General features: G+C 36.1%; 53 protein-coding genes and 4 tRNA genes (2 of these 57 only partly in view). 46 read left to right on the top strand and 11 right to left on the bottom strand.

Annotated features, from left to right (window positions below; genetic code table 11):
- A protein-coding gene (gene mscL / locus AC3B5D_RS05245) for a large conductance mechanosensitive channel protein MscL (RefSeq protein WP_489841054.1) crosses the window boundary here: on the bottom strand, positions 1-348 show its 5' portion. Its footprint begins 45 nt before the window's first position; the window shows 348 of its 393 coding nt (coding positions 1-348); its start codon is at positions 346-348; its stop codon lies off the left edge, out of view.
- 188 nt (positions 349-536) lie between these two features.
- On the opposite strand from mscL, the gene AC3B5D_RS05240 reads away from it, so the two are divergent.
- The 5 genes from AC3B5D_RS05240 to AC3B5D_RS05220 all read left to right on the top strand — a co-directional run bounded on the left by AC3B5D_RS05240 (position 537) and on the right by AC3B5D_RS05220 (position 3,039).
- The gene (locus AC3B5D_RS05240; protein WP_489841055.1) at positions 537-1,376 is read left to right on the top strand and encodes a Cof-type HAD-IIB family hydrolase; all 840 of its coding nucleotides are present in this window, start codon (positions 537-539) and stop codon (positions 1,374-1,376) included.
- Between the two features lies 1 nt (position 1,377).
- Positions 1,378-1,584 carry a hypothetical protein gene (locus AC3B5D_RS05235; RefSeq protein ID WP_489841056.1) on the top strand — a complete coding sequence of 69 codons (207 nt, stop codon included), beginning with the start codon at positions 1,378-1,380 and terminating at the stop codon, positions 1,582-1,584.
- Positions 1,571-2,299, top strand: coding sequence for a CPBP family intramembrane glutamic endopeptidase (locus tag AC3B5D_RS05230; RefSeq protein ID WP_489841057.1), 729 nt, complete (start codon positions 1,571-1,573; stop codon positions 2,297-2,299). The genes AC3B5D_RS05235 and AC3B5D_RS05230 overlap by 14 nt, the downstream gene beginning before the upstream one ends.
- A gap of 92 nt (positions 2,300-2,391) precedes the next feature.
- Positions 2,392-2,898, top strand: coding sequence for an antibiotic biosynthesis monooxygenase family protein (locus AC3B5D_RS05225; RefSeq protein WP_489841058.1), 507 nt, complete (start codon positions 2,392-2,394; stop codon positions 2,896-2,898).
- 57 nt (positions 2,899-2,955) lie between these two features.
- Positions 2,956-3,039, top strand: a tRNA-Leu gene (locus tag AC3B5D_RS05220).
- Between the two features lie 155 nt (positions 3,040-3,194).
- Here the strand turns inward: AC3B5D_RS05220 and AC3B5D_RS05215 are convergent.
- Entirely contained in the window at positions 3,195-3,500 is a 306-nt protein-coding gene (locus AC3B5D_RS05215; RefSeq protein ID WP_489841059.1) for a tyrosine-type recombinase/integrase, read from the bottom strand.
- A gap of 526 nt (positions 3,501-4,026) precedes the next feature.
- Positions 4,027-4,404, bottom strand: coding sequence for a PH domain-containing protein (locus tag AC3B5D_RS05210; protein ID WP_489841060.1), 378 nt, complete (start codon positions 4,402-4,404; stop codon positions 4,027-4,029).
- A 949-nt stretch (positions 4,405-5,353) separates the two neighbouring features.
- On the opposite strand from AC3B5D_RS05210, the gene AC3B5D_RS05205 reads away from it, so the two are divergent.
- From AC3B5D_RS05205 to AC3B5D_RS05165, 9 genes are all read left to right on the top strand, one after another.
- Positions 5,354-5,818: a phosphate-starvation-inducible PsiE family protein gene (locus tag AC3B5D_RS05205; protein WP_489841061.1), complete on the top strand. Its 465-nt coding sequence runs from the start codon at positions 5,354-5,356 to the stop codon at positions 5,816-5,818.
- An 88-nt stretch (positions 5,819-5,906) separates the two neighbouring features.
- The gene (locus tag AC3B5D_RS05200; protein ID WP_489841062.1) at positions 5,907-6,683 is read left to right on the top strand and encodes a 5-bromo-4-chloroindolyl phosphate hydrolysis family protein; all 777 of its coding nucleotides are present in this window, start codon (positions 5,907-5,909) and stop codon (positions 6,681-6,683) included.
- Entirely contained in the window at positions 6,676-7,773 is a 1,098-nt protein-coding gene (locus AC3B5D_RS05195) for a toxic anion resistance protein (RefSeq protein WP_489841063.1), read from the top strand. Before AC3B5D_RS05200 ends, AC3B5D_RS05195 begins: the two co-directional genes overlap by 8 nt.
- A 172-nt stretch (positions 7,774-7,945) precedes the next feature.
- Positions 7,946-8,344, top strand: coding sequence for a transcriptional regulator Spx (spx, locus tag AC3B5D_RS05190; protein ID WP_489841064.1), 399 nt, complete (start codon positions 7,946-7,948; stop codon positions 8,342-8,344).
- A 274-nt stretch (positions 8,345-8,618) separates the two neighbouring features.
- Entirely contained in the window at positions 8,619-9,389 is a 771-nt protein-coding gene (locus tag AC3B5D_RS05185) for an adaptor protein MecA (protein WP_489841065.1), read from the top strand.
- A gap of 144 nt (positions 9,390-9,533) precedes the next feature.
- Complete coding sequence (locus tag AC3B5D_RS05180) at positions 9,534-10,556, top strand: competence protein CoiA (RefSeq protein ID WP_489841066.1); 1,023 nt, start codon at positions 9,534-9,536, stop codon at positions 10,554-10,556.
- A gap of 97 nt (positions 10,557-10,653) precedes the next feature.
- The gene (pepF, locus tag AC3B5D_RS05175) at positions 10,654-12,471 is read left to right on the top strand and encodes an oligoendopeptidase F (RefSeq protein ID WP_489841067.1); all 1,818 of its coding nucleotides are present in this window, start codon (positions 10,654-10,656) and stop codon (positions 12,469-12,471) included.
- Positions 12,472-12,588: 117 nt separating this feature from the next.
- A complete protein-coding gene (locus AC3B5D_RS05170; RefSeq protein ID WP_489841068.1) occupies positions 12,589-12,984 on the top strand; it encodes a DUF948 domain-containing protein in 396 nt (131 codons plus the stop codon).
- A 31-nt stretch (positions 12,985-13,015) separates the two neighbouring features.
- Positions 13,016-13,600, top strand: a complete 585-nt coding sequence (locus AC3B5D_RS05165) for an ATP synthase subunit B family protein (protein ID WP_489841069.1) — start codon at positions 13,016-13,018, stop codon at positions 13,598-13,600.
- Positions 13,601-13,673: 73 nt separating this feature from the next.
- On the opposite strand, the gene AC3B5D_RS05160 is transcribed toward AC3B5D_RS05165, so the two are convergent.
- Complete coding sequence (locus AC3B5D_RS05160) at positions 13,674-14,774, bottom strand: M24 family metallopeptidase (protein WP_489841070.1); 1,101 nt, start codon at positions 14,772-14,774, stop codon at positions 13,674-13,676.
- Between the two features lie 258 nt (positions 14,775-15,032).
- Here AC3B5D_RS05160 and ccpA point away from each other — a divergent pair, with 258 nt between their 5' ends.
- The 4 genes from ccpA to AC3B5D_RS05140 all read left to right on the top strand — a co-directional run bounded on the left by ccpA (position 15,033) and on the right by AC3B5D_RS05140 (position 19,773).
- Entirely contained in the window at positions 15,033-16,046 is a 1,014-nt protein-coding gene (ccpA, locus tag AC3B5D_RS05155) for a catabolite control protein A (RefSeq protein WP_489841071.1), read from the top strand.
- Positions 16,047-16,447: 401 nt separating this feature from the next.
- A complete protein-coding gene (locus AC3B5D_RS05150; protein ID WP_489841072.1) occupies positions 16,448-17,920 on the top strand; it encodes an APC family permease in 1,473 nt (490 codons plus the stop codon).
- A gap of 34 nt (positions 17,921-17,954) precedes the next feature.
- Positions 17,955-19,295 (top strand): aspartate aminotransferase family protein, encoded by a 1,341-nt coding sequence (locus tag AC3B5D_RS05145; protein ID WP_489841073.1) that lies wholly within the window; start codon positions 17,955-17,957, stop codon positions 19,293-19,295.
- A gap of 142 nt (positions 19,296-19,437) precedes the next feature.
- Positions 19,438-19,773, top strand: coding sequence for a DsrE family protein (locus tag AC3B5D_RS05140; protein WP_489841074.1), 336 nt, complete (start codon positions 19,438-19,440; stop codon positions 19,771-19,773).
- A gap of 908 nt (positions 19,774-20,681) precedes the next feature.
- Here the strand turns inward: AC3B5D_RS05140 and AC3B5D_RS05135 are convergent.
- The 5 genes from AC3B5D_RS05135 to AC3B5D_RS05115 form a co-directional block, all read right to left on the bottom strand.
- Entirely contained in the window at positions 20,682-22,058 is a 1,377-nt protein-coding gene (locus tag AC3B5D_RS05135; protein WP_489841075.1) for an MFS transporter, read from the bottom strand.
- 159 nt (positions 22,059-22,217) lie between these two features.
- Positions 22,218-22,637, bottom strand: coding sequence for a MarR family winged helix-turn-helix transcriptional regulator (locus tag AC3B5D_RS05130; protein ID WP_489841076.1), 420 nt, complete (start codon positions 22,635-22,637; stop codon positions 22,218-22,220).
- Between the two features lie 805 nt (positions 22,638-23,442).
- A tRNA-Ser gene (locus AC3B5D_RS05125) sits at positions 23,443-23,531 on the bottom strand.
- 81 nt (positions 23,532-23,612) lie between these two features.
- A tRNA-Glu gene (locus AC3B5D_RS05120) sits at positions 23,613-23,684 on the bottom strand.
- A 27-nt stretch (positions 23,685-23,711) separates the two neighbouring features.
- A tRNA-Glu gene (locus tag AC3B5D_RS05115) sits at positions 23,712-23,783 on the bottom strand.
- Between the two features lie 217 nt (positions 23,784-24,000).
- On the opposite strand from AC3B5D_RS05115, the gene coaBC reads away from it, so the two are divergent.
- From coaBC to AC3B5D_RS05000, 23 genes are all read left to right on the top strand, one after another.
- Positions 24,001-25,203, top strand: coding sequence for a bifunctional phosphopantothenoylcysteine decarboxylase/phosphopantothenate--cysteine ligase CoaBC (gene coaBC / locus AC3B5D_RS05110; protein ID WP_489841077.1), 1,203 nt, complete (start codon positions 24,001-24,003; stop codon positions 25,201-25,203).
- 8 nt (positions 25,204-25,211) lie between these two features.
- Complete coding sequence (locus AC3B5D_RS05105; RefSeq protein WP_489841078.1) at positions 25,212-26,378, top strand: hydroxymethylglutaryl-CoA synthase; 1,167 nt, start codon at positions 25,212-25,214, stop codon at positions 26,376-26,378.
- Positions 26,379-26,512: 134 nt separating this feature from the next.
- Complete coding sequence (locus tag AC3B5D_RS05100) at positions 26,513-26,953, top strand: nucleoside 2-deoxyribosyltransferase (RefSeq protein ID WP_489841079.1); 441 nt, start codon at positions 26,513-26,515, stop codon at positions 26,951-26,953.
- Between the two features lie 126 nt (positions 26,954-27,079).
- On the top strand, positions 27,080-27,964 hold the full coding sequence (locus AC3B5D_RS05095) for an N-acetylmuramoyl-L-alanine amidase family protein (RefSeq protein ID WP_489841080.1): 885 nt from the start codon (positions 27,080-27,082) through the stop codon (positions 27,962-27,964).
- A gap of 292 nt (positions 27,965-28,256) precedes the next feature.
- Positions 28,257-29,564 carry a histidine--tRNA ligase gene (gene hisS / locus AC3B5D_RS05090; protein ID WP_489841081.1) on the top strand — a complete coding sequence of 436 codons (1,308 nt, stop codon included), beginning with the start codon at positions 28,257-28,259 and terminating at the stop codon, positions 29,562-29,564.
- 6 nt (positions 29,565-29,570) lie between these two features.
- Positions 29,571-31,376 carry an aspartate--tRNA ligase gene (aspS, locus tag AC3B5D_RS05085; protein WP_489841082.1) on the top strand — a complete coding sequence of 602 codons (1,806 nt, stop codon included), beginning with the start codon at positions 29,571-29,573 and terminating at the stop codon, positions 31,374-31,376.
- A gap of 178 nt (positions 31,377-31,554) precedes the next feature.
- Positions 31,555-32,436, top strand: coding sequence for a YitT family protein (locus AC3B5D_RS05080; protein WP_489841083.1), 882 nt, complete (start codon positions 31,555-31,557; stop codon positions 32,434-32,436).
- 121 nt (positions 32,437-32,557) lie between these two features.
- On the top strand, positions 32,558-32,743 hold the full coding sequence (rpsU, locus tag AC3B5D_RS05075; RefSeq protein WP_002828392.1) for a 30S ribosomal protein S21: 186 nt from the start codon (positions 32,558-32,560) through the stop codon (positions 32,741-32,743).
- A gap of 73 nt (positions 32,744-32,816) precedes the next feature.
- Complete coding sequence (locus tag AC3B5D_RS05070; RefSeq protein WP_489841084.1) at positions 32,817-33,257, top strand: GatB/YqeY domain-containing protein; 441 nt, start codon at positions 32,817-32,819, stop codon at positions 33,255-33,257.
- A 98-nt stretch (positions 33,258-33,355) separates the two neighbouring features.
- Complete coding sequence (locus tag AC3B5D_RS05065; protein WP_489841085.1) at positions 33,356-34,342, top strand: PhoH family protein; 987 nt, start codon at positions 33,356-33,358, stop codon at positions 34,340-34,342.
- Positions 34,343-34,344: 2 nt separating this feature from the next.
- Positions 34,345-34,827 carry an rRNA maturation RNase YbeY gene (gene ybeY / locus AC3B5D_RS05060; RefSeq protein ID WP_489841086.1) on the top strand — a complete coding sequence of 161 codons (483 nt, stop codon included), beginning with the start codon at positions 34,345-34,347 and terminating at the stop codon, positions 34,825-34,827.
- Entirely contained in the window at positions 34,811-35,236 is a 426-nt protein-coding gene (locus AC3B5D_RS05055; protein WP_489841087.1) for a diacylglycerol kinase family protein, read from the top strand. The genes ybeY and AC3B5D_RS05055 overlap by 17 nt, the downstream gene beginning before the upstream one ends.
- 26 nt (positions 35,237-35,262) lie before the next feature.
- Entirely contained in the window at positions 35,263-36,171 is a 909-nt protein-coding gene (era, locus tag AC3B5D_RS05050; RefSeq protein ID WP_489841088.1) for a GTPase Era, read from the top strand.
- A 220-nt stretch (positions 36,172-36,391) separates the two neighbouring features.
- Positions 36,392-37,177, top strand: a complete 786-nt coding sequence (gene recO, locus AC3B5D_RS05045) for a DNA repair protein RecO (RefSeq protein ID WP_489841089.1) — start codon at positions 36,392-36,394, stop codon at positions 37,175-37,177.
- A gap of 169 nt (positions 37,178-37,346) precedes the next feature.
- Positions 37,347-38,927: an amidase family protein gene (locus tag AC3B5D_RS05040; RefSeq protein WP_489841090.1), complete on the top strand. Its 1,581-nt coding sequence runs from the start codon at positions 37,347-37,349 to the stop codon at positions 38,925-38,927.
- A 364-nt stretch (positions 38,928-39,291) separates the two neighbouring features.
- Positions 39,292-40,218 carry a glycine--tRNA ligase subunit alpha gene (glyQ, locus tag AC3B5D_RS05035; RefSeq protein WP_489841091.1) on the top strand — a complete coding sequence of 309 codons (927 nt, stop codon included), beginning with the start codon at positions 39,292-39,294 and terminating at the stop codon, positions 40,216-40,218.
- A gap of 1 nt (position 40,219) precedes the next feature.
- Complete coding sequence (gene glyS / locus AC3B5D_RS05030; RefSeq protein WP_489841092.1) at positions 40,220-42,304, top strand: glycine--tRNA ligase subunit beta; 2,085 nt, start codon at positions 40,220-40,222, stop codon at positions 42,302-42,304.
- Between the two features lie 249 nt (positions 42,305-42,553).
- Positions 42,554-43,579, top strand: coding sequence for a lactonase family protein (locus AC3B5D_RS05025; RefSeq protein WP_489841093.1), 1,026 nt, complete (start codon positions 42,554-42,556; stop codon positions 43,577-43,579).
- Positions 43,580-43,702: 123 nt separating this feature from the next.
- On the top strand, positions 43,703-44,845 hold the full coding sequence (locus AC3B5D_RS05020) for an AI-2E family transporter (protein WP_489841094.1): 1,143 nt from the start codon (positions 43,703-43,705) through the stop codon (positions 44,843-44,845).
- 124 nt (positions 44,846-44,969) lie between these two features.
- Positions 44,970-45,485: a tRNA (cytidine(34)-2'-O)-methyltransferase gene (locus AC3B5D_RS05015; RefSeq protein ID WP_489841095.1), complete on the top strand. Its 516-nt coding sequence runs from the start codon at positions 44,970-44,972 to the stop codon at positions 45,483-45,485.
- 34 nt (positions 45,486-45,519) lie between these two features.
- Positions 45,520-48,270 (top strand): DNA translocase FtsK, encoded by a 2,751-nt coding sequence (locus tag AC3B5D_RS05010; protein WP_489841096.1) that lies wholly within the window; start codon positions 45,520-45,522, stop codon positions 48,268-48,270.
- Between the two features lie 214 nt (positions 48,271-48,484).
- Complete coding sequence (locus tag AC3B5D_RS05005) at positions 48,485-49,387, top strand: ABC transporter ATP-binding protein (protein ID WP_489841097.1); 903 nt, start codon at positions 48,485-48,487, stop codon at positions 49,385-49,387.
- Positions 49,380-50,630 carry an ABC transporter permease gene (locus tag AC3B5D_RS05000; protein WP_489841098.1) on the top strand — a complete coding sequence of 417 codons (1,251 nt, stop codon included), beginning with the start codon at positions 49,380-49,382 and terminating at the stop codon, positions 50,628-50,630. Before AC3B5D_RS05005 ends, AC3B5D_RS05000 begins: the two co-directional genes overlap by 8 nt.
- A gap of 233 nt (positions 50,631-50,863) precedes the next feature.
- On the opposite strand, the gene AC3B5D_RS04995 is transcribed toward AC3B5D_RS05000, so the two are convergent.
- Complete coding sequence (locus tag AC3B5D_RS04995; RefSeq protein ID WP_489841099.1) at positions 50,864-50,995, bottom strand: hypothetical protein; 132 nt, start codon at positions 50,993-50,995, stop codon at positions 50,864-50,866.
- A gap of 122 nt (positions 50,996-51,117) precedes the next feature.
- On the opposite strand from AC3B5D_RS04995, the gene uvrC reads away from it, so the two are divergent.
- The 4 genes from uvrC (at position 51,118) to AC3B5D_RS04975 (ending at position 55,836) form a co-directional block, all read left to right on the top strand.
- Positions 51,118-52,911 (top strand): excinuclease ABC subunit UvrC, encoded by a 1,794-nt coding sequence (uvrC, locus tag AC3B5D_RS04990; protein ID WP_489841100.1) that lies wholly within the window; start codon positions 51,118-51,120, stop codon positions 52,909-52,911.
- Between the two features lie 92 nt (positions 52,912-53,003).
- Positions 53,004-54,314 carry a GTPase ObgE gene (obgE, locus tag AC3B5D_RS04985; RefSeq protein WP_489841101.1) on the top strand — a complete coding sequence of 437 codons (1,311 nt, stop codon included), beginning with the start codon at positions 53,004-53,006 and terminating at the stop codon, positions 54,312-54,314.
- Positions 54,315-54,441: 127 nt separating this feature from the next.
- Positions 54,442-55,143, top strand: a complete 702-nt coding sequence (locus AC3B5D_RS04980) for a YigZ family protein (protein ID WP_489841102.1) — start codon at positions 54,442-54,444, stop codon at positions 55,141-55,143.
- Positions 55,144-55,221: 78 nt separating this feature from the next.
- A complete protein-coding gene (locus tag AC3B5D_RS04975) occupies positions 55,222-55,836 on the top strand; it encodes a DUF1361 domain-containing protein (protein WP_489841103.1) in 615 nt (204 codons plus the stop codon).
- Between the two features lie 66 nt (positions 55,837-55,902).
- Here the strand turns inward: AC3B5D_RS04975 and AC3B5D_RS04970 are convergent, their stop codons facing one another.
- Complete coding sequence (locus AC3B5D_RS04970; RefSeq protein ID WP_489841104.1) at positions 55,903-57,132, bottom strand: multidrug efflux MFS transporter; 1,230 nt, start codon at positions 57,130-57,132, stop codon at positions 55,903-55,905.
- Positions 57,133-57,549: 417 nt separating this feature from the next.
- Between AC3B5D_RS04970 and ruvA the strand changes: the two genes are divergently transcribed.
- On the top strand, positions 57,550-57,671 hold the start of the coding sequence (gene ruvA, locus AC3B5D_RS04965) for a Holliday junction branch migration protein RuvA (RefSeq protein ID WP_489841105.1). Its footprint extends 466 nt past the window's final position; 122 of the gene's 588 nt are visible here — the first part of the coding sequence; its start codon is at positions 57,550-57,552; its stop codon lies off the right edge, out of view.

The following is a 57,671-nucleotide window of genomic DNA, read 5'->3' as shown; positions in this document are numbered from 1 at the left end:
GACTAATTCTGTTTCAGGCGCAATGTCTTCCTCTTCTTCGCTCTTTTTAGTGAGCGATTGTGCTTTACGAATAGCTTTGATAATTAGGAATACGGCAAAACTTGTTAGAATGAAAGTGATCAATGTGCCAATAAATGATCCTATTTTAATGTTGGCTGAGCCCACATGCCAAACAATATTTGAAAATGAAATTGAACCAGTAATAATACCTATTAGCGGCATGATGAGATCGTTAACAACGGACTTAACAACAGTTTGGAAAGCAGCACCCATAATGAACGCAACTGCTAAATCCATCACGTTACCCCGCATAATGAAATCACGAAATTCATTTATAAAACTACGCATATACTATCTCCTTTATTATTATTGTAATAAATATGACATAGCAAGTTGATTAAGTCAAAATATAAGTGAGTGATAATAGGAATTTTTAAACAAAATTTGCTGTCTGGCAGATAATTATTAGTTACATCATTTTTTTGAACATATTTCTGTTAAAATATAGGAAATACATGCGAGAGAAAGAGAGAGTTATGAGTTATAAAATGCTAGTATCTGATTTAGATGAAACATTTCTAAATGATGACGGTACAATTCATCCAGAAAATATCCGTGCCATACAACAGGCAGTCGCAAAAGGGTTTAAATTTGTACCAAATACTGGTCGATCATTTGAATCAGTGCAACAAATGTTAAAAGCGTTAAATTTATTTGATAAGCAAGGTCAATATGTTATTTCATATAATGGTGCGGCCATTATTGAAAATAAGAATAATCAAGTTTTGATGACTCAAAATATGCCAACGTCTTTAGCCAAAAAAATATTTCGGGCAGGTTATTTAAATCATCAGGTCGACGTTCACATTTATACAGTAGATAAATTATTTATTTACGATATTAATGAATCAGATAAAACATATATGGCAACACGAGGTGTTCATTATGAAAAAATCATAGATGATGATTTATCATTTTTAGATGCTGAGCAGCCGATTATGAAAGTAATTTTTGAAAGTGCTAATAAAAAAATGCGTGAGCAAATTTATGATGCTGTTATCACTGCGGTTGGAGTAGATAGTGTTGAAGCAACTTATTCATCAGGTCGATATGTTGAATTTAATCTGAAAGGTGTTGATAAAGGCTCTGCAACACGATTACTTGGTCAAAAATTAGGTATTCAGCCATCTGAAATTATTGCGGCTGGTGATAATAATAATGATTTAAAAATGATTAATGCCGTTGGCCTAGGTGTTAGTGTTGCTAATGGCATTCCAATGATAAAGGATGCTGCAAAATTTATCACAACACGGACAAATAATGAAGGTGCTATTGCAGAAATATTAGATCGATTTGTATTGGAGGGTGAATCATAGTATGCGTTTTGCTATCCAAATTGGGGCGAGTGTTATTGTCGTTATCGTATTTGTTGGTTTTGTGTGGTTTGCTAAAGTGGCAAAATGGCCAATATGGGTCATTGGTTTGGGATTATTCATAATGTTTATTCTTGCAACGATATTGATGACAGTACTAGCATTAGCTTTGCAACCAAAAGATCGAGAGGACGAAGATGAAGAAGATTGAACAAATTGGGACGCTGATGGTAGGGGCAATTTGGTTGGTTGTTGGTGTTATACTTGATTTTTTGATTCAGTTAGGCAGTACGTATAGTAAGCAAGGTGTTGTCAATGGGTTACATCTTAGTAAAAATAGTCCGATTGGTATTGTTGTGATGTTAGTGGTTATTGTTATTTTAACAGTGATAACTGTATGTATATTAGGCTATGCTGTTAAAAAAAAATCACCTAAAACGGCATTACATCCATTTCGTGCTAATAAGGTCGCTTGGATTGGCTATGGCTATGCCATGATTATTGGCGCAGGAATGGTAACAGTTATTTTACAATTACTTATTACGCATCAGCAGATTACTGCAAATAATCAAGCCTCATTAGAAGAAATGGCACGTAAGGGTGGCGCTGCTTTAATTTTTGTTATTGTTTTAGCTGTATTTGTTGCCCCCTTAGTTGAGGAATTGATTTTTCGTGGCATTGTATTGAATTACTTTTTTAAAGATGGTCCATGGTGGTTAAATGTGATAATTTCCGGTGTCTTGTTCGGTTATTTCCATGTCTTTCAAGACTTCCAAATATTTGCTTTTATTCAGTATTCATTGATGGGAATTTCTTTAGCCATTGTATATAAGAAAACCAAACAGATTCAATATTCTATGGCAACACATATGTTAAATAATAGTATTGCTGCGATTGGTTTAATTAGTATCGCTTTAGGAGCATAAAAAATTTTTCCTTTTAGTATATTTTTTAGTTAATAAAGCTATAATAGACATATAGATGTTATGGCATACGACTGTAAACGGGGGATATTCGAATGACAGAGTACTTACATGAAACTTTTGGCTCACGAGCCGTATTGCAAAATGTTAGAAATCAAAATTTAGATCGTGAATTGTTATTAATGCGTGATGATTCTGACCAACAAAAATATGAATTGTTAGAAAAAACTTCCAGCAAGACATCTATCTTTGCTGTGCCAACAAGTTATGAAATTATTTCTAGCCATGGTGAGACAGATGAATTACGTGGTTGGATGAGTTTTACATTCATTACGTTGAATGACTTAGAAAGAGATAACTTTTTGCGACGTTACAATGCAAGCCGTTTAGACGTTGAAACACCTGGATTTATTAGTTCATATGTTTTACAAAGAACCAATAACAGTCATGAATTAGTTATCTTATCAACATGGCGGTTAAAGCAAAATTGGACCGATTGGCAAGTTTCTGACGATTTTCCAATGCATCGCTATGAAAACAGTCAGTACAATTTACACAGAAAGCAATTGAGTTTTGCAGCTTTCTCAAAACAAAATGTTTAAATTAGCTACCCAATCGCATTAATTTCTGATATAGTGAATTATGTTGTGAGTGGGTATGCCATCGTGGCGGAACTGGCAGACGCGCACCGTTCAGGTCGGTGTGAGATTAATCTCGTGCAGGTTCGATTCCTGTCGATGGCACTCTGGACAAATTTAATAATTTGTTATAAACCCTATTATATCGGCTTAAATCGTTGGTATGATAGGGTTTGTTGTTGTTTACAGAAAGTCTATTTTTTTAACCATAAAATACCACCATTTCGTAAATGATTTACTACGTATTTACTACGTCAAAGTTATAATTTTTCTAGTAAATCAACTGATTTATTTTCCTCTTCATTCTTCAAATTATCTAACATGTGTGTATAAACTCTCAACGTCATAGCAACTGATTTATGACCAAGTCTTGCAGAAACATATTGAACATCAACACCATGCGAAAGTAACCAACTTGCATGTGTGTGTCGTAGTCCATGAAAGGTAATCATTTTAGGTGATTTAATTGTTTGTAAAGCCACTTTTAAACGTTTATTTACGGCTGCATTAGTAATTGTCTCGGCATACCAAAAACGAAGTCTGTCGCTCTTTTTGGGCGTTTCCAAGCAATATATTGTTTAATGAGTGAAATAGGGATAGATATTTTTCTATTTGACGATTGTGTTTTAGTTTTTTTAACTATTCCTTCAACCTGTTCCCAAGCCTTGTTAATATGAATGTACGTACACTTCTAGTTTGCCAGTGGGGTGTGCGTGTTTTAAATAAAAAAAGAAGCCAAGTAGCAACAGCTTCTTGACTTCCAATTTAATAACCCGAATGTGATACCATCGCATCAAGCGAACGGTCTAACCATCCTTTCCTTAAACGTAAGGCTACTTATTTTCAAGTTGAAAGTCAATTAATTGATATAAAATAATGAAAAGCAATGCAATAAAGCCGATTATTCCAAATAAAAACATGATAACTACCTCTTTATTTAAGAATGTTACTTTCAAAGTAATTAAGAGCAGCAATAATTGTTACAAATATTAATTTGTAAAATACGCTTTAAACTCTTAGTGTGAATTATTATAAAACGTATGTACACTATCCTAATGGATAGTTTTAAATATATTATTAGTAATACACAAATTATAGGACTTTTTCGGCAAGCAAACGTTGAACATCTGTTAAAGCTTCGCCTTTTCTGAATTCTAACTTTTCAGAAGGCTCAGCTTGCCCAGAAATCCAAATCTTAATTTCGCCATCCAAATCAAGATGTCCAGCAGTTTCAATTGAAAACTTAGAAATTGAATGATAAATTACTGATTTGTATTCAACCTTAGTAGCAGTGATGCCTTGTTTATCAACAATGATAAGTCGCTTGTCAGTAAAAATAACCAAATCACGTACAAGTTTATATGAATGTTCGACCACTTCATCAGTAATAAGTAGTGGTTCAATTTCTGAACGGACACTTTCATTTGAAACCTTAGTGGCATTACCTAATAATCCGTTAAGTAGTTCCATTGCATTGCTCCTCAAGCTTTTAACGTGAATCCTGTCTGCACGTAATATATATGTAACTAAAATGAGGAAAAGCTGCTCTATATTCATTATCCTAAAAATATAAATCTGATTCTTTGGGGTTTGATATCGTAATGGCTTGGCCTGATGTATTTTCAATATTAACTTGATCCACAATTATTTTACATGATTTTGTAAAAGAAACTGAACTCATATTGTTTGAAATGAAGTTTTCAATGTTTATTTTAGTCCATCTATTTGGATGAACATTCTGATTAATGAAAGAAACTTTTAATTTTGGTTTTGAATTTAGATACTGATGATACTGGATTAATAACCCGGTCAAACAAATAATATCCCCAATTGTGGCAATGATGAAAGTAAATATAAGAAATAACAGCTCTATTAATCAGATTAGTAAACAAAAAATAATTATTCAATATTATTATATCTAAAAATAAAATAAGTCAGGAGGTTACTCATAACAGCAACAACAATTGAAGAACAAAGAAAACAGCTCAACAAAAAAGATAAGAAACGAATACTAGATGAACTTTATGATTGAGATAAGTTAACACAAAATACGTTTCTTCAAGGAAACATTTTTGTAAAACAGAGGAAGAATGAATTCAGACATCGATTGTAATCCTTACCATTATTGACCGCTCAGCAGACTCAATTGTAAGCATTATGTCGTGTAAGAGTCGGGTTTCATTACGAACCTCCTTTCAAATTTGTAGGGTATAATTGCAAAGTTCACAAATTATATCAAGAAAAAAGGAAAATCATGACAGACACCGAAAAGCTCTAAAAATCTTTTATTTTGCGTTTGTAGCACTTTTGTAGCATTTACGACGAATGTTCAAATAATTATAATGAATAAAATTAAAAAACTATCACTTAACATGAGGGTTTGGTACTATTAAATTAATAGATAAATGGAGGAAATTAGATGGGACAAAAGCATCTTGAAAAAGGTTACAATATTTTGTTAGGTGTTGGTATGCTTGCTTTGGGAATTATTATGTTTGGCTTTTTTATCAAAGATTTGTGGATTTTAATACAGATGGTTTGGCAGGCAGACCTTGCAAAAAATTTTTATCGAATTGCACGATTGATTTTAGAAACTTTTTTGTTTTTTGAATTTATTGTCTTAACGCAAGAGTATTTTTTGCAGAAACATATTTCTCTGCAAAATTTTATGTATATTGGTATTACGGCCATGTTACGAAATTTGTTAGTATATCACGATGACACGATGGGGATATTGATTCAATCTATTTCGATTGCCATCATGATACTGGTACTTATTGCTTATAGATGGTCGCGTCGTTATTTAGCAGATTTACAGCACAAAGAAGCGAGGGAAGAAGTTATCTTTGCTGAAAATCATCAATCTAAATCTGAAGATAACTAGATAGCAGTATTTATAATTTGATTCTTTTATCAAAATTGGTTGTTACTAAGTTGCACTGGTGTTATTGCAATATGTTGGAGGCATGTAAATGATTAACTTAGACAAAATGCCAAAAAAGATGCAACGTCAAGTTAAGTGGTTGGTCTTTTGGTTATTTTTTCTGATAGGGTTACTACTTAGTCATGATATAGCTGCTAGTTTGTGGCTTTTGCTAGGTAGCATTGCGGCAATATTTACGCCAACAAAGCAAGTTATACGATGGGTATTGCCGGTTACGTTGGTCTTATTTGTGATAAGTATGCCGTCACTGGGGCTATTAACACAGAGCATATTTGTTGGTTTGCTGGTTGTGTCACAACAGTTATTGTTCATACCACACACAAAATTGCAACAAATAACCTATCAACCGATATATAAAATTAATACAAGTAAGTTAACAAGACGGGATTTGCGATTCTTCAAGGCAACTTTTAAAAGATTAAAAAAATCAACTAAACATATTGAAAATCTATTACAGGAAACGGTTGGATTACGACGAATAGGTGTTGAAACAAAAGTCACAACATTTATCAATGGTATTTTACAAGAGTTAGCAGATCATCCGACCCAGTTAACAACTGTTGACGAATTTGCTTATCGCCACTTACCTGATTTAGAAGAACTATTGGTAAGTTATGTTAGCATTGCAAATCATTCCGTTATTAGTGATTATGATAAAAAACAATTAAAGGAGGCACGCCAGTTGATCCGCAATTTAATTGTAAAAATTCATGAAGATTATCAATTAATAATACGTGAAGATATGGACAATTTAAACATGCGGATGAATACAGCGAAACAGACATTGGGGGATGATCATGAGTGAAAAACTAGAATCAGCAGATAATTTACAACAAAAGCAGTCGCAACCACTAAATGATTTAACTGCTAAAGAAAGATCAGAGGCTTTAAGATTAGCACAACAATTAGATGTTAACCGAATGGATTCAATTGTGACGTATGGTGCAGATACCCAAAAAGAATTAACTGATTTTTCACAGAGCGTTTTAAATAAGGTACAAGCGCAGGATATTGGTCCAATTGGTGATACTTTAACAGAATTAATGACAAACTTGTCGCAGGCAAAACCAGCCGAATTAGCACCTGTTAAACAAGGCTTTTTTGCAAGAATTTTCAAAAATATGCAAAAATCAATTTATGAATTAACTGCGAAATATCAAAAAATTGGTGCCCAGATCGATACTGTTTCGGCTAAATTACAGGACTATCAAAATGAGTTGCTTTCTGATAATCAAATGTTAGACAATCTTTATGCAGAAAATATGGCTTTTTTTCAGCGGCTAAATGTGCACATTGCAGGTGCTGAGATGAAATTAACAGATATCGAAAAAAGAGAGCTACCAACTTTAGAGAGTCGAGCAGAGGATGCTAATGATGCGGTGTTAACACAACAGGTACAAGATCTCGTGCAATTTAAACAACGCCTAGAAAAGCGTGTTAATGATTTAAAGCTGACCCAACAAATGGCGCTTCAGCAAGCACCACAAATTCGATTAATTCAAACGACTAATCAAGTGTTAACAGAAAAAATACAGACGTCCATCCATACAGCCATTCCACTATGGAAGAATCAAGTAACAGTGGCATTAACTTTGTTAAAACAGAAAAAGGCTGTAACGGCTCAACGGGCAGTATCAGATACAACTAACCAACTATTGACATCAAATGCAGACATGCTTAAACAAAATACAATTGAAGCTGCGGCAGAAAATGAGCGAGGTATTGTGGATATTGAGACATTACAGCATACACAGGATCAATTAATCCAAACAATTGAAGAGACAATGACGATTCAAAAAGAGGGACGTGAAAAACGGGCTTCTGCTGAACAACAAATGAAAGTGATGGAAAATGAATTAAGGCAAAAACTATTAGCAATGGCTAGCGAGAGTTAGGATACATTGTTTCAATGACAAAAAGTGCGGTGTGATAACTCATTTTTTTGAAAATTATTACAAAAAAATGACATAAAAGGGTTACATGTTAGATGTGATACCGTTATAATGGACAATATAAGGAACAGTAGTATGAATAGTCGTATCATGTAGTGCCGAGAGGAGGCCCATTATGGTAACGTTATATACATCACCTAGTTGTACCTCATGCCGCAAAGCACGTGCATGGCTTGAAGAGAATCATATTTCTTATCAGGAACGAAATATTTTTAAAGAGCCATTGACACGAAACGAAATTAAGAATATTCTGCGGATGACTGAGGATGGTACTGAAGAGATTATTTCAACAAGGTCAAAATTATTCACAGAGTTAAATATTAAGTTGGATGACATGTCATTGAGTAATTTGATTAATTTGTTGCATAAGCAACCAGCTTTGCTAAAACGCCCTTTGATTATGGATGAAAAACGTATGCAGGTTGGTTATAATGAAGATGAAATTCGTCGTTTCTTACCTCATGAAATGCGTCAAGCAGAGTTGGCTCGTGTGACAGCTATGGTCAATTTGTAAACAAAATTTATCAGATTAAAATCATTAATAATGAAAAAGTAAGATGAAAGGTTTTTTAATTTGGCTGATTAAAAGAATTTAGACCTTTCATACATGATACGTGTTTCTCAAATTGATCACATGATGTGATGTTTGAGACGTAGCGAGCTGAGGCAGGTATTGTTGCCTCAGCTTATTTTTATATAATGTATTCGACTAATAAAACAAGAATTTGTTATAATAAAGTATTGAAACAAATTCTCATATTTTAGTTGAGAGGAAAGGGGTGCCCATTATGGAAATGGAACGAATAAATGATGATACGATTCGCGTTGTGGTGACAAATGATGATTTAGCAGAGCGAAGTATTTCAATTGTTGATTTGCTGGGCAACCAAGAAGAAATTGAAGAATTTTTCTATAGTATTTTAGAAGAAGTTGATGTTGCAGGTGATTTTGCAGATAATGAGGCTGTGACTTTCCAAGTATTGCCAAATCGTAACGGGTTAGAATTATTTATTTCTAAAAATATTGATGATAAAACGATGATGGAAGGCATGTTGAATTCAGTTCTTGGTAAGCGCGATACAAGTGAAGCAAATGATGAAGTGTCAGACGACTTATTGGATAAACTTCTTGCCAATGATAAAAAGAGTGAATCAAGTCAGCCTGAATCACCACGCTTAAAGCAACCGGAAGTCAAGGATGTTAGTACTTCTAAAAAAGTAAGTCAAGTTGTTGATAAGCTACTATCTGCTGGTAGTGTAGATAATCAAGAGCTTGTTTTACAATTTGATAATTTTGAAAATATTATTCAATTTTCACTGTTAATTCAAAAACAAGAATTTGCTTTTAATACGAAGTTAATTAAATATCACGGTCAATTTTATTATATTTTAGGAATTGATGGACATCTTTTGCAAGATGAATATAATATGAAAGACTTAGCAGCTATTGGGCGTGAGTTTGCAAATATTTCACAAATTTCTGCTGAAGTTTTAATTGAACATGGTCAAATTATTTTCGACGATGATGCATTAAATAAAATATTGATGTATTTTAAATAATTGTCGTCAGAACATCAATCCATTATCAGTAATAGAGGTCGTGAATCTAACCATTTTTAGTTTGGTAGATTCACGGCCTCTTCATATTTTAGTATTTTTTAACACAATAATGATGAAATGCGTCCTTATATTTGGAGGGTAACAATGTTTATTGCAAAGAAATATGGGACAAATGAATTAGTTAAAGCATCAGATGCTAACGTGTCAGAAAGGTATTACTGTCCAGGTTGTACTGAAATTGTCCAACTTAAAAGGGGAAAGACAAAATTAACACATTTTGCGCATGTGCACCTTAAAAATTGTCAAGTTAGTGCTGAAGGAGAAACGGTGACACATTTACAAGGGAAACTAGCACTATTTCAATACTTTCATGAGCGCTATGATGAAGTTAAATTAGAACCTTGGTTACAAGAGATTAAACAACGACCAGATCTTATGGTCAGAAAAGGTCACAAATGGACAGTGATTGAATTTCAATGTGCACCAATTACAATAAAACGGGTGCGTCAACGGACAAATGGATATCGTCAGTTACATTTACAAGTCGTTTGGGTACTTGGTCAAACCTATCAAGAAAAACGATTGCAAGCTAGTACAATGGCTAAGTTTGCCTTCATTTATCAAAATAAGTTACAGATTGCTTTTTGGAATCAAAAAGATAGCCTTTATCGAAAATCATGGTGGCAGCTCGATGGCAAAGGCTATTTATCACAAATTTCTGTTGGTGATAATCGAATGCAACAACTATTAAAAATACAACAACTTGTTTTGCAAGCAAGATCGTCAATTCGACCACTTCAAAATCAACTATATCAAATGAATCGTTGTGTCGTTGGTATACCTTGGATTTGTCATCCAGTGCAACCATTACCTGGTGGTCTTAAAATACCCCAATGGTATGTGTTGGTACAATTCATTATATTATTAGAAACAGGACCACAATCGCTAAATACTTTATTGGGCGTACTACATACCAAAGATTGGCAGCAGTTTGGTTGTTTAAGATTGTTAACGCTCCAACATTTATGGCTTCAACGAGTGATCAATGATTGGTCAGATGCTAAAATTATTTGGCAGTCTGGCGATTTTGTGACGTTAGTTCGTCCGGTAAAATGGTTTAAAAATTATCAAGATAAATTGCTGGCATTATCAAAAGATATCACCTAATCATATTAACTGACGAAATAAGATAATGAACAAGCGTTAAAGACATAAAAAACTATGGTAGAATGAACAATATATTAGACTGAAATGAGGGAAAATAATGGCAAAAGAATTACCTTTACGAGATGAGTTACCTGAATCGATGACATGGAATCTTAGCACAATTTATGCAACTGATAGTGATTGGCAAGATGCCTTTAACGAACTAGCAGAACGTCTAGAAAATGCGGATTTTTTTGCAAAAAATGCAACAAAATCAGGTACTGATTTGTATACTGCATTACAGTACGGATTAGGATTAATGCGTGATTTGGAAAAACTATATGTTTATGCATCAATGAAGTCTGATCAAGATACAGCGAATGGCTTTTATCAAGGGATGAGTAACAAAGCTGAAACTCTAGCAGCGAAGGTGTCAGCTGCCATTTCATTTTTTGATCCTGCTGTATTATCACTAACTGACACTGAGCTAGCAAGTTATTTTAAAGCTGAGCCAAGATTGTCTAACTATAAGCATTATTTTGAAGATATTTTGACACAAAAGGGACATGTTTTACCTGAATCGGAAGAAAAATTACTAGCAGCGGCTGGTGATATATTTGGTGCTTCAGAACGCGCTTTTGGCATGTTAGATAATGCTGATATACAATTTGGAGCAGTTGAAAATGATGAAGGTGAGTTAGAAACACTTTCAGATGGTGTTTATTCTAGATTATTAGAATCAGTTAATCCGACAGTTCGAGAAAATGCTTTCAAAACATTCTACGCTTCATATATGGCATTAGATAATACGTTTGCATCATTAATTGGTAGTCACGTTAAGGGTCATAATTATATGGCACAAGTACATCATTATGATTCGGCGCGACAAGCGGCATTGGCTGCTAATAATGTGCCAGAAGTGGTCTATGATACTTTAGTGGCAGAAGTGAATAAAGCGTTGCCTTTGTTACAACGTTATATGGCACTGCGTAAGCGATTATTAGGTCTAACCGAGTTACATTCTTATGATTTATATACACCCATTTTGGGCGAACCAGATTATGATATTGATTATCCAAGTGCACAAGCTGAGGCATTAAAAGCATTGGCGCCGTTAGGACAGGATTATTTGGATATTGTCCAAAAAGCATTTGATAATCGTTGGATTGATATTATTGAGAATAAAGGCAAACGTTCAGGTGCATATTCTGGTGGTTCCTATGATACTAATCCGTTTATATTATTAAATTGGGTGGATAACTTGAACAATTTAAGTACCTTAGTACATGAGATGGGTCATTCAGTTCATTCATATTTGACACGATCTAATCAACCTTATCAATATGGTGATTATCCAATTTTCTTAGCTGAAATTGCTTCAACAACGAATGAAAATTTGTTAACCGATTATTTATTACGTACGGTTAGTGATAAAAAACTAAAGGCTTATGTTTTAAATCAGTATTTAGATGGTGTTAAAGGTACGCTATTCCGCCAAACGCAATTTGCGGAATTTGAGCAATGGATGCATGAAACTGATGCTGCAGGAACCCCATTAACTGCGGATATATTAAATGAGGCTTATGGCCAGCTTAATCAACGTTATTATGGTGCAGCGTTAACACCAGATGAAGAAATTGCTCATGAGTGGGAACGTATTCCTCATTTCTATTATAATTTCTATGTGTTCCAATATAGTACTGGTTTTGCAGCAGCAACTGCATTAGCAGATAAAATTTTGCACGAAGGTGCACCAGCTGTGAACGCCTATAAGGATTATCTTAAGGCAGGTGCATCAGCCTTTCCAATTGACGTTATGAAAAAAGCAGGTGTTGACATGACAAAGCCAGATTATTTGCGAGAAACTTTTAAGGTCTTTGAAAGTCGATTGAATGAATTTGAACAACTAGTTAATGAACTAGCACTGGATAAATAGTCAGCTTAGATTACATATGATATATAGTCATATACAATTATCTTGAAAATCATTACAATTGCCAGCAAGCTTATAAAACGTTAAAATAAGACTTAGTAAGTGATTAGGAGGGAATATATGTCAGGTGGACAAATTGCTCTAATAATATTAGCAATTGCTGCATTATTATTAGTTCTATTTATTGGGTTGTTTTTAGTAAGATTAACGCAAACATTAGGTGTTGTTACAAAAGATGTTGATATTATCGCACGTGAGGCAAATGATATTCTTGCCAATGTTGACACGTTGTTAGATGATGTTAATGGTAAAATTGCAACAATTGATCCAGCATTCCAAGCAATTGCTGATTTGGGGACATCAGTATCAGAATTAAATGATGCAACGCATAACTTAACTGATAAAGTTAAAGGTTCGTCTAACTCTAAAAAAACAAAAGTCGCATCAGCACTATTTTCTGCAAATGCTGCTAGAAAAAATCGGCGGCACGCAAAAAAGACACAGCCAACGAAATAGTGATGAGATTGTGAAATAGGAGGATATTTTCATGTCAAAAACAAAGGGATTTTTTGCAGGTGTTGCATTTGGTAGTTTTGTTGCTGCAGCAGGATATGGTTATTACAAGATGCTTACTGTAGAACAACAAGCGGATTTAAAAGCAAAGTTTGATGAAACAGTCGCAGATGTTCGTGATAAAGTTGTCGACTATAGTTACGCTGCGACCGATGCTGTTGCTTCTGTCCGTGATAAGGCAGATGATTTTGTGTCTGACAAGACATATGCTTTTGATACAAAAGTTGCTGACTTTAAAGAATCAGCAGAAGAGAAATCAGCTGACTTACGAGCAAAGGCAGATGAATTATTAGCTTCAGCCCAAGCAAAGGCTGAAGATTTGCGTAACCAAGCACAAGATCTAACTGATCAGGCAAAAGCAAAAGCACAAGATCTAAAAGATCAAGTCAAGGGTGATGATGAAGGCACAACAGAGGACATTATTCTCTCAGCAACTGATGATGCAGTTGCAGCTGAAACATTTGAAGACCTAGAAACACCAGCTATTACACCAGAAGTTTTGGAACCGACAGAGGGCTTATCAGAGACTGATAAAAAAGGTCTCTCTGAAGAAGAGTAGTATGACAAATATAAAAAACGTTAGTGCCGACAAAATTAGTTTGTCAGCACTAACGTTTTTTAGTTACTATGACCTAGTCAATGATACGTAATTCTTTAGAAGAATGAGTATATGGATCAACACCAGATTCTGTCATAATGACTGAATCTTCGATACGAATACCTAAATCGCCAGGAATATAAATACCAGGTTCGATAGAGAACGACATACCAGGTTGTAAAATCAAGTCATTACCTTGCGCAATTTGAATTGATTCATGAACAGATGATCCCATACCATGGCCAAGACGATGAACGAAGTATTCACCATAACCGGCTTTGGTAATAATATCACGTGCAACACTATCTAATTCTCCTGCAGTCATGCCTGGTTTTGCAGCATCTTGAGCAGCTAATTCAGCTTCTAAGACAATATTGTAGATATCTCTTTGGTGGTCAGATACTGATTGGAAAGCAACCGTACGTGTGGCATCAGAAACATAACCTTCGTAAATCGTACCAAGATCAAATAAGGCTAAATCACCAGACTTTAGTGTGTTGGCACTTGTGTCACCGTGTGGCTCAGCCGCATGTGCGCCAAATTGGACAAGTGTATCGAATGACATACCAACGACACCCGAAGATTTTAAATCGTATTCTAATTTGGCCATCACTTGTAACTCAGAAACACCCGTCTGTAGTGCATTAAAAGCAAATTCAAAAGCACGGTCTGCATCCTCACCTGCCTTATGTAATTTCACTATTTCATCAGGTGTTTTAATAAGATGAAGATTTGTCATTAATGGTGATAAGTTACCAATAAACTTGACTTCTGGCATCGCAGTTTGAATCAATGAGGCACGTTGCAAAGTTAATTGTTCTTGTTCGACAGCCCACTTTTCAGTGTGTTTTGTATGTGCATGGATATGTTGACCAATTAATGCCCATGGATTTTCCTGATCTTGATAACCATAAACGGGATGTGTCCAACCAGTGTTCTTAACGGCTTCCACTTCCAAAGCAGGGGCAAAAATAAAGGGTTCGCCTTGTGGAAAGACAACTAACGCAAGCACGCGTTCAATTGGATCAGAATTAAATCCTGTTAAGTAAGCAATTGAATGAAAATCTGAGAAGTAAGCAACATCTAATTGTTGCTCTTCTAACCAAGTTTGGATTGACGAAAGTTTATCTGTCATTAAAAAAATCTCCTTTAAATGAATATACGATTAATTGTACGCTCATTTTTAAAAATTGCCTATCAATGGTAAAAAGTTATGTTACAATTAATCATTGTGTGAAATTATTATTAAATGATGAAACAAATTATGAAAACATGTTACAATCACATTGTAAGCGTTATCATAAACGAATATCAATCCTTCTTGTTGAAAAAGAGCGTAAATTACCTAATAAGCGGGGCTTGAGTAAAAATTTGTATTTATAGGAGAATAGTAATGGATAAACAAACTGTGACAATTTACGATGTGGCTCGTGAAGCAAAAGTATCAATGGCCACTGTTTCACGTGTTGTAAACGGCAATGCCAATGTGAAAACGGAAACAAAAGAAAAAGTTAATGCGGTCATCGCCAAATTAGGTTATCGGCCGAATGCAGTGGCTCGTGGGCTAGCATCGCGTCGTACAACGACGATTGGTGTTGTGATTCCAGATGTGACAAATCATTATTTTGCTGAATTGGCTCGTGGGATTGATGATGTGGCGGCTATGTATCATTATCAAATTATTTTAGCAAATTCTGATGAATCTAATACGAAAGAAATTCAAGTGATTGAAAATCTACTGGGTAAGCAAGTTGATGGTATTGTCTTTATGGGCAATATTTTAAATGATGATATTCGTGATGAATTAAAAAAGGCGGATGTACCAGTTGTCTTAGCAGGTCTGTTGGACGAATTTGGAGAACAGCCATCAGTTAATATTGAATATCGTTCAGCAGTGAGTGATGCGACGACACGATTGTTGAAAGCTGGTCATCAAAAGATTGCTTTCATTACGGGTGACCTTGATCACTATATGAATAAAGCACATAAATTACCAGGTTATCAAGATGCATTAGCAGCTTATGGAGTTTCTTATGATGACCAACTTGTCTTCCAAGGAAACTATGATTATCAATCGGGTTATCAATTAGCTAAAGCAGTTAAGGATTCACAGGCAACAGCAGCCATCGTTGTTAATGATGAAATGGCAGCAGGTTTGATCAATGGTTTGACTGATGCTGGTGTCAATGTACCAGAAGATTTTGAAATTATTACTGGTAATGACTCAAAGGTTACGGTCATTACACGCCCACAGTTATCTTCAATAACACAACCGATTTACGATATTGGTGCGGTCGCTATGCGAATGTTGACAAAATTAATGAACCATGAAGAGTTGGCGGTTAATAATATTGTGCTACCACACGGTTATGTTGATCGTGGCTCAACAACTGAACAAAATAAATAATCAGAAGAGTCAGTATATTTCATCTGAAAAGTCGGGATTGTCTATAAAGATAGTCTCGACTTTTTGTGTGATTTAAAAATCTATGTCTCAGCCTTCTTTCATTTTTAAATGTTTGATTTATAAAGTTTCCTGCTAAGTAAATGATAGAAAAATTAGAAAAATATTGACTTTTACAACTAACGCGGTATCATTAAAAATATTGGTTGTGAATTTGTTGTTGAGCCATTATTAACTATTTATCACTCTGAAATTATTAATTAGATCACAACAGTACACCAATCTATTAAATTTATTAAGTAGGTGCTATCTTAATCTATTTTTAACACTTAAATTGTTAAGTGATGGAACGAGATTCAAAAGTATCATGGTTGATAGCATCGCCCAAGTTAGGAGAATTTTATATGGGGCTATGGTCAAAGTTTATGGAGCGTGAGGATGCTTCGACATATATTAGTAAAGACGCAGAAATGCCACGTATTTTGCATACTAAGGATTTTTTGGCGTTGGGTGTTGGAACGATTGTCTCAACAGCGATTTTTACATTGCCTGGTGTTGTGGCAGCTAAATATGCTGGACCAGGAGTGGTATTTTCATTCTTACTAGCAGCGGTTGTTGCTGGATTTGTGGCATTGGCATATGCAGAGATGGCATCAACGTTACCAGTTGCTGGTTCAGCCTATTCATGGATCAATGTTTTATTTGGTGAAGGATTTGGTTGGGTTGCCGGTTGGGCATTGCTAGCAGAGTATATTATTGCGGTTGCCTTTGTTGGTTCTGGATTATCTGCAAACTTTAGAGGTTTGATTTCACAAATTGGTATTAACTTACCACCTGCTTTATCAGGAGCGCTTGATACGCACTCGATGTTTGGTTGGTCCTCATCAGTTAGTGGACCAAAAGGTGGTGTTGTTGATATTGTTGCTTTCGTAGCTATTATATTGGTGGCTTGGTTGCTATCACACGGTGTCCATGAAGCTTCACGTGTTGAAGTGATACTTGTTGTGATTAAGGTATTGGCCGTTTTGCTATTTATTGTTGTTGGTTTAACAGCCATTCATCCACAAAATTATTCACCATTTGTGCCTGCATACAATCCTCATGGCGCAACAATGGGTGGTTTCCAAGGAATTTGGGCAGGTGTGTCAGGAATCTTCTTGGCATACATCGGTTTTGATTCGATTGCATCAAATTCTGCTGAAGCGGTTAATCCACAAAAAACAATGCCACGTGGTATTTTGGGTTCATTGTTAATTGCTGTTGTCTTGTTTGTTGGTGTTTCATTGGTACTTGTTGGTATGTTTAAATACACAAAGTATGTTAACAATGCTGAGCCAGTCGGTTGGGCTCTACGTGAGTCTGGTCATCCAATTATTGCTGCGACAGTTTCAACGATTGCCGTTGTGGGAATGGTAACTGCCTTGATTGGTATGATGATGGCTGGTTCGCGCTTACTTTATTCATTTGGTCGTGATGGTATGTTGCCAAAGTGGTTAGGAAAAGTTACTGCAGAGAAGGGACTACCAAATCGTGGCTTACTAGTTTTGACGATTGTTGCTGTTATTGTTGGCTCATTTTTCCCATTCTCATTCTTATCAGAATTGATCTCAGCAGGAACATTGATCGCGTTTATTTTTGTTTCGTTGGCAATGTATGCACTGCATAAGCGTGAAGGGAAAGACTTGCCAGAAGCAGGCTTTAAGATGCCTGGGTATCCAGTTACACCAGCAATTGGTGCTATTTTATCAGTCTGGGTCTTCTGGGGACTTAGCATTGAGGCAAAGATTTATGCATTGATTTGGTTTATTATCGGTATCATTGTGTACTTTGCTTATGGTGCTAAGCATTCGGTATTACGAAGTGAATCAAAAGAGTAAATATTGTTTTCATAAGGGGGAGTGAAGGCTAAGTATGGTTGAAAATAATGATGTTTTAAATCAAGAGGAACAACATTTTGCTGGAGCGGGTCGTGTCTATTATTTTGATGTTGTCATCGACTCTGGTAAAGGTGCGATTTTGAAGGATGTTGCAGGTAATGAATATATTGATCTACTAGCTAGTGCAAGTGCAACAAATACAGGACATGCACATCCAAAGATTGTCAAAGCAATTCAAGATCAAGCTCAAAAAATAGTGCATTACACGGCGGCTTATTTTGCTTCATCAACAGAAGCAAAATTAGCAGGAGAATTGGTTAAGTTGGCACCTGGTGATCCTGAAGATTGGATGGTTATTTTTGGTAATTCAGGTTCAGATGCGAACGATGCCGTGATTAAATTCTCTCGTGGCTATACTGGACGACCAAATGTGGTATCTTTTGTTGGTGCATACCATGGTTCAACGTACGGTTCAATTTCTGCCTCTGCAGTGAGTTTAAATATGAGTCGGAAAATTGGACCATTATTGCCGGGATTCTATAAGGTACCTTTCCCTTCTCCAGATAAGCGATTACCAGGAGAAAATGACGAGGATTTTTCAAATCGTATGTTTGCGGCGTTTAAGGAGCCATTTGAGAATTATTTGCCAGCTGAAGAGACAGCAGTTATTATGATTGAGGCCATTCAGGGGGATGGTGGTATTATGGCTCCTCCAGCAGGTTATTGGCGAAAAGTAGCTAAATTTGCTCACGATAATGGTATTTTGTTAGCTGTCGATGAAGTGAACCAAGGCTATGGACGTACTGGTAAATTCTGGTCATTTGAACATTTTGGTATTGAACCAGATTTAATTGCAATGGGCAAGTCAATGGCCTCGGGGTTGCCATTAAGTGCTGTTTTGGGACGACGCGAAATTATGCAAAGTCTTGATGCACCAGCAAATGTTTACACAACCGCAGGTAATGTTGTGAGTGCTGCTTCAGCATTAGCAACACTTGATGTTATTAAGTCTGAAGGGTTGGTGGAACGTTCTGCTAAACTTGGTCAAGTTGCTAAAGATTTTTTTGAAAAAGAAAAAGCACAATTTGATTTTATTGGAGATGTTCGTCTATATGGCTTGAATGGGGGTATTGATATTATCGATCCTGCAACAGGCCTTGGGGACGAACAAGGAACAAATACAATTATTTACAATCTCTTCAAACAAGGGGTGTTAATGATTTCGTTACGTGGTAGTACACTACGTTTCCAGCCACCACTAGTGATTAAAGAAGAGGACTTACAGCGAGCCTTTGACATTATGCATGGTGTCTTTCAAGACTATCAAGCAGGTAAATTAGAAAAGCCCGATGGTCGTCATCATATTGGGTGGTAACAAATTTCGATAGAATAACGCCAGCAAGAAACTTTGATCCTGCTGGCGTTTTACTGTAAATAATTAATTTGGATAGTAGATAATATGAATTTTATGGTAAGTATGACATATACATGTATCATTGAATGAGGAGGCATATAAGATGTTAAATATAATTTTTCATATTGATGAATCGCAAAAGTGGCCAGTTGTTATTTCTAATTTATATCATCTACGTGAATGGTTAGATGCTAATCATGATAATGGGCTCATTGAATTGGTGGTTAATGGTGAAGCTGTTGTTGATACCGTCGTAGATGCAAAACAAGATTTAAGTAAACTATTGACAATTAATGTCGATATTCGTGTTTGTCAAAATTCAATGAATCAGCGTAAGATATATGCGGATGATTTACAAAGTAATTTAAAAATAGTACCTTCAGGTGTAGTTGAATTAGCAATAAAACAACAAGCTGGTTTTGGTTATATTAAACCGTAATATTAGAAAAAACTGAAACAAAATTCAATGAAGTAAAGTATAAGCACCAGAACGAAGAAAAAAGGCGCCGTTTTGTTGTTAGTATGTGAGAAATGTTAAGCAACAAGATAAATTTTCCACAAAGAATAACGAACAAATATTTATATTATTTTCAGAATAATTTACTATATAAATTTTAGAGTTTATTTTTATTTAATAAATAAGAAAAGTAAGAAAATATGTCATTAATACATGGTATTTATTTTCAGCATATATTGCAGGAATATTTGCTTTTGTTGAATTATTGGATGGTATTATTAGGACCTGTACCAAAGCAATTAGCTAAAAATAAAAAATACATTTACTAGAGAAGATTTGTTAATAGTCAGAAAAGTCAATGACAGGATTTAACGTCAGTGTTGATAACTGCCATAATTTTGGCGAATGATTATTAGATAATGTAGTTCTGTTTTTTAACGGAACTATTTTTTATAATTTTTACAGGTGTCTTTTGTCATAACTGTCGAAAGACTGAACAACCGTACTGAAGTACACTTGTATATAAAGTTTTACAAAATGGCAAGTCATCACCTATAATTAAAACACACAAAAAGCCTGCAAAGTGGGTAAGACCCTACAGGCGACAAGTGTCCTAAGTTTTAGAATGCTAAGTGTCAGCGTTTAGAACGTTGGCGCTTTTCTTTTGGGCGTTGCATTGTCTTATAAGAAAAGTAATGTTTGATAAAAAGCTTCACAACACTGGCAAGATAAACTGTTATGACTTGAGGTGAACAACGACATATTTACATGGTGTGTAGTCCATTTGATTTACTGGATTGATCATTTGTTGGAATCTTTAATCAAATAGCTTTGTGAATTTATTTTTGTTAACATTGTTTTTTATATTCAGTATTCATAATTTACTAATTTTAATTTGTTTGCTTAACATTACCGATACTTTGGGACTGAATTATAATCTCTGCTATCGGCACAATAATAATTACTCCCAATAAAAAGTATGTTAGTCGGTAAGCCTCAAGGTCTGGCTGATATTGATTTAGAGTAGAAAAAATAATTGTTACTAATGAAATGCCAATACCTTGTGATAAATTTTGACTCACCGAAGCCAATGTATTAGCACTATTTCGTTCATTATAAGGAATTTCTACCAAGCTCATACCATTGTATGCTGTTAAAGCTAAAGATCTACCAATGCCTGAAAATGTTAGGATAGCTATTATATAAAATTGATTTATTTGGTTTGTTAACGTACCAATCATAAACGTTGTGACAAATATTAGAAACAAAGAAACGATTATGGTATTTTTAAAACCCATTTTTTGTATGATATTGTTTGCAAATGGTTTTATCGCAATATTTCCAACGAAAATAAATAGAACAAAGGAACCTGTTTTAATGGCAGACCAGTGGAAAGCATTTTGGAAAAATATGGTGCTGAGGTACGGAATAGCACCCACAGTTAGCCACATGATACTACCTCCAAATTGACTCACCTTATATGACGTAAATCTAAGTGTTTTTACGCTAAATAGTGGTGAAGTTGCATTAATGAGATGTTTAACAGTGCCAATAGTTCCAGCTATAAAAATCAATAATAATACTATTGATAACATATTAAGCACTTTTTTTGAGGAAATAATGTCCAAAGCCATTAAGAGTGAAGCACTAGCTAAACCAATTAAGACAAAACCAATCCAATCAAAGGGTGTGCTTCCGCCTGTACGTTCGGTATCGTGTTGTAAAACTTTGTTACCAATAATAAATAAAGCTATACCGATTGGTACATTAATCATAAAAATCAAACGCCATGACCAATATGTTGACAGTACGCCACCAATAAATGGCGCAACAGCAGGTGCTATTAATGCTGGCCAAATCACATAACTAATCATTTTAAGTAGATTTTTAGATGGCGTATTTTCCAAAACGATTAATCGTGCTATCGGAACCATTAATGCACCAGAGAAACCTTGTAGTAATCTCATAATTAATATTGTTATGAAATTTGATGCAATTCCACTACCAATTGAACTTATAGTAAATAAAATTATAGCTGAAAGCCATATTTTATTATTACCATATTTTTTTGCAAGCCAGCCACTCAATGGTATGAAGACAGCTACGGATATCATATATACACTAATGATTAGCGAAGCATTGGCGGAAGTAATAAGCAAACTATTTTTTATTTGTGGTAAAGCTGTAGTAACAATAGTACTATCTAACATTTCCATAAATAAGCTTAAACCCATTAACAGGGCGATTCTTTTTTCATTGTTCTTCATTTTAATTATCACCTTTTTCTTTTAAATATTGATCATACATCAGTTCCACTTTGTTTATGAATAAAATCATAGCATATAGTGTTTACAGTGTAAACACTATATAAAAAAGAAAACATGACAAGTTATTGTCATGTCTTTTTTTGATTAATGTATTTTAAATTATCTATACCAATTGCTAATGATAGTATCTAATGCTTCATTGAGTTGTTCGTATTGTTCTACTGAGCAAAGACTGGCTATCTTCCGATTAAGATCAAGAATTTTATTTCGAATTTGCTGTGTTGTTTCTTCTCCACTTTTGGTCAAGTACAGTTCATAAGCACTTTTATTTCGGTCACTACTTCTGCGTTTGATTAAGCCTAAGTCAACGTACTTTTTAATAATACGCGTCAATAGGCTACGCTGTACATGACGTTTATCAGCTAAAAACTGCTGACTACACCCTGGATTTTCTTGGATTGATAAAAAAATGTTATAATCGGTCACATTGACAGATATTGTTTCTCCAAAATTAGCGTACTCTTGCATAAATAACTGATATAGATGACTTATTTTACGACCGGTTTCTTGTAATGCCATGTTTAAATAGTACCTTTTCGATTAGTTTTTATTTATCATAACACGATGTGTTTATGATTCACACACAATGATGATTGCAATAAAATTTTTAAAATAGCCGTGATAAAAAGAGTAAACAATTTTAACCAGTTTGCTCTTTTGTTAGGTGATTAAATTATGCGAGTGGCTTTGGTGTTGAAACTGAAGCACAGTACTTTTTGGATAATATCAAAGACAATATTAGTACTTTAGAACTTGCCTTAGATTGGGAAGGGGGATGTTATCTTATAAGGTATTAGCTATGTATGCTAAGACATGGCTTGATTATGTTTATAGTCAAACGGGTATCCGACCACTGATTTGCCTGAGTAATTTAATAACAAGTGCTTATAGTTGGTCATCTGTTACTAAAAATTACGCTCTATGGTGTGCTCAATATGCTAACAATGACGCAACAAGTTATTAGGATGAATGTTGGAGTGATGCAACAATGTTTGGTAACCAAGTCAAGTTTATGATTGGTTACGATTATGGCATGATTTGGTACAATACTGGTGCGTTGTTAAATAAGTAAACAAAAGGCCTTACTCAAATAACTGGGTAAGGCCTTTTGTTGCGTCCGAATGAAGAGGGACACTATATTGTAAAAAAGTGTGTGCCTTGCCAAGATAAAACCATAAGCAAACACAGGTGTACTCAATTGGTACAAAGTCAAATAAATGACCAGAAAGTTAAAAAGTCATATTTTGCCAAAAAATGAAGTGGTCAGGAAATGTTGTAAGGACGCTGAAAATGCCTTTACATCAACGCTTTAGGCACGTTAATAAGGAGCCAACGGGATTTGAACCCGTGCGCCGGTTCGACACCGGTTCGGCGGATTTCGAGTCCGCTGCATTACCACTCTGCCATAGCTCCACCACGAGTACTTATTATACCGATATTTTTTATGTGTTTCAAGCATAAAAAAACTAGGATAACAAGTATCCTAGCGATATATAGCTCATCAGGGAGTCGAACCCTGGATGTCGGTGTGAAAAACCGAAGTCTTAACCGCTTGACCAATGAGCCAAAAACAGAAATGTTGGTCGAAACCAATAGCTCATCAGGGAGTCGAACCCTGGATGCCGGTGTGAAAAACCGGAGTCTTAACCGCTTGACCAATGAGCCATGAAACTTAATATGATGATGTCTGTTTCAACAACATGTAATAATATACCAGATGAATTGAAACCTTGCAACACTTTATTTAAAAAAAGTTGAGAAAGTTTGCTATTCGTTGGTAATATCGTTAAAATGACGTTTAGCAATGAGATTTCGTAGTAAGTGTTGCCATTCATGGTAAACTAAATGTGTTGTATTCTTTAAAATATAAGGAGAACATGTCATGTTTTCAAGAAAAAATATTGTGTTAGTCATTAGTGGTGGTATTGCTGCATATAAATCAGCAATGTTTGCACGCCTACTAATTAAAGCACAAGCTAATGTAAAAGTTGTTATGACGAGATCTGCGACAGAGTTTATTACACCAAAGACAATGGCAGTATTAACGAATGAAACTGTTGTAACAGATTTATTCGTTAATCAAAGTGAAGCAGATATTATACATATTGCATTAGCTGATTGGGCAGACTATTTCTTTGTTGTGCCAGCAACAGCGAATATCATTGCAAAAATTGCGAATGGTATTGCTGATGATGCAGCAAGTTCAGTGTTAGCTGCGCGACATTCACCATTGATTGTCGCACCGGCGATGAATGAAAACATGTATTTACAACCAACCGTTCAAAGAAATTTAGCACAGATTAAAGCTGATGGTGATATTGTTATTGATCCTGTTACTGGTATGTTAGCAGAAGGATATTCAGGCAAAGGACGATTACCTGAACCCCAAGATATATTAGCACTTAGTGAATTGGCTTTGTATCAACAAAACGGTTCCTTACAAGGTAAACAGGTTGTGATATCAGCTGGTGGGACGATTGAGCCAATTGACCCCGTTCGATATATTTCTAATCGTTCTTCTGGGAAAATGGGTTATGCGTTAGCACAAGCAGCTGCTGAACAGGGGGCGATTGTCACACTAGTATCTGCAACGACAGCACTCGTAGATCCAATTGGTATTGAAACAATTCATATTCAATCAGCACAAGAATTGTCTGATCAAATGAAACAGCTTTTACCAGAGATGGATGTGGTGATCATGTCTGCTGCAGTCTCAGATTATCGTATGGATCAAACCGCTGAAAATAAAATCAAGAAACAACCTTCAGGGCAACTAACTTTGACGTTAGTTGAAAACCCCGATATTTTGGCAGAATTAGGTGCGGCTAAAACGCATCAATATTTAGTGGGCTTTGCAGCTGAAACACAAAATTTGTTGACATATGCACAGCAAAAATTGGTTAAGAAAAATGCAGATATGCTAATTGCTAATGATGTTTCAAAAGAACAGGTTGGTTTTGGTTATGATACTAATCAGGTGACGATATTAAGAAAAAATCAAGAACCAGAAATGTTACCATTACAAAGTAAATTAATGCTGGCACGTGAGATTATAAACAGAATTAGTGTTGCAATAAATGGGTAGGTATAAAAATGACAATTATTGGAATTGATAAAATGAGTTTCTTTTCACCACATCAGTATATTGATATGGTTGAATTAGCGAATGCACGTGGTGAAGAACCAGATAAATATTTAATTGGCATTGGGCAAACGGAACAAGCAGTTATCCCGGCATCTCAAGATATTGTTACAATGGCAGCTAATGCGGCGGATGAAATGTTGACTGCGACTGATCGTAAAGCAATTACGATGATTTTATTTGCAACTGAGTCTGGGATAGATAATTCAAAATCTGGTGCAGTTTATTTACAAAGATTGTTAGGAATTAATCCCTATGCTCGTACAATTGAACTGAAACAAGCTTGTTATTCGGGAACATTTGCCCTAATGCAAGCCCGCGATTACGTGACATTACATCCAGAAGAAAAAGTTTTGGTTGTGGCATCAGATATTGCACGCTATGGCTTGCACACAAGTGGCGAAGTAACCCAAGGTGGTGGTGCTGTCGCAATGCTAGTAGCAGCTAATCCCACAATTGCTGAAGTTAACCAGGATAATCAGTTCTTATCTCGTGATATTATGGATTTTTGGCGACCTATTTATGCGGATACTGCACGAGTAGATGGCAAATATTCGTCAGATGTTTATCGTGATTTCTTTAAAGCGGTTTGGGAACGATATCAATTAAAATCAGATTTAAAGATTGCAGATTTTAATGCACTAGCCTTTCACCTACCGTTTACAAAAATGGGCTTGAAAGCTTTGCGTGATATTTTACCTGAAGCTGATGAAATGCAGCAAAAAGCATTGTTGCAAGAGTTTGAAGCCAGTCGCGTTTATAATAAACGAATTGGTAACTTATATACAGGGTCATTATATTTGAGCCTGTATTCATTATTAGATAATTCAAAGACTTTGCAAGCTGGTGACCGTGTGGGAATGTTTTCTTATGGCTCAGGTGCTGAGGGTGAGTTTTATTCACTAACATTACGTCCACATTTTAAAGATGGGTTAGTAACTGGTCAAGTGAATACGATTTTAGCTAATCGACAACAAGTAAGTATTGCTGAATATGAAACGACATTTACTGATAATTTACGTGGTGCAGATGATCGTGAAATCGATGCCCATCAAGATCCAGCAAAGTATGTCTTGCATGGTCTAAAAAATGAACAAAGACAATATTCTTGTCGTTAACACTAAAAAGGTGGACTAATGTCGACTAATTGTTCTGATTTTCTTTTTAAATTCATTAAAATATATTTGATTGTTCATGAATTATTCGATAAAATAAAATGGCAATAATTTGATCAATTGAAAGAGGATATTTTATGAAACGGGTTTACTTAGCTGGACCATTTTTTGATGACGAACAGATTGACCGTATTGAACGTTTAGAAAAAGCGTTGTCAGAAAATCAGACGGTCTCTGAATTTTTTAGTCCACGGACAGAAGTTCATGATGAATTTGAATTTGGTTCACCAGCATGGGCCGAAGCAATTTATCAGGGGGATAAAGAACATTTAGATCCAGCGGATGTTGTAGTTGCGGTGATTGATTATGATCATGATCATGTCGATCCAGGTACGGCTTGGGAAATCGGTTATTCAGAAGCAGCTAATAAGCCAGTTATTTTGATTAAAGAAAAAGATGGTGCGATTAATTTAATGATGTCGGTGCCAGCACATGCTGTGATAACGACAGTTAATGATATTGCAACATATGATTTTGATAAATTACCAGCCAATAAATGGACAGGTAAGACCTTTTAGAACAATATATAGTAATATAAGCAGTGGAACTTTATGAGTTACCGCTGTTTTTTGTTATAATATATCGCCAATTATACAAAAAAAGGGTAAACTAAATGGTATATCACCAGAATATGAGGATAGATCATGAAAGAGTTAATACAATTATTGCGACATTGGTTAATGAAATTCTGGATGCCGTTAACAATTGTAGTTGTCATGTTAGGGACTGCAATTTCATTGACGGTAGTTTTGTTACAAAAACAACAAATTACCGTTCAAATACCAAATTTAACATTACGTAAGCAAAAAGGAGTGACCAGTACACCTGTTTCAGTTTTAAAAAAAGGGGAACATCTGCAAATCCTGAATAAGAAAGAAGGTTGGTATCAGGTTCGTCGTGAAGATGAATCTACTGGTTGGGTAGCAGGATGGCTGTTGCAAAGACAAACGCCATTAAAATCTGTGACACCTTTGTCTGAAACAACAATTGTTTTAGATCCAGGACATGGTGGGTCAGATGTTGGTTCATTATCAAATAATAATAAATATGAAAAAACGTATACATTGCAGTTGGCAAAACGGGTGGCACAAACATTAAGGAAATCGGGTGCGCGAGTTATTATGACACGGCATACTGATAAAATTGTGTATTTGTCAAAAATACCTAAAGTTGCAGAAAATAATCATGCAGATTTATTTATTTCATTCCATTTTGATTCGTCACCTGAGGCTAATACGGCAACAGGTTATACAACATATTATTATCATAAGAACAATGGTTCATATGCATTGGCAAAAAGTGTTAATCAGGCAATGAACTTACCTTTGTTGAATAAAGGTGTTGAGTATGGTAATTTCTTAGTCATTCGTGATAATACTGTTCCAGCTATTCTGTTAGAAAGTGGTTATATGAATTCAAAACAAGATTTTAAATATATTAAGTCGAAAAAATATCAAGAAAAAATTGCGCGAGCGGTGCCGATTGGCATTCAAAATTATCTGGCGCAACAAGTACAAACAGCACAGTAGAATGATGACTTGACGACATTTTAGAACTATAAGATAATAAATGATGATAAATAAAGCCAATGAGAAAGAGAACTTATTAGGAACAAGCAAAGCGAACGGAGTTAGGTGGAAGTCCGGGTTGTTATTAATAGGGGGACACTTTTAAGGTCACATAATGTGCGTTGAACCACGTTACGGTTTTAGCCAAAAAACAAGGTGGTACCGTGCTATTGTGATAAGCACCCTTGACGATAATACTTATCGTTAAGGGTGTTTTTAATTTTAGGTGAATAATGAATAGGAGAAATAATTTATGGCAAAGCAAGTATTTCAAAAGCCAAAGGGCACAGCAGATTTATTACCAGCTGATTCGCTGAAGTGGCATTATGTTGAAGAAACAGCACGTTTGTTATTTAGTGACTATCAGTATGCAGAAATAAGGACACCAATTTTTGAAAATTTTGATATATTTGCTCGTTCTGCAGGTGACACATCAGATGTTGTGACGAAAGAAATGTATGATTTTAAAGATAAAGGTGATCGTCATATTGCACTGCGACCAGAAGGTACGGCAGGTGTTGTCCGTGCTTTTGTTGAGAATAAATTATTTGGACCAGAGCATACAAAACCATATAAATTATTCTATATTGGGCCAATGTTTCGCTACGAACGACCACAAGCTGGGCGTATGCGTCAATTTCATCAAATTGGGGTCGAAGCGCTTGGTTCTGAATCACCGGCTTTAGATGCTGAAGTTATTGCAATGGCTATTGATTTCTTTCAAACGTTGGGTATTGCAAATTTGAAAGTGAAGGTAAACACACTTGGTGATCAAGTATCACGTGATAATTACCGACAAGCCTTGATTGATTTTTTGAAACCTCATTTTGATGAATTATCGCGTGATTCACAGGAACGTTTGGAAAAGAATCCATTGCGAGTTTTGGACTCAAAAGATGCTAAAGATCAAGAATTAGTGGCTGATGCACCATCGATTTTAGATTATTTGACTGATGAGGCTCAGGCACATTGGGATAAAGTCAAACAGTATTTAGATGCATTAGGGATTGATTATGAAGTGGATGCCACAGTCGTGCGAGGTCTTGATTACTACAACCACACAATTTTTGAAGTCATGACACAAGCAAAAGCACTAGGTCATGGTTGGTCGACGATTACAGGTGGTGGTCGTTATAATGGCCTCGTATCACAATTTGGTGGCCCAGAAATGGCAGGTGTGGGCTTTGGAATTGGGTTAGAACGCTTGATGCTATTACTAGAATCAGAAAATGCGCCTTTACCAAATGGTCATCACTTAGATATTTATGTTGCTAATCAAGGTGAACAAACCGATGTTGCTGCAATGCAGATGGTTCAGGCAATTCGTTCATTTGGGTATAGTGCTGACCGAGATTATGAAGATCGTAAGTTAAAAGCCCAATTCAAAACGGCTAATCGTTTAAATGCTCGCTTTATGATTACGATTGGTGAACGTGAACTAGCTGAACAAAGTGCTCATTTAAAGAATATGCAAACCGGTAAAGAAATGACAGTTAAACTGGCTGAATTATACACAAACTTACCAGAATATGTTGAAACAACTGAAAATGAGGGAGAATAGTAGACCATGAAACGAACAAACTATGCAGGTTTAATTGATGAAAAATATTTAGATCAAACAGTGACTCTACAAGGTTGGGTACAAAAGCGTCGTGATTTAGGTGGGTTAATTTTTGTTGATTTACGTGATCGTGAAGGCATTGTTCAATTAACTTTTTCAAAAGAGTTTGGTGAAGCTGCTTTAAAGGTGGCCGAAGAGATGCGTACAGAGTATGTCATTGAAGTCGTTGGAAATGTGCAATTGCGTGGTGAAGGTGCCATAAATGAACATTTACAGTCAGGCAAGATTGAAGTGCACGTAACAGACGCAAAAATTCTCTCAGAGTCAAAGACAACACCATTCTATATTGAGGACAACATTAATGTTTCTGATGAATTACGATTAAAGTATCGTTATTTAGATTTACGGCGTCCAGAAATGCAACGCAATTTACGGATACGATCAAAAATAACTGCTGCAACGCATGAATTTTTAGATAATCATGGATTTATTGATATTGAAACACCGTACTTGGCTAAGTCAACACCTGAAGGTGCGCGTGATTACTTGGTACCTTCACGTGTATATCCAGGCTCGTTTTATGCTCTGCCACAGTCACCACAATTATTTAAACAATTATTGATGGGTGCGGGATTTGATCGCTATTATCAAGTAGCGCGTGCTTTCCGTGATGAAGATTTACGTGGTGATCGTCAACCAGAATTCACACAATTGGATGTCGAAATGTCATTTATGAATCAAGACGAAATTATGGATCTTGTTTCGGATTGGGTTGCTGCAATTATGAAGAAAACGGTTAACTATGATCTTGATAAAACAACCATCCCAGTATTGGATTATGCTGAATCAATGCGTCGCTTTGGAACAGATAAGCCAGACTTACGTTTTGATCTAGAACTACAAGATTTATCTGAACTAATGGCTGATTCTGAATTTGGTGTCTTTGCTAACGCCATTAAAAATGGTGGTGAAGTAAAAACAATTGTTGTACCGGGTGGTGCAGATCATTATTCTCGTAAAGATATTGATAAAATGGCACAATATGTGACACGCTTTGGGGCAAAGGGCTTAGCTTGGCTAAAAGTAACAGATGATGGGATTACGGGACCAATTGCAAAATTCTTGAAGGCCAAAGAACAAGCCTTATTAACGACCACGAATGCGAAATCAGGTGATTTATTACTATTTGCTGCTGATAATAGTAATGTTGTTGCTGCGACTTTGGATGCATTGCGTCGTCGTACTGCAGAAGAATTAGACTTAATTGACCAAAATAAGTGGGCATTTGCCTGGGTAGTTAATTGGCCATTATTTGATTATCAACCTGAAGAGAAACGTTGGATTGCAGCCCACCATCCATTTACGATGCCAAACGAGGAAGATTTACCTTTGTTGGATACGACAGAGGGCGCACATAAAGCACATGCGCAATCATATGATTTGGTATTGAATGGTTATGAATTAGGATCAGGATCAATTCGTATACATCAAATGTCTGTTCAAGAGAAGATGTTGGCTGCTTTAGGATTTACAAAAGAAGCTGCTCATGAAGCATTCGGCTTCTTATTGGAGGGCATGGAATATGGTTTCCCACCAATGGGTGGTATTGCCCTAGGTCTTGACCGTCTTGCAATGTTGCTTGCGGGTCAAGATAATATTCGTGAAGTCATTGCATTCCCAAAAAATTCAAAGGCAACTGAACCAATGACTGAGGCACCTACACCAGTTGCAAAGGCACAAATTGTTGCCGACTTAAAATTAACGGCACCGGTATATGCTGATGTTACTGCACCAAATATGGCTGAAGAATAAACGATTTTTCCATATTTAAGCGTGAAAGATAATTAGTATATTCGCTATCGCTAAAATTAATTTGGTTGCTCAGTTTCTTCTTTGTAAAAAATAAGAGAAATAATTTGGCTAGGTTTTTTTGAAATGATAAAATCATAAACGGTCTTATCACGTTATATATCATGAAAGAAAAGGAACAATGGAGCAGGTAGAACAGTATTTAAATCACCATCAATATTCCAGCCGTATCGGCAGTGCAATGGTTTATGCACTAGCTTCCGCTGTCGCATTAAACTTTTTTTGGACTCCAGGTCACATTTATTCATCGGGGTTTACGGGATTAGCACAATTATTAAACACTTTAACGACAAGATTAGTTGGTATGTCAATTCCTGTCGGCATTTGGTTGGTTATGCTTAATTTACCATTATTTATTTTGGCATATCGAAAAATAGGAAAGCGATTTGCGATTTTTACTGCTTTGGCAATTTTACTTGCTGCTTTGGCGATGCATTGGATTAAACAACCGACTCAGTTGTGGACAGATGATCCATTAGCAATGGCGATATTTGGTGGGGCTGTCAATGGCTTTGGTACTGGATTTGCTTTAAGAAATGGTCTATCTACTGGTGGGTTAGATATTATTGGAATCTTAATACGTCGTAAGACGGGTGCTAAGATGGGAAAGGTTAATTTAACATTTAATTTTTTCATCTTAATCGCTTCAGGATTGATGTTTGGTGTTCAGTATGCCTTGTTTACAGGTATTGGGTTGGTTGTTAATGCACGAGTTATCGATTTGGTTTATACGAGACAACAAAAAATGCAAGTGATGATTGTGACAGAACAACCGGAGAAAGTCATTGCCGCAATACAAGATGAACTTCGTCGAGGCATTACAATTATTCATCATGCCGAAGGTGGGTATAACCACCATAAGAAAGAAATTTTATTTACAGTCATTTCAATGTATGAACAATATGAGCTACATGAAGCAATTTATCGTACTGATCCAACGGCTTGGGCATCGCTTTGGCGAGTTGATCGAATTTTTGGTGGCTTTTATGAGCCTAAATTGTAACTTGTTTTTTAAACTTGATATTGACAAAAATGACTGTTTTGATAAAATAGTAAAGAACAGAGTGTGCGACATATATTAAATATAAGTTGAAATCTTCACACGTGAAGGGAGGGTAAACATTATGGCAAAGACTGTTGTTCGTAAGAATGAGTCTCTTGATGATGCTCTCCGTCGCTTTAAGCGTGGTGTATCAAAGGACGGTACTCTACAAGAATACCGTAAGCGTGAGTTTTACATTAAGCCATCAGTACAACGTAAGTTAAAGGCTGAGGCCGCACGTAAGCGTAAGAACAAGAAGGGCCGGTAAAACGGTTCGTGCCGGGCTATCCTAGTTGATAGTCCGGCTTTGTTGTATTATATTAACAAATTAGGAGTAGACCATGGGATTATTAGCACAATTAACAGAAGATATGAAAACGGCAATGAAAGCTAAGGATAAAGAAACGCTTAGCGTCATTCGTATGGTTAAATCAGCGCTATCAAATGAACAAATTAAATTAGGACATGATTTAACTGATGTCGATGAAATGACGGTATTGTCACGTGAAATGAAGCAACGAGTTGAAGAACTAACATCATATCAAGAAGCCAATCGTGATGACTTAGCTGCAAATATTCAACAACAAATCTCTGTATTAGAAAAATATATGCCAGAACAATTAACTGAAGATGAAGTAACTGAGATCGTGAAGGAAACGATTCGCGAAGTTGGTGCAACTAGCAAAGCGGATATGGGTAAGGTCATGGGAGCTTTGATGCCAAAAGTTAAGGGAAAGGCTGATGGTAAGTTGGTTAGTCAAAAAGTGCAAGCATTACTTTAATGATTAAAATAATTATTAAAGCGGGGATTTCCCCGATACATAAATGGTTGGAGTATACTATACTTAATTAATACTTTGAAGTGTGAGGAATTTAACGATTGGCAACTCAGATTGAAAAAATTTATCATTTTGAAAATGCAGAACAAGAAATTGGCTTGGTTGGCCCACAAGATAACTATCTGAAATTAATTGAAGAAGGATTATCAGTTAATTTATCAGTTTTTGGTAGTCAATTGACGATAAAAGGTGAGTCAGAGCAGGTTGTTGCAGCACAAGCAGTTGTTTCAGCATTAACTTCTTTAATCAAACGAGGCATTAATATTAGTCCAGCTGATATTGTTTCGGCAATTAAAATGGCTGAAAAGGGTACGATTGAATATTTCGAAGACATGTATACAGAAACCTTATTGCGTGATGTGAAAGGGCGTCCAGTCAGAGTTAAAAATTATGGTCAACGTCGTTATATACACGCAATTAGACAAAATGATATTACTTTTGGTATTGGACCTGCTGGTACTGGAAAAACATACTTAGCGGTTGTTATGGCAGTGGCTGCTCTAAAAAGAGGGGATGTTGAGCGTATTATCATCACTCGTCCGGCAGTTGAGGCTGGAGAAAGTTTAGGCTTTTTACCTGGTGACTTAAAAGAAAAAGTAGATCCTTATTTGCGCCCCATTTATGATGCATTATATGTAATTTTAGGTAAAGAACATACAGAACGTCTCATGGAACGAGAAACAATTGAGATTGCACCACTTGCCTATATGCGTGGTCGAACGTTAGATAATGCATTTATCATATTAGATGAAGCACAGAATACAACGCCACAACAGATGAAAATGTTTTTAACTCGTTTAGGATTTGGTTCGACAATGCTAGTTAATGGTGATGTTTCGCAAATTGACTTACCAACAAAGACTCGTTCAGGATTAATTCAGGCGCAACGTGTATTATCTGAAGTTAATCACATTGCTTTTGTCACTTTTCACGCAGATGATGTCGTACGTCATCCAGTTGTTGGGGCAATTATTAACGCCTATGAAGCATATGATGAACAGCAAAATGAAATAAACAAAAAGGATTAAATATGGATTTAGCAATAATTGATCAATCAAAACCTGGTGTACCAGAAGAACAAATAAACTTAGTGAATGATGTTTTAAACTACGCGGGGCAGTATCTATCATTGCCAGATAATACTGAAATGTCAGTTACTTTTGTCAATAATGATGAAATTCGACGTTACAATCGCGAGTATCGTGGTTTAGATAAAGCAACGGATGTCATCTCTTTTGCGATTGAAGATGATGGCGATGATATGCCATTAGTGATGGATGATGATATGGCAGATGATATTGCAAAAAATATTGGTGATATTATTGTGTCAGTTGATAAAATTGGTGAGCAAGCAGAATACCTCGAGCATTCTTATGAACGTGAATTAGGATTTTTGGTCGTGCATGGATTTTTACATTTAAACGGATACGACCACATGCGGAGTGAAGCAGACGAAAAAGTCATGTTTGATTTACAGCGTGAAATATTAGATAATTATGGACTTAAACGATAATAAGAAAAAAGAAGAAGAGGCACAGGTACGAAAGAATTCGCATTTTTTGCAAGCATTTGGGCATGCCCTAGCTGGAATTGGTGAATTATTAGTTCGTGAACGGAACATGCGTTTTCATATTTTCGCAGCATTTGTTGTGTTAATTGTTGGTATTTACGTTGATCTGGGACGCTCAGATTGGTTGTGGATTTCTGTTGCTGTCTTTACAGTAATTAGTGCTGAATTTTTGAATACGGTTGTGGAAGCAATTGTTGATTTGATTGTTGGAGAGAATTATCATCCGTTAGCAAAAGTTGCCAAAGATGTTGCTTCTGGCGGAGTATTAGCAGCAGTTGCTTTTGCAATTATTATTGGTGTACTGATTTTTCAACCTTATTTATTACCTAACTTACAAATGGTTTTTCGATAATATAAAAGAAATAGAGAGAGTTTTTAATGAGTGAACAAGCGTTTAAATCTGGTTTTATTGCCTTAGTTGGTCGACCAAATGTTGGTAAATCAACCCTTTTGAATAAAATGATTGGTGAAAAAATTGCAATCATGTCACCTAAAGCCCAAACAACACGTAATAAAATACAAGGTATTTATACGACTAATGAAGGTCAACTGGTATTTATGGACACGCCAGGTATTCATAAACCACATAATTCATTAGGTGACTTTATGGTTAAAACAGCGATGTCAGCTTTACGAGAAGCTGATATGGTATGGCTGTTAGTGAATGCTGATCAGGAACGTGGTGTTGGGGATGACTTTATCATTAAACGCTTAAAAGAGTCAAACACACCCGTTTATTTAATTATTAATAAGGTTGATTTAATTGATCGTGCTGAGGTTTTAAATCAGATTGCCGACTATAGTGCACAAATGGATTTTGCTGAGATCTTTCCAATTTCAGCGCTAACCGGTGAAGGTGTTCCTGAATTATTACAATTTACAATGAATCATATGTCTGCTGGTCCACAATATTATCCTGCAGATCAAATTACCGATCACCCAGAGCGGTTCATTATGAGCGAATTAATTCGTGAAAAAGTGTTGGAATTGACACGACAAGAAGTACCACATTCAGTTGCTGTTGTCATTGATAAAATTGAACGCGAAGATGAACAACATCTTCATGTGCAAGCGACCATTGTTGTTGAACGGCCTAGTCAGAAAAATATTGTGATTGGTAAACGAGGTGCAATGATCAAAGAAATTGGCACGCGTGCACGTAAGGATATTGAACGACTACTAGGAGATAAAATATTCCTTGAAACTTGGGTCAAGGTTGAAGATCGTTGGCGTGATAAGCCACAAGCTTTGCAATCATATGGTTACAAAGAAGATTCAGATATTTAGTTAAGGAAAAGGGGTTGGGCTTTTATGTCGCAACCCCCTCTTTTGCTTAACCTATTAATGATTGTTGTATAATGTAGATGTGGACGTGTTCCAAAAACTTGAATCCTCAATGTAACGCATTTGCCCGTTTCATGGGTCTGCGACCACAAACCGTCCAAACCGTGTTACACACCGGATTCAAATCAGTTTTTGTCGCACTCTATTTTTAATAGGTGATTAAATGACAGAAGTTTTTGATGCAATCGTGATATATCAACGAGACCATAAAGAAAAAGATTTAATTGTTAAGATGCTAACGCGACAAGCTGGTAAGCGAATGTTTTATGTGCGCTTTGGTAAGAGTAAAAGTTATCAATTTTCAGCGGAGATGCAACCTTTAAGTATGGCGACATTTGAAGGTGTGATCAACACGCACGGCCTTAGTTTTATTAATGATGTTAAAGAAACCAAACCAACTGCATTTTTAATGACAGATATTGTTTTAAATGCGTACATGACATATATTCTCGGCTTAATCGATGCTGCGTTTGTTGATAATCAGCCAATCACGAAATGGTATGATTTAGTAGCAGAGGCTGTAACAAAGTTACAAAAGGGGCTTGATCCACAAGGCATTGCCAATTATTTTGAACTGCAATTATTACCAGTATTTGGTATTCAATTAACATGGGGTCAATGTGCAATATGTGGTCGTCGTGATTTGCCATTGGACTTTTCTGAAAAATATAATGGTACTCTTTGTCAACAACATTGGGCAGTTGATCCATATCGTATGCATGCTGATCATCGTGCTGTACGTGTACTGTCTAAGCTATCAGCAATTGATTTAAGATTACTAGGATCATTAAATTTACAACCACATACTAAACAAGAAATGGCACGTATTATGGATAAACTATATGATGATCAGATTGGTGTTCATTTACGTGCAAAATCATTTATTCAACAATTAACTGGTTGGCAAAATCGTATGATAAAACGAGATTCGCATGTAGATGATAACTGAGAGAAGAGTGTTTAGGACGTCATTCCAATATAATCGGAATGACGTCTTTTTTGATTACACCAAATAGCATAGGCCGTTAGTTGATTAATGTTTTGAAAGCGCTTACACTAAAAGCGGAGTCGGTGTTTAATATATGTGATTATTTTTGCGTTATTAAGGAGGAATCTTAATGAGTCAAACACATAATGGTCGTGCACGTCGCCTAATTTTATCTGCTTTATTAGGAGTGACCGTACTTGGTAGTATTTCGTTAATAAAACAAATAAAAGCAGCTCAGGATAATAAATTTGATCAACCAGATGATGAGGATGATTTACCAATTTCTGATGAACAGTATCGTAATGCTTCAGCAAGTGAATTAGCACAGATAATTCGTGATGGCAAAGTGACTAGTCGCCAATTAGTTAAACATGCGGTGACTTTAGTAAACAAAGAAAATCCGGCTTTAAATGCGGTTATTTCTTTGCGTGAACAACAGGCACTGAGAGAAGCAGCAGCTTTGCAAGATACTGGGCAACCATTCTATGGTGTGCCAATCTTAATAAAAGGACTTGGCCAACAACTAACTGGTGAATCTAATACACGTGGCTTAGTCCCACTTAAGGGTAAGCTCGCAACGGAGACGTCAGATTATGTTAAGCGGGTACGTTCACTAGGATTTATTATTATCGGTCAAACAAATTATCCAGAGCTTGGTCTAACAAATGTTACAAAATCAATGCTCTATGGTGATGCTCATAACCCATGGCATCTTGCCTATAATACTGGTGGTTCTTCTGGTGGTGGTGTTGCTAGTTTAGCTAAGAGTATCGTGCCATTAACGACTGGTAATGATGCTGGTGGTTCGTTGCGAATTCCAGCATCTTGGACAGGGGTTATTGGTTTGAAACCAACGCAAGGCGTTATCGTTGGGGATGACACAGTACCATCATCAGTAAATTTTGCTAATGCTAAGCATATTGGTGATTTACAAAGTTACTTTGATGGCATGATTAATGAAAAGAATCGTCATGAGTTGGTTAAAGAGCCACCACAAGATTTGAAAAAATATCCAATTGCTTACTCAATCAAGTCACCTGTTGGTACCCCGGTTAGTGAGGACGCTGTGCATGCAGTTATGGAGACAGTTGCTTTTTTGCGTGATCAAGGTTATACAGTGGTAGAAAAAGATGCCCCTGTTGATGGTAAAAAGTTAATGATGACTTACTATACAGAATCGACACCAACCGGTACGGATGCTAATGATATGATCAAGGAAAAAACTGGGCAAGATATGGCATTTGATGATGTTTCACCAATGACTTGGGCCTTGTATCAAGCGGATAAGAAACAACCTGATTCGATGTTGGCAGAAGTGGCAGCAGAAAACGATTTGGTTGATCAACAAATGTCTACTTTCCATGAAAATTATCCATTGTATTTGACCCCAACGACTGCAGAAACTGCGTCACTAAATAGTGATCCAGCTTATCTACCAGAGCATGTAATGCAATTACATGACATTGATAAATTGGCGCATGAAGATCAGATTGAATTAATTTATAATGCTTGGTTACATGGTTTGACAAAAACACCATTTACTCAGCTAGCTAATGTTTCTGGTGAACCCGCAATTAGTTTGCCAACATATGTTTCTGAAAATGGTTTACCACTTGGCGTGCAATTTGAAGCTGCCAAGGGTCAAGACAAATTGTTGTTGGCGATAGGTCAGTTATTTGAAGAACACCAACAATTAAAGTTTTTAGAATAAATTAATAAGCATTCTTTTTTCATTTATAAAAGGATGCTTTTTATTTTCGAATTAAAAATAATTTAAAGTGGTTGTGAATATTGACAAGTTAGTAAGGCGTGCTAAACTTATTACTTGTAAAGCTTACGAAACCGATAAAAAAATTAATTTGTTATTAGTGCAGCAAACTATCGTTAATGTGAGGATGGTCTAATATTAATTAAGGGGCGTTATTGGTTAACAAATGAAATTAAAAAAGCTGCTAGTATGTCAGTACTAGAAGTAGGGTGGAACCGCGAATTTATCGTCCCTACATTAACTAATGAATAGTTGATGTAGGGTTTTTTAGTGGCTTCACCTGGTCAAAAGAAAGGAATTTATCATAATGAGCACAAAAATGAGTGTGCAAGATATCATCTTAACGTTGCAAAAGTTTTGGGCTGACCAAGGTGCGATGTTAATGGAAGCCTATGATACTGAAAAAGGTGCTGGTACGATGAGTCCATATACTTTTTTGAGAGCAAACGGTCCAGAGCCATGGCATGCAGCCTATGTTGAGCCTTCACGTCGTCCCGCTGATGGTCGTTATGGAGATAATCCAAATCGTTTGTATCAACACCACCAATTTCAAGTGGTTATGAAGCCATCCCCAGACAATATTCAAGAGTTATATTTAAACTCATTAAAAGCATTAGGAATTGATCCATTAGTGCATGATATCCGTTTTGTGGAAGATAACTGGGAAAATCCATCGATGGGTGCTGCTGGTATTGGTTGGGAAATTTGGCTTGATGGTATGGAAGTGACGCAATTTACTTATTTCCAACAAGTTGGTGGTATTCAGGTTGATGCCGTTACTTCAGAAATTACATACGGATTAGAACGATTAGCATCATATATTCAAGACGTACCAACGGTTTATGATCTTGAATGGGGAAATGGGGTTCTGTATGGTGATATCTTTAAGGAACCAGAATACGAGCACTCTGTATATTCATTTGAAAAATCAGATTCAGAGATGTTGCTTCGCCATTTTAATGAATATGAAGCTGAAGCAAAAAAATTGTTAGCTGATGGGTTAGTTCATCCAGCATATGACTATATTTTGAAATCTTCACATACCTTTAATTTATTAGACGCTCGTGGCACTGTTTCAGTAACTGAACGTGCGAAATATCTATCACGTATTCGTAATATGGCTCGTTCAGTAGCTCGCGCATTTATTGATGAACGTAAAAAACTAGGCTTTCCCTTATTAAAAGATGAGGCATTACGTGCAAAGTACCTACCAGCTGATGAGGAGGAAAATTAACATGGCAAACTTTTTATTAGAAATTGGTTTGGAAGAAATGCCGGCACATTTAGTGACACCGTCAATTAATCAGTTAGTGACTCGTACAGCAGCTTTTATGAAAGATAATCGCTTACAATATGGTGATATTAAGCCTTTCTCAACACCACGTCGTCTTGCTATTTTAATTTCCGAAGTTGCTGACAAAGCGGATGATTTAACACAAGAAGTGAAGGGACCAGCGAAAAAAGCTGCTTTTGATAAAGAAGGTAATTATTCACGTGCCGCACAAGGTTTTGTTCGTGGGCAGGGATTAACAACGGATGATATTACTTTTAAAGAGTTTAAAGGAAATGATTACATTTACGTGACAAAGTTTGAGGCTGGTAAACCAGCTGCTGAAGTACTAACAGGCATCAAAGATGTTGTGACGAGTATGACTTTTACGACTACGATGAAGTGGGCTCGCCATACGTTTGAGTACGTACGTCCCATTCGTTGGATTGTTGCATTGTTAGATGATGTCGTTGTACCATTTGACATTTTAGATGTTAAGTCAGGTCGCGAAACCCGCGGCCACCGTTTCTTAGGTCAGCCGGTTGAGATTGCTACAGCGACTGATTATGCAGATGATTTAACAAGGGTGTTTGTACAAGCAGATGCTGAGGCACGTAAAGCTAAGATTGTGGCTCAAATAAATATGCTTGCAGCAGAAAATCATTGGCAAGTTGTTAAAGATGCTGATTTGTTGGAAGAGGTTAATAATATTGTTGAATACCCAACGGCGTTTGTCGGCAGTTTTGATCCGGAATATTTGGAATTACCAGATGAAGTATTGATCACTTCAATGCGTGAACACCAACGCTTTTTCCATGTGGTTGATGAAACAGGTGCATTATTGCCATATTTTGTTTCTGTCCGTAATGGTAATGCAGAACATTTGGATAATGTCATTGCTGGTAATGAAAAGGTTTTGGTTGCTCGTTTGGAAGATGCAAAATTCTTCTATCATGAAGACCAAAAGCACACGATTGACTTCTACAATGATAAATTACAAGTGGTATCATTCCACGCAAAATTAGGTTCTGTTGCAAGTCATACAAAACGAGTGCAAGTTTTGGCAGCGATTATTGGACAACAGTTTTCATTGACTACTAAACAACATGAACAGCTAAACAGAGCAGCTAATATCTATAAATTTGATTTGATGACTGGTATGGTTGGTGAATTCGATGAATTACAAGGTGTCATGGGTGAAAAGTATGCTTTGCTATTTGGAGAAGAACCAGCAGTTGCCCAAGCAATTCGAGAACATTACATGCCAGTTTCAGCTGAAGGTGAACTACCTGAGTCTATTTTGGGTAAAATACTGGCTTTAGCTGATAAGTTAGATAGTTTGTTATCATTCTTTGCTGGTAACATGATGCCTTCTGGGTCAAATGATCCATATGCGTTGCGTCGTGCTGCTTCAGGTGTTGTCAATATTCTACACGCCAATGAGTGGCATTTAACCATTGATACTATTTTGCATGCCTTTATTGACCAAATTATGAAGGATGATAATGACGATGGCTTACCACAAGAAGTTGCTCACAATTTGACATCAGTTGTTTCTGATGTTGTTGCATTTTTAACTGACCGTGTGGTGAAAGCCATGCAAACAGATAAGGTGCGTTATGATGTAATCAATGCTGTCACAACTGGTAAATTGACAGATACAACACAAATGTTTGATTCAGCACATACGTTGTTGGCACATGCCGAAGATGCCAACTTCCGTGCTGGTGTTGAATCATTAACACGTGTTATGCGTTTGACAACAAAAAATCCAACTGATGCAGTCGTGGATACCAACTTGTTTGAAAATGATGCTGAAAAGCAATTATACGATGCCATATCAGTATTATTAAATGACACATTGTCAACCGATAATATGTTATCAGCGCTGTTAGCATTACAACCTGCAATTGCTGATTATTTTGATCAAACAATGGTTATGGTTGAAGATGATGCAATCAAGCGTAATCGCTTGGCAACGTTACAATTAGTATCTGAAGAAGCAGATAAAATCGCTAATTTTATGGCATTAGATGTGAAGTCAAATTAATTTTCTGAATAGGGATAGGGACCATTAATCAAGCATTCTATGGTGTGCTTGATTAACGGTCTTTTTTGGATACGAATAGACGTTATGTTTAATCAATGAGGGGCATTAATTTATGGTTTCTCAGTCATCATGATTTATTTTAAAAAATGAGCGTTTTACTTGTGGTGATAAGTACTGAATTAGATATTCAAAATGTGATATAATGTAAGCGATTTAAAATACAATTTAAGTAAGAAAGCGAGCAAATTAATGGCATTAGAACACATTTTATTTGGAACCTATACAAAGCGTGTCTCAAAGGGAATTTATGCAGCAGATTTTGATACCAAATTAGGACAATTGTCTAATGCACACTTGGTGGCAGAGCTTGGCTCACCAACTTATTTAGCATTAAGCAAGGCAAACAAACTTTATGCAGTTGATAAAGGAAATGGCGAGGGCGGTCTGGCTGTTTATGATTATGCTAATGGCAATGCGACCAAGCAACAAGAGATTTTAAGTGAAGGCGCTGCACCAGCGTATGTATCAGTGGATGAGGATCGTCAGTTAGTTTACACGGGTAATTACCACAAGGGAACGTTAGATGTTTATGCCATTGAAGATAATGGTAATTTAAGATTAACAGATACGTACCAGTCAGAAGGTAATGGGCCACGCCCTGAGCAAGATAGCACACATGTTCATTTTAGTAATTTAACACCAGATAACCGAGTTGTGGTTGTAGATTTAGGTGCTGATAAAGTACTGACTTTTGATGTATCAGATGAAGGTAAGTTAACGTTAGTTGCCACATTTAATACTGAAGCTGGTTTTGGACCTCGCCATATTCGATTCAGCCCAGATGGCAAGTATGCCTATCTATTAGGAGAGTTGTCATCAAAATTATCGGTGTTAGAATACCATGAAGATGGCTCAATGACTCTGTTACAAACAGTATCAATGATTCCAGACGATTGGGATACACATAATGGTGGTGCTGCAATTTATGTTTCAAAAGATGGTCGTTTTATTTATACGTCAAATCGTGGTCATAATTCAATTGCCGTATTTGCTGTTAAAGAAAACGGGTCAGCTGTTGAACATATACAATGGATTTCAACTGAAGGTGATTTTCCACGCGATTTTGCATTAAATCCAGAGGAAAACTTTTTAATTGCAGCTAATCAAAACACAGATAATGTTTCTGTTTATTCACGTGATAGTGAAACTGGTCAGTTGGTACTTGTCCAAAAAGACTTTGAAGTACCAGAAGCAATCAGAGTACTATTTATTTAAACAAGTTTGTTGTTACTAAATGTGAATCTATAAACACCCTTTATGGTCTGCATATCTTTTATATGATGTCCAAGGGTGCTTTTTTTATAAGTAACCAAGTAAAAAACTGTAAAGGAGCAAAGTATGAAAGAAAAACAGACGAATCAATCAATTTTTCAACGTTGGTTACTAGATAATAAAATTGTGTCAGCAATGTTAATGATTTTATTACTATTGATCATTATTTTTATGTTGCATAAGGTGTCTTTTGTATTTAATCCCATTGCACAGTTATTTCGTGCAGTTGGTGCCCCCATTATTATTGCTGGTGTCTTCTATTTCTTGCTGAATCCAATGGTAGATTGGGCGGAACGACGGTTTAATGCACCAAGAATTGTCACGATTTCGCTTCAATTTATTGTCTTGGCTCTTCTAATTATTTGGGGATTAGCGGTGTTTATTCCTTGGATTAGTAATCAAATTGTTAGTCTAGTTGATCAATGGCCAATTTATTGGGAGAAAATTGTTAAAATGGTTGACCAGTTGACATCTAATAAGCAATTTAATATGGTAAACAAATGGTTTAATAATACGAATGATGAAGTATCCAGCTGGTTAAAAGATTATTCAGCTGAATATGCGAAAAAAGGGTTACACGGTGTCTCATCAGTCGTGGGTACTGTTACCAGCGTTATTATTGCGATAATTACTTTTCCATTTGTTCTATTCTATTTGCTTAAAGATGGTCATCAAATGCCAAATTATGTGGCAAAATTTTTACCAGTTAAAGCAAGAAATTCATTTTTAGCAACGTTAAAAGAAATTAGTCGGCAAATTTCAAATTATATTCGTGGTCAAATTTCAGTTGCATTTGCAGTGATGGTTATGTTTGCGATTGGTTATACAATTATTGGTTTGCCGTATGGTTGGTTAATTGCTATTGTAGCTGGTATTTTAAACGTCATTCCATTTCTAGGATCGTTTTTAGCAATGGTACCAGCAATCGTTGTTGGTATTTTTGTGTCACCAGTCATGCTAATTTCAGTATTAATTGTTTTTATGATTGAGCAAACGTTAGAGGGACGAATTATTTCTCCAAAATTGTTAGGGTCGTCATTAAAAATTCACCCGGTCACTGTTTTGGTCGTACTTTTATCAGCAGGTAATATTTTTGGTGTGCTAGGTGTCATTTTTGGTGTACCAGGTTATGCAATCTTAAAAGTGTTGATTTACCGGTTCTATAGTTGGTGGCAAGCAAATTCAAACTTATTTAATGAAACTGAGTAGATTTAAAACATTAATAAATTTTGTTGAGTATAGAACAAGTGACGAACAGTCCGTGCTATACTTATTTTTGTATGCATTAAACACGTATTGGTTAAAAGATAACCATAGAAGGAGAAGTAAATTTATGAGTACGAATCATATTGTATTATTTGAGCCATTAATGCCAGCTAATACAGGTAATATTGCGAGAACTGCAACAGGTACAAATGCAAAACTAGATTTAATTGAGCCATTAGGTTTTAAATTGGATGATAAGCATGTGAAACGAGCGGGCTTGGATTACTGGGATAACGTGGATATTACTGTTCACAAGAATCTACCAGCATTTATGGCAACCTTGAAGGAGACTGATGAATTATTTTTGATCTCAAAATTTGCAAAGAAATCATATCATCAAGCCAATTATACGAATACTGACCATGATTATTATTTCCTTTTTGGTAAAGAAACAACTGGGTTACCAGAGCCATTTATGAAGGAACATCCAGATCAAGCATTAAGAATTCCACAGAACGACGAACACATTCGTTCATTAAACTTATCAAATACGGCCGCAATTATTATTTATGAAGTATTGCGTCAACAGAATTTTCCTAATCTTGACCTCACGCATGCGTATGATTACGATAAACTAAAATAGTTGCAGAAATTAGTATTTAAGAAAGGAGGTTCATATGGCATATAAAAAAACAACCACTAGAAAACAACCAGTAAAAAGACGACCACGGAAAACAACAAGTCGTAAGCGCAAACAAAGTAATGAAACGCTAGATTGGTTTATTTCGCGGTTACCGCAAATTTCAGGATTGATTGCTGTTATTTTATCTGTTTTAGCAATTGCCAAAGTTGGTCTAATTGGGAAAATGGTGGCGAATTTGGTTCGCTTACTTGTCGGTGGTTCGTATCAGCTTTTACTAGTTGTCTTATTGCTACCGTTTCTAGTTGTTATGGCATATGGTACATGGCCACCTCGCTTGAAATGGCATCACTATTTAGGTTTTGTTCTATTTTATTTAGGAATTATGCTAATTGGTTCCATATTATTGTTTAATAAAATGAATTTGCATAGTGATTATGTTGCAACGATTCAACAATTGATCAATCAAGATTTAAATAATCATGCAGTGACGACACCAGTTGGTGGTGGTATCATTGGCGCAGTACTTTATCAATATACCTACCTTTCAATGAGTAATTTTGGTTCATGGTTCATTGCCATTATTTTATTAATTACTGGTATCGGTGTGATGTTTAAATTATCATTGCGTAGTATCTTTGATAACTTCTTCACATTTGCTGCTGGTGCAGGTGATCTTGTGCAAACGCAAGCAACAACAGCACATGAAAAGGTAACGGAATCGATTAACACATTTCGTACGAAACAAAAAGATCGTCAGCAAGAAGCAATGCACGATTTTTTTAATGAAGATCCGTTTGGACCACATCAAGGGCATAAAAAAAAGCCAATGCCAGAAGCATCATCATCAGGTGAAATTAATTTTGATAAATTAAATTCAAACAACATGTCAACTAATGAAGATTCGGACGATGAAGCAACGAAGTTTGTTGTGCCTGAAATTGTTGCGCCAACATCACAACATGAACAACAAGCAACGATGGCAGTTGATCCTGAATTGATGCAGCAAAAGCAAGCAAATATAAGTAAAAATCAGTCTGTAAAAGTAACAAAAACGGACACGCCAACATTTGATTCAAAACAAGTTATCCAATCGGATGATCCAGTTGCACCGGTTATTTATGGAGAAGACTTGCCTGATGATGAACTATTGCCAGGTCAAGATGTGCCGTTATCACACGTGGACATTCTTGATCAACCGTCACAAGTGGTTGACCGGCAAGTGACTCATCATGCAAATAAACATGTCATACCCTCAACAATGACAGAACCAACGCCAGATGTTGATGCGAGTGGTTTGGGTACGATTGTTGAGGATAAGCATTATCAGTTACCAACGACACAATTGTTGCAACATATTGGTTCAACTGATCAGTCACAGGAACGTGATGCCCTTAGTGAAAAAGCTAGAATTTTACATCAAACATTGCAGAGCTTTAAAATTAATGCGACTGTTGAAAAGGTAGTATTAGGGCCAACAGTTACGCAATACGAAATTAAGCCAGCAGTGGGTGTCAAAGTTTCTAAAATTCAAAATTTGGCTGATGATTTGGCACTTGCTTTAGCAGCAAAATCGTTACGTATTGAAGCGCCAATACCAGGTAAAAATGTGGTTGGTATTGAAGTTGCAAACGATCAACAAGCCACTGTTGGGTTCAGAGATATGGTTGAGGAAGCAGGAATTGATACCGAAAAACCACTTGTTGTACCTATTGGCCGTGGTGTCACAAGTGGTGTTGTTAAAGTTGATTTAACAAAAATGCCACATTTGTTAATTGCTGGGTCAACTGGATCTGGAAAATCAGTTGCAATTAATGGTATTTTAGCTTCTATTTTGTTACAGGCGAAACCATCGCAAGTTAGATTGATGTTAGTGGATCCGAAAAAAGTTGAATTATCAGTTTATAATGACATTCCACACTTAATTACACCAGTTGTTTCAGATCCTAAAAAGGCAGCTTTAGGCTTGAAAAAAGTGGTTGCTGAGATGGATCGCCGCTTTAAATTATTGGCAGAAGAAGGTGTTCGAAATATTGACGGTTATAATAAGTTAGTTGCTAAACGTGATGAAACAGATAAGGGTGTGGTGTCACAAAAAATGCCTTATTTGGTTGTTATCATTGATGAGTTGGCTGATTTGATGATGACGTCTTCTGTGTCTGGAGATGTTGAGAATGCCATTGTACGTATTGCACAACTTGGTCGTGCAGCGGGTATTCATATGATTGTTGCCACGCAACGGCCGTCAGTTGATATCATTACAGGATTAATTAAAGCGAATGTGCCTTCACGGATGGCTTTTGCTGTTTCTTCAGGGGTTGATTCACGAACAATTTTAGACAGTAATGGTGCTGAAAAACTATTAGGTCGTGGTGATATGTTATTTTCACCAATTGGTTCTAATGGTCCGCAACGTGTTCAAGGAGCGTTTATTTCGGATGATGATGTGGCAGCGATTACTGATTTTATTAAACAACAAGGTAGTGCACAATATGATGAGTCAATGTCAGTGTCTGATGATGAAGTACAAGCCTTAGAAAATGGTAGTCATTCTGGCGCTGATGAATTAGATGAAAAATGGGATGACGTGTTAGAGTTTATTCTCAGAGCAGGCGGTGCCTCAACCTCATCTATACAACGTCATTTTGGTATGGGTTATAATCGAGCTGGTCGGATCATTGATTCACTAGAAGACCGTGGTTTAATCGGACCTGCAAATGGGTCAAAGCCACGTGAATTAAAGTTTACACCAGAAATGATGGATCGTTTTAAGAAAAATGCACAGTAACAGTAATGGTGATAGAAAAAGATTAGCTTGAGGGTCTTTACTGGATGATTGTCGGAGTTTCCTGTTTATTTGGGAATTTCCGACTTTTTTAATAAAGTATTGCACCGAAGAGGCATTTGCATTAGATGGCCATATTATCGCTTGAAATATGTTATTCTATCAACATTAGCGACTGATAAATAAAAAAGGGCAATGAAACAAAGGAGGTTGGTTGATGATTGAATTGAAGAATTTAATAAAAAAATTTGGTGACAAAGTCGCTGTAGACCATATGAATATGACATTAATACCAGGACACGTTGTTGGTTTAATCGGTCAAAATGGTGCTGGTAAAACGACAACATTTCGTATGATGTTGGACTTTATCAAGCCAACTGAAGGGACAATCTTGTGGGATGGTCATAACATCACAAGTCGAGATAAACAAAATATTGGTTTTTTACCTGAAGAACGAGGATTATATCAAAAATTAACCATTGAACAGCAAGTTCTTTATTTTGCCGAATTACACGGCATGGCCAAAAGTGAAGCGAAAGAAAAATTAAAATATTGGATGAAACAACTTGATGTAGTTGGAAAGACTTCAGACAAAGTACAAAGTCTTTCGAAAGGAAATGCACAAAAGGTCCAACTCATCGCAACTGTCATTACAGAACCATCATTGTTAATTTTAGATGAACCATTCACAGGACTCGATCCCGTTAATGCACAATTAATGATGAATGAAATTTTACGTTTGAAGCAAAACGGTGCAATGATTATTTTTAGTTCACATAACATGAGTGGTGTTGAAAAATTGTCAGATGAATTATTGATGCTTAAACATGGGAAAACAGTTTTAAGTGGTAATCTGACTAAAATTAGAGAGTCATTTGGACGTAGTGAGCTTTATATAGAGTCAACAGTTAGTGATCATGATTTATTGGCGATTCCAGGTGTTGTTACATTAAAGAAAACAGGACATGGACGGCAATTAAAGTTGGCTCGAGAAGAAGTTGGCAAGGATGTGTTTAAATTGGTTGCTCAAGATGGATACGTGCCGGTTTTTGCCCAACAGCCCCCAACATTAGATGAAATTTTTCGACGTGAGGTAATTGGAGGTGAATCAAATGAATAATCATCAATTATTTTTAGTTGCGCGTCAAACTTATTTAAATCGCTTAAAAACATTTGGCTTTTGGTCAGTTGTTTTAGCACCAATCATTATTCTGTTGGTCATTGCAGGTATTGTGTTTATCATGAATGCAACACAAAGTCATGAAAAGCCAACCGTAGCTGTTGTTCATAATACGACGTTAGCAACCTACTTGAAAAAAGATAAGTCTGTTGGTGCGAAATATAAAAATTTGGCAACGGAAAAGGAAGCGAAACAATTATTAAAAAATGACAAAATTGACGGTTATTTAACGTCAAATAATGACCACTATCATTTGACAATGTCAGCCAATGCGGAATCTTTATCTGAGGATGCTTTGAAAACAAATCTAAATCAGTATCAAATGGTGATGCAAGCTGCCAAATTAAATTTAAGTACAGCGCAATTGCAACGCTTAGTCCAACCATCAAAATTTCAGTCAACTATCTATAGCCATAATGGTAAATCTGCTGCTGGTGGGTCGTCGTCAAATATGGCAAATAGCATGCTAGCAGCTGGTTTGGGAATTTTTATTTTTATTTTCCTAACAGCCTATGTCGGCATAATTGCACAAGAAATTGCTAATGAAAAGTCATCACGAATAATGGAAATTCTTCTGGCAGTTACTTCACCAGGCGTTCAATTTTTTGGCAAATTATTGGGTGTGGCTGCACTGGCAGTGACACACGGTTTGGTGTACATTATTGCAGCAGGCGGTGTGGCACTATTTATGCCAGATAATAAATACTTAAAGACAACCGAAAAAATGTTAACGGGTGTTGATGTTAATTTTGCAATAATGGCTGGCTTATTAGCAATCGTGGGTATTTTCTTGCATATGATTTTAACAGCTATTATTGCGGCAATGATTAACGATTTGAGTCAAGTACAACAGGCCGTATCACCAATCACTTATGTTGCAATGATTGGCTATATCTTAACTTTTATATTGGAAGGTCAACCACATAATATGCTAATTAATATTTTGTCTTATGTACCCTTCATCTCACAAACGTTGATGCCTGCACGTTTAGGTTTGCAATACGCAAACTTAACTGATGCATTGATTGCATTGGGATTGGAATTAGTTGTATTGGTATTTTTAGCGAAGTATGGGTTACGTGTTTATAAGCAAAATGTCCTTACTTACACTGATGGTAATATTACGAAAGCTGCATTGTTGAGCCTTAAGGGACTATTCAGTAAAAAAAAATTTGAAGACTAATAAGGGTGACAACCTCATGCTATTGTGAAAGTAGCATGAGGTTGTTATGATGTATAGGTGATTAGGAAAAATGTGAACAGTAGCAGATTAAAAATTGACGTCTCTTATGGTTATTATCAAGTATATTTTTAGTTCTTTTAGATATAAAAAGATCGTCAATTGACTATTTTAGATGGTCAATTGACGATTCGTTTTTACCTAGGACAATATTTTTGTACTAGTCATTTATAAAATTACTTGTTATTTTTTGCACTGTTACTTTTTCCAAGAAAACGATCTTTGTCTTTATCTTTCAAATCAGGAATGTCAAACACTTCGTCAATTTGACGAGATAATTCGTCATTTCTTTTTGTTTGTAATGGCATGTAAAGGACCTCCTAATTAATAATTAGCATTATTATAGCATGTTTTGTTAAAGTATGGTTAAACGACCAAATGTCATTAGACAGACATCGATTGTCAGCTAAGAGTTAAGAAAGGCGTATTGATGGCATCAGAACATATTGAACAAAAATTGGCTTTACTGCCAGATTTACCAGGTTCTTATCAAATGAAAGATAAGAACGGCAAGATTATTTATGTTGGTAAAGCCAAAAATTTAAAAAATAGAGTGCGTTCTTATTTTAAGAGCGAGCATACAGGAAAAACAGCTCAGTTAGTAGAAAATATTGCAGATTTTGATTTTATTGTGACAAGTTCGGAAAAGGAATCCTTATTATTAGAAATTACCTTAATACAAAAATATCAACCCTATTACAATATTCGTTTAAAGCGGGGCACAGGTTATCCGTACATTAAAATTACGGCAGAACGAGATCCACAGATTTTATTAGCCAATGAAGTTGTAGATGATGGTGGACATTATTTTGGTCCTTATCCTAACGTTTATGCGGCACAGGAGACATTACATTTTTTACAAAAAGTATACCCTTTGCGTCGTTGTCATGGTTATCAAGGGCGACCTTGTCTGTACGCAAATATTGGTCAATGCTTAGGGGCTTGCTATCAGGAAGTACCGGTTGCAACGTATGATGCACAGATCAAAAAGATTAAACGATTTTTAGATGGTGATACAAAAGCTGTGATAAAAATGCTTCAGAAAAAAATGAATGAAGCTGCCGCAAACATGGCTTATGAACGGGCCGCAGATTTACGGGATCAGTTAAAGTTTATTGAAGCAACTGTTGAAAAGCAAAAAATTATATCACGTGATGGTACACCTCGTGATATATTCAATTTCTATATGGATAAAGGCTGGTTATCTGTTCAGGTTTTCTTTATTAGACAAGCACGTTTAATGAAACGTGAAAAACGGTTATTTGCGATTGTTGCGTCAGCTGAAGAAGAATTAACAAGTTTTATCTTACAATTTTATAATCGGCGAAATGCAGTATTGCCAAAAGAGATTTTAGTACCTAGTGGTGTTGATAAAAAAGTAATTGCTGAGGTTTTGCAAATACCTGTGCGGACACCACAACGGGGTGAAAAAAAGGCATTACTAGAATTGGCAGGTAAAAATGCCAAAATTGTTTTAGGTGAAAAATTTCGATTATTAGAGATGAATGAATCCAAAACAAGTGGGGCAATGCAAGAGATAGCTGATGCTTTAGCCATTCCAAAAATTCATCGTATTGAGGCATTTGATCATTCTCATTTACAGGGAGCGGATATGGTATCTGCAATGGTTGTTTTTGAAGATGGTCTACCAAATAAGAATAAATATCGTAAATACAAAAATAAAACAGTTGCACATGCGGATGAGCGAGCAGAGACTATGGAAGTTATTCGACGACGTTACTCGCGATTACTAAAAGAGCACGGTGAACTACCAGATCTTATTTTAATGGATGGTGGTGTCATCCAATTAAATGCAGCAAAAGAAGTTATTGAAGATGAATTAGGATTGAACATTCCGGTAGCAGCAATGGTTAAGAATGAACAACATAAAACTGCTGATTTGTTACAAGAAGAAGGTGCAACTCATGTACATTTAGATCCCAATTCACAAGGGTTTTATTTGCTACAGCGAATTCAAGATGAAGTGCATCGTTTTGTCATTACTTTTCACCGTCAGTTGCATTCAAAAAGTTCATTAGGTTCACGTTTAGATGGCATTGCTGGTGTTGGTCCGAAAACAAGACAAAAATTATTATCGAAATATGGGTCAATGAGTAAGATGGCACAAGCGTCGATTACAGAATTAAAACAACTGGGGATATCTGAAAAAGTTGCAAACAATATTAAGATTTCATTGGCAGCAATGCAACATCATGATGAGTAATGGTAGTCAAACATTAGAAAGTGCTGTAAAATGTAATTCGACAGTTTACAGTTGGCTAGAGTAAAGCTATAAAGAAAGTGAGGTCATAAACGATGGCGTTTGTCGACCAAGTAAAAATTTTTGTAAAAGCAGGAAAAGGTGGCGATGGCGCGGTGTCATTCCGTCATGAAAAATATATTAATATGGGTGGACCGTTTGGTGGTGACGGCGGTCACGGTGGTTCAGTTGTCATGGTTGTTGATGAAGGGCTACGTACTTTGATGGATTTCCGTTACAAGCGTCATTTCAAGGCAAAAGTTGGTGGCAATGGTGCAACCAAAGGAATGACTGGTAAGTCTGCGGAAGATTTAATTATCAGAGTGCCACAGGGGACAACGATTACGAATGCTGAAACTGGTCAAGTGATTGGTGATTTAACTGAAAAGGGACAGCGGTTGGTCATTGCTAAAGGTGGTCGTGGTGGCCGTGGTAATATTCGCTTTGCTTCATCAAAAAATCCAGCACCAGAAATTGCTGAAAATGGTGAGCCTGGTGAGGAATTGGATATTGCTTTGGAGCTTCGTGTATTGGCAGATGTAGGGCTTGTAGGTTTCCCATCTGTTGGCAAGTCAACACTGTTATCAGTTGTCACTGCAGCAAAGCCTAAAGTTGCAGCATATCATTTTACGACTTTAGTGCCAAATCTGGGTATGGTCCGTTTAGAAGATGGTCGTGATTTTGTAATGGCTGATTTACCGGGACTTATTGAAGGTGCGTCTGAAGGTGTTGGTTTAGGAATTCAATTTTTACGTCACGTTGAGCGAACACGTGTCATATTACACATGATTGATATGTCAGGTGTTGATCCTGAACAAGATCCTTATGATAATTATTTAAAAATCAATCAAGAATTAGCAGCGTATGATCCAGCACTGCTTGAACGACCACAAATTATTGTACCAACGAAGATGGATATGCCAGATGCACAAACAGCTCTTGAGATGTTTAAAGAACAATTACACAAAGATGTTCATGTACCAGATGATATTGAAATTATGCCAATTTCATCATTATCACGTGAAGGACTGGAACCGTTATTACGTCGGACAGCTGATTTACTTGATGAAACGCCTATCTTCGTACCAAAGGGCATGGTAGATACAGATGATGAACAAGTTAACTATGAGTTTGAAAATCGGGAACAACCATTTGAGCTAACAAGAGATGAAGATGGTGTTTGGATATTGTCTGGTAACGAAATTGAACGTTTATTTAAGCGGACAAATACTAATTATACAGAATCATTAATGCGCTTTGCCCGACAAATTAGATTTATGGGTGTTGATGAGGCGTTGTATACGGCGGGTGCCAAAAATGGTGACATTGTCCAAATTTTGGATTTCCAATTTGAGTATGAAGAATAATGACTAACAATTTTTTAATTGTTACAGCAAGGCCGTTAATCTACCAATTCTAAATGGTTAGGTTAATGACCTTTTTGGTATTTTCAAGTACTAATATTTTATAAATTATTGAAAAGGAGAAAGTATCGTGGCAGGTAACCAAGTTGAACATGTTAGTGAGTTGGGTAGATACATTACCATTGCAGAGAAACAAGTAACCTGGGAACAAGTGATTAAAAAATCACGGTTTATTGTGAATATAGCGCGCGTATCAAACGAACAAGAAGCGCAGCAATTTATTGCAGACGTTAGTCAAATGCATCATAAAGCAACTCATAATGTCTGGGCCTATATTTTAGGAAATCGAAATGAAATTCAGCGTTATTCAGATAATGGTGAACCTGCTGGTACAGCTGGTGTACCAATGTTAGAGGTCTTAAAAAATAACGCAGTTCGTGATGTCGCTGTGGTGGTGACACGTTACTTTGGGGGAATAAAACTAGGCGCCGGTGGTTTGGTCAGAGTCTATGCAGGAACGGTTGTTGGTGGCGTTGAAGCAAGTGGCTTAATTGAACGGATTCAACGGCATGAGGTTAATTTACAAATAACGTATAAACAATACGAACCTTTAAAATATTGGTTAGAACAACAGCAATATCAGATCATTGATACAAGCTATGGAACAGCTGTGACAATTAAAACAGCTGTTGCTGATGATAAAATGGCGTTATTTCAACAAGCAGTGATAAACGAAATGGCAGGTCAAATTAAAATCACGGTGGGTGAAGTTAATTGGTATGAAATACCCTATCAGCAAACTGTTAATGCACGTACGGAAACTTTGAAATAAGTTTATTTTAAGGTGCATTTAGTTGGAGCAATGTAAAATGACTTTTGAATTCATGAGTCATATCGTATTGGAAGAAAAATGAAAAAAGATATTTTACGGGTACATTTAATTGCGATTTGTTTGGTAATCGTTATTTGGTTAGTACCAACTAATTATAATTTTTTAATTTGGAATTTATTTTTAGCATTGATTCCGTTTGACTTAGCAATAGTCATTCGAAAGTTACAGGGGCATCGTCTGTTACAAATAATATTATCCATTGTGTGGTTGGTCTTTTTCCCAAATGCCATGTACATGGTAACTGATTTTAGTCATTTATCATCGATTGGGACAGGTTTGATGACAGAAACCCAGTTTTTTAATTATGCTATCTTAGCAGTAGGTGTTTTAATGGGGTTGTTATTTGGTTTATCTGCAGCACATACCATTGCAAAAATATATTGTAAAAAATTATCTGCTATTTGGACAGTTATTTTTTACATTGTGTTGTCCATTTTATCTGCATATGGTATCTATTTAGGTCGATTTTTACGAATAAATTCGTGGGAAATTATTAGCAATCCACACAAAGTATTGACGTTATTTATTGCCTCAATTTCAATGCATAGCCTTGTTTTTGTTGTGTCATTTGGTGCTTTACAATTTGCCTTGTTAACGCTATATCATGTGATTAGACGCATTAATATCGATTAAAAAAACTCAATATCGTCTCACATACAATGTCAATTTTGGACATCTTGGAGGCGATATTGAGTTTTTTTACAGATTAAGTGAATCATCGTTTTTTAATGATTTCGTGCGATAAAAGAATAGACCAGCATTGAGAACGATTAGTAAAGCACTAGCAATAAAGATACCACGATAATCAAAGAACATCGCAACAACAGTTCCCATAACTGGTCCAACGACAGACCCAAGTGATTGGAACGATTGATTATAGGCAAAGATACGTGATGTAATTTGTGTTGGTGTGGTCTTAGTTAAGAGCGTTTGTACAGCCGGTAACATTGTTGCATCTGAGATACCGATCATAAAACGTAAGACAGCTAGTTGCCAGACAGCGGTCACGAAACCGGTTGGTAGCATAAAAACAAAAGCCAAAATAAAACCAATTAGCATAATACGATGGGTACCGATTCGATCACCAAGTTGGCCAAATCTTGGTGCTGCTAGCATGGTTGCAATACCTGGCATAGCTGCAACAACACCAGCCCATAGAGTCGTACTACCAGCACCATGATTTAATTCGCGAACAAAGAGAGCGACAATAGGACCAATCGACTGATTGACAATTTGAATAATGAAAGTTGTTAAAAAAAGACCTATTGTTAGTTTGGGGTATTTTAATTGTTTGAAAATTTCTTTACGGGTGAGTGACTTACCACGAGTAATAGGTGTAAATTCTTCTTTGACTAATGTAAAGACAAGAATAAATACAAGAACAAAAATAACACCAGTGATAATGAAGGAAATTCGGTAACTAACAATTGATGCTAAAACACCACCAATAAAAGGACCTAGTAGTTGACCACCTGTGACACCAGTCACCAGCATGCCTAAAGCATAACCTGATTGTTCTTTTGGGGTTTGTGTGGCAATCATGGCGTTAGCATTTGAGATAAAACCACCAAATAAACCTTGTAATGCACGTAAAAATACAAGTTGCCAAATATTTTGTGCAGCGCCCATAAAGAAGAAGACAATAGCCATACCTAATGAAGCTCTTAACAACATAAGTTTACGACCGCGGCTATCAGCTAATTTCCCCCAAAATGGTGAAATAATAGCTGTCATCAAAAATGTGATTGAAAATGCCAACCCACTATAAAAAGTTAATTGATTTTTTGTGAAATCTCCCAGGGTATCCACATATAGGGACAAAAAGGGCATGACTTCACTAAAACCAATGCCAGTCATGAATACACCGAACCAAAGGACGAAAAGATTGCGTTGCCAAGTCGGTAATTCTGACAATTTTTGTTTTAACATATTTGTCTCCCACTAATTTGTTTTTTATAAGTATTCATTTTACTCGTTTTATAATATTCGTGCACGTTATAAATCTATTAGGATAGTGTCATGCTTTAAAAGAAACTAAAAGACAACAAAAAAGGACTGGTTAGAACCAGTCCCTTCTTGTTGTAGGTTTAATAAGAGATATGTTAATTGAGTAGATTTACTAGGAAAGTAAAAACTCTTCGCCATGTGGGTGACGAAACGACCAAGTTATGAGTGTAGGCTTACTCACAACCTATCTTTAAGTCGATATGGTTATCATAAAGCCAAAATATGAATAAATTGTGAATTTTATTGTAAAAAAAATCACATATTGTCATTGTGGGATTATCAGATGAGTTAATTTTTTCTGTTATAATAGAAAAGTGATTTAGAGAATGGGAGATAAATATGTACGAATATCTAAAGGGGACAATTACAGCAATTTTACCAACTTATATTGTTGTTGATATACAGGGTATTGGTTATCGTGTCTTAGTCGCTAATCCATATGCATTTGCATTGAATAGCAC

The organism is Weissella sp. ESL1177, assembly GCF_058107185.1.
This window is presented reverse-complemented; position numbering and strand designations above follow the sequence as displayed.

Coding starts and splice junctions, on each gene's coding strand:
- AC3B5D_RS05240 (WP_489841055.1), top strand. CDS start 537: ATGAGTTATAAAATGCTAGTATCTGATTTAGATGAAACATTTCTAAAT.
- AC3B5D_RS05235 (WP_489841056.1), top strand. CDS start 1,378: ATGCGTTTTGCTATCCAAATTGGGGCGAGTGTTATTGTCGTTATCGTA.
- AC3B5D_RS05230 (WP_489841057.1), top strand. CDS start 1,571: ATGAAGAAGATTGAACAAATTGGGACGCTGATGGTAGGGGCAATTTGG.
- AC3B5D_RS05225 (WP_489841058.1), top strand. CDS start 2,392: ATGACAGAGTACTTACATGAAACTTTTGGCTCACGAGCCGTATTGCAA.
- AC3B5D_RS05210 (WP_489841060.1), bottom strand. CDS start 4,404: ATGGAACTACTTAACGGATTATTAGGTAATGCCACTAAGGTTTCAAAT.
- AC3B5D_RS05205 (WP_489841061.1), top strand. CDS start 5,354: ATGGGACAAAAGCATCTTGAAAAAGGTTACAATATTTTGTTAGGTGTT.
- AC3B5D_RS05200 (WP_489841062.1), top strand. CDS start 5,907: ATGATTAACTTAGACAAAATGCCAAAAAAGATGCAACGTCAAGTTAAG.
- AC3B5D_RS05195 (WP_489841063.1), top strand. CDS start 6,676: ATGAGTGAAAAACTAGAATCAGCAGATAATTTACAACAAAAGCAGTCG.
- spx (WP_489841064.1), top strand. CDS start 7,946: ATGGTAACGTTATATACATCACCTAGTTGTACCTCATGCCGCAAAGCA.
- AC3B5D_RS05185 (WP_489841065.1), top strand. CDS start 8,619: ATGGAAATGGAACGAATAAATGATGATACGATTCGCGTTGTGGTGACA.
- AC3B5D_RS05180 (WP_489841066.1), top strand. CDS start 9,534: ATGTTTATTGCAAAGAAATATGGGACAAATGAATTAGTTAAAGCATCA.
- pepF (WP_489841067.1), top strand. CDS start 10,654: ATGGCAAAAGAATTACCTTTACGAGATGAGTTACCTGAATCGATGACA.
- AC3B5D_RS05170 (WP_489841068.1), top strand. CDS start 12,589: ATGTCAGGTGGACAAATTGCTCTAATAATATTAGCAATTGCTGCATTA.
- AC3B5D_RS05165 (WP_489841069.1), top strand. CDS start 13,016: ATGTCAAAAACAAAGGGATTTTTTGCAGGTGTTGCATTTGGTAGTTTT.
- AC3B5D_RS05160 (WP_489841070.1), bottom strand. CDS start 14,774: ATGACAGATAAACTTTCGTCAATCCAAACTTGGTTAGAAGAGCAACAA.
- ccpA (WP_489841071.1), top strand. CDS start 15,033: ATGGATAAACAAACTGTGACAATTTACGATGTGGCTCGTGAAGCAAAA.
- AC3B5D_RS05150 (WP_489841072.1), top strand. CDS start 16,448: ATGGGGCTATGGTCAAAGTTTATGGAGCGTGAGGATGCTTCGACATAT.
- AC3B5D_RS05145 (WP_489841073.1), top strand. CDS start 17,955: ATGGTTGAAAATAATGATGTTTTAAATCAAGAGGAACAACATTTTGCT.
- AC3B5D_RS05140 (WP_489841074.1), top strand. CDS start 19,438: ATGTTAAATATAATTTTTCATATTGATGAATCGCAAAAGTGGCCAGTT.
- AC3B5D_RS05135 (WP_489841075.1), bottom strand. CDS start 22,058: ATGAAGAACAATGAAAAAAGAATCGCCCTGTTAATGGGTTTAAGCTTA.
- AC3B5D_RS05130 (WP_489841076.1), bottom strand. CDS start 22,637: ATGGCATTACAAGAAACCGGTCGTAAAATAAGTCATCTATATCAGTTA.
- coaBC (WP_489841077.1), top strand. CDS start 24,001: ATGTTTTCAAGAAAAAATATTGTGTTAGTCATTAGTGGTGGTATTGCT.
- AC3B5D_RS05105 (WP_489841078.1), top strand. CDS start 25,212: ATGACAATTATTGGAATTGATAAAATGAGTTTCTTTTCACCACATCAG.
- AC3B5D_RS05100 (WP_489841079.1), top strand. CDS start 26,513: ATGAAACGGGTTTACTTAGCTGGACCATTTTTTGATGACGAACAGATT.
- AC3B5D_RS05095 (WP_489841080.1), top strand. CDS start 27,080: ATGAAAGAGTTAATACAATTATTGCGACATTGGTTAATGAAATTCTGG.
- hisS (WP_489841081.1), top strand. CDS start 28,257: ATGGCAAAGCAAGTATTTCAAAAGCCAAAGGGCACAGCAGATTTATTA.
- aspS (WP_489841082.1), top strand. CDS start 29,571: ATGAAACGAACAAACTATGCAGGTTTAATTGATGAAAAATATTTAGAT.
- AC3B5D_RS05080 (WP_489841083.1), top strand. CDS start 31,555: ATGGAGCAGGTAGAACAGTATTTAAATCACCATCAATATTCCAGCCGT.
- rpsU (WP_002828392.1), top strand. CDS start 32,558: ATGGCAAAGACTGTTGTTCGTAAGAATGAGTCTCTTGATGATGCTCTC.
- AC3B5D_RS05070 (WP_489841084.1), top strand. CDS start 32,817: ATGGGATTATTAGCACAATTAACAGAAGATATGAAAACGGCAATGAAA.
- ybeY (WP_489841086.1), top strand. CDS start 34,345: ATGGATTTAGCAATAATTGATCAATCAAAACCTGGTGTACCAGAAGAA.
- AC3B5D_RS05055 (WP_489841087.1), top strand. CDS start 34,811: ATGGACTTAAACGATAATAAGAAAAAAGAAGAAGAGGCACAGGTACGA.
- era (WP_489841088.1), top strand. CDS start 35,263: ATGAGTGAACAAGCGTTTAAATCTGGTTTTATTGCCTTAGTTGGTCGA.
- recO (WP_489841089.1), top strand. CDS start 36,392: ATGACAGAAGTTTTTGATGCAATCGTGATATATCAACGAGACCATAAA.
- AC3B5D_RS05040 (WP_489841090.1), top strand. CDS start 37,347: ATGAGTCAAACACATAATGGTCGTGCACGTCGCCTAATTTTATCTGCT.
- glyQ (WP_489841091.1), top strand. CDS start 39,292: ATGAGCACAAAAATGAGTGTGCAAGATATCATCTTAACGTTGCAAAAG.
- glyS (WP_489841092.1), top strand. CDS start 40,220: ATGGCAAACTTTTTATTAGAAATTGGTTTGGAAGAAATGCCGGCACAT.
- AC3B5D_RS05025 (WP_489841093.1), top strand. CDS start 42,554: ATGGCATTAGAACACATTTTATTTGGAACCTATACAAAGCGTGTCTCA.
- AC3B5D_RS05020 (WP_489841094.1), top strand. CDS start 43,703: ATGAAAGAAAAACAGACGAATCAATCAATTTTTCAACGTTGGTTACTA.
- AC3B5D_RS05015 (WP_489841095.1), top strand. CDS start 44,970: ATGAGTACGAATCATATTGTATTATTTGAGCCATTAATGCCAGCTAAT.
- AC3B5D_RS05010 (WP_489841096.1), top strand. CDS start 45,520: ATGGCATATAAAAAAACAACCACTAGAAAACAACCAGTAAAAAGACGA.
- AC3B5D_RS05005 (WP_489841097.1), top strand. CDS start 48,485: ATGATTGAATTGAAGAATTTAATAAAAAAATTTGGTGACAAAGTCGCT.
- AC3B5D_RS05000 (WP_489841098.1), top strand. CDS start 49,380: ATGAATAATCATCAATTATTTTTAGTTGCGCGTCAAACTTATTTAAAT.
- AC3B5D_RS04995 (WP_489841099.1), bottom strand. CDS start 50,995: ATGCCATTACAAACAAAAAGAAATGACGAATTATCTCGTCAAATTGAC.
- uvrC (WP_489841100.1), top strand. CDS start 51,118: ATGGCATCAGAACATATTGAACAAAAATTGGCTTTACTGCCAGATTTA.
- obgE (WP_489841101.1), top strand. CDS start 53,004: ATGGCGTTTGTCGACCAAGTAAAAATTTTTGTAAAAGCAGGAAAAGGT.
- AC3B5D_RS04975 (WP_489841103.1), top strand. CDS start 55,222: ATGAAAAAAGATATTTTACGGGTACATTTAATTGCGATTTGTTTGGTA.
- AC3B5D_RS04970 (WP_489841104.1), bottom strand. CDS start 57,132: ATGTTAAAACAAAAATTGTCAGAATTACCGACTTGGCAACGCAATCTT.